We start from the raw sequence: 55,121 nt of genomic DNA, 5'->3' as shown, positions 1-55,121 counted from the left end.
CCGCGCTGGTGATCCATGAAAGCCGCGACGACCACAGCACCCAGCCGATCGGCGGCGCCGGCGCGCGCATCGCCTGCGGCGTGGTGAAGGGCGAGTGAGCCCACGGCGGCGCCCCTGCCGCGCCGCCGCCGTGCTGCTGGCCGCGCTGCTGACGGGGCCGGCGACGGCGGCGCCGGGCGCTGCGCTCGGCGCGCGCGGCATCGGCCCGCTGCAACTGGGCGCGCCCCTGCAGGCCGCCGCCGCGCAGGCGCTGCCGCTCGATCCGGCGGCGGCGCTGGTCGGCCCCGGCTGCGACAGCCGCGACCAGGTCACGATCCGGGTGCGCAGCGCCGGCGTCGACTTCGAGGTGATGGCGATGGCGCGCGACGACGGCCGCATCGAGGAAGTGATCGCGCTGCCGCAACCGGCCAGCGCCCCGGCGGCCGACGCCCCTGCCTGCCGCGCCCGGGTAGCGGACCTCGCCGCCCGGCTCGCCCCCGCGCTCGGCCAGTCCCGCCGCGAGAGCCACGAGCGCAAGCCGGTTTCCGAAGAGTTCCAGTTCCACTTTCCCGGCGCCGCCCGAGCCGTGGCGCGCTGGTTTCCCGGCGGGCGCAGCTGCGACCTCGCCCTCGTCTTCAACCTGCCCTGAGCCGGCCCTGCCCGCCCACGCCATCATGCGCCCGAACGCCCCTCGCCTTTCCACCCCCCTCCGCCGCACCGCGGCCATCCTGTGCCTGGCTGCCTGCGGCAGTGCCGGCGCGGTGGCCGATCTCGGCGCCATCGCCGCCGCAGCCGATATCGACGACATCTCCGCACCGTGCCGCGCACTGCCCGCCGCGCTGGAACCGGCGCTGGCGCGCGCCGAAATGACGCAGCAGCTCGCCGCCTACCAGCAGTTGTCCGAAGAAGCGCTGGCGATGCGCGCCGAGGCGATCCGCCTGTTCCACGCGCTGAAGGCGCGCAGCGCGCGCGGCGAGGCGCTGAGCGGCGCCGACCTGCAGCGCCTGCATGCGGGCGCCGCCGCGCTGCTGGCGCAGCGCCGCAGCCTGCTGCAGACCGCATTCGCGCACGAATGCTGGCTGGACGCGCCGGCCGCCACCGATCCGGCGCTCGCCGCAGTGCAGCACGCCGGCATCCTGATGTCGCTGGCGGCCGCGCTGACGCTGTACGACAACTACCTGCTGGCGATCTCGCTCTACCAGGACGACAGCGTCCTGCGCCTGAAGCTGAACCGCGGCGACCGCGGCTTTGCGCTCGACCGCGGCGAACTGGACCGCATCACGCGCGCCTTCGCATCGCCGGAAAACCGCCGCCGCGTGCGCCGCGGCATCGACTGGTTCGAGCGCAACCGCAGCACCGCCAGCGCGGAGGCGATCGACGGCAGCGCCTATCTCGGCGCGCTGATCGCGCAGAGTCCGTCCTACCAGATGGTGCGCGAAGCCAGCCCGCTGGCCGAGCTGGGCGCGCATTTCGGCATCTTCCGCGTCGCCACCGCCGACACCCTCGCGACGCTGCGCGACGAAAGCCTCAACCTCTACAGCCTGCTGTTCGGCAATACGGTCGGGCTGGTGGAGACCCGCCGCGGCAAGCTCGACCGCCGCGCCGACGTGGAAGCGCGCGTCGCCGGCACGCTGCGCGCCGGGGACATCCTGCTGGAGAAGACGCCCTTCCGGCTGACCGACACCTTCATCCCCGGCCATTGGGGCCACGCCGCGATCTGGGTGGGCGACGAGGCCGAACTGCGCGCGCTCGGCATCTGGGAGCACCCGCTGGTGCAGGCGCATGCGGCGCAGATCCGCGCCGGACGCGGCGTGGTGGAGGCGCTGCGCTCCGGCGTGGAGATGAACCCGCTGGCGAACTTCCTCAACATCGACGATCTCGCCGTGCTGCGCGCGGACACCATGACGCCGGAAGGGCGCGTGGCCGTGGTGCTGCAGGCGCTGCGCCAGGTCGGCAAGGCCTACGACTTCAACTTCGACGCCGAGAGCACCCAGCGCGTGTTCTGTTCCAAGCTGGTGTACCTCGCCTACGGCGACATGCAGTGGCCCACCGCGCGCATCTTCGGCCGCGTCACCGTAAGCCCGGACAACATCGCCGCGCGCGCGACCGGCGACGGTCCGCTGAGCGTGGCGCTGCTGTACCACGAGGGCGAAGAAGTGAGCCGGGCGCCACGCGCGCTGATGGAAAAGCTGGTGCCGCCGGCCGCGCCCAGCCTGGCGCGCAGCGAGGCCACGCTGCGCTGACCGGGCGGCACCGCGCCGGCCGCCCGGCGCGGTGCGCGGCGGATCAGATCTGCCGCACCTTGATGTTGAGCGTCTGGATGCGATAAGCGATCTGGCGCGGGGTCATGCCCAGCAGACGCGCCGCCTTGGCCTGCACCCAGCCGGCCTGCTCCAGCGCCGCGATCACCCGCTCGCGCTCGTCCAGCCCCGGGTCGTCCAGATCCACCGTGCCGCCGCCACCGCGCAGCGGCGTCACCCGCTCCTCGATGCCGGAGATCAGGATCAGGTCGCGGTCGATGGTGCCGTCCTCGCTCATCACCGCCGCGCGCTCGATGCAGTTCTCGAGTTCGCGCACATTGCCCGGCCAGGCGTGGTGCAGCAGGATGCGCAGCGCGCTGTCGGTGATCGACAGCGGCCGGCCCTGCTGGCCCGACACCTTCTCGACCAGGAAGCGGGCGATTTCCGGGATGTCCTCCACGCGCTCGCGCAGCGGCGGCAGCATGATCGGCATCACGTTGAGGCGGTAGTACAGGTCCTCGCGGAACTTGCCCGCTTCGACCTCCAGTTCGAGGTCGCGGTTGGTCGCCGCGATCACCCGCACATCCACCCGCAGCGTGCGCGCGCCGCCGACGCGTTCCAGTTCGCCCTCCTGCAGCACGCGCAGCAGCTTGGCCTGGAACGAGGCCGAGATTTCGCCGATTTCATCGAGGAACAGGGTGCCGCCGTCGGCCATCTCGAAGCGGCCCTTGCGCTGCGTCAGGGCGCCGGTGAAGGCGCCCTTTTCGTGGCCGAAGAGTTCGGACTCGAGCAGGTTCTCCGGCAGCGCCGCACAGTTGAGCTTGACGAAGGGGCCGGCCGCGCGCGGCGAGTTGTAGTGGATCGCCTGCGCGATGAGTTCCTTGCCGGTGCCGGTTTCGCCGCGCACCAGCACCGTGGTGTTCCACTTCGCCACCTGGCGGATCTGCTCGAACACCTGGCGCATGCGCTGGGTGTGGCCGACGATGTTGTCGAAGCCGAAGCGGTTGCGCACGGTGCGGCGCAGGTTGTCGCGTTCCTCGGCGATGTCGCGGCGTTCCTGCCGCACCTGACAGGACAGCCGCACCGTCTGCCCGACCAGGTTGGCCACCATCTCGGCGAAATGCGCGTAGTCGTCCAGGTGCTCGCGGCTGGTGGGCGAGGGCTGCAGCGCGAGCACGCCCACGGTTTCGTGCCCGGCGCGGATCGGCGCGCCGATGAAGGGCGCCTCGCCGTCGAACAGGCCGCGCCGCGACAGGAAGTTGGGGTCGTCCGCGAGGCGCGCGACCACCAGCGGGCGCGAACGCTGCTGAGTGGAACCGATCACGCCTTCGCCGGAGCGCCAGCGGATGTCAGGGTCGATCGGCGCATCGACGCCATGCAGCGCGGAAATCGCCATGGATTCGCCATCGGGCTCGTTGAGCGTGACCAGCGCGCGGTTGAAGCCGCACTCCTCGTCGAGCACGCGCAGTACTTCGGACAGGGTTTCGCGCAGCTCGAGCGAGCGCGACAGCACACGGCTGACGCGGTACAGCGCCTCCAGCGTGGCCTCCAGCCAGGCGACGCGCTCCTCGGCGGCGGGCATCGGACCGGCCGCGCTCATCGACCGCCCTCCAGGTCGAGCGGGGCCGAGCGCAGCGCCGGAAAGCTGATGCGCAGGCGGCAGCCGCCGCTGTACTCCGGGTCGATCTCGAGCATGCCGCGATGGCGGGTGACGATTTCCTGCGCCAGCGACAGGCCGACGCCGCGGCCGGCGGCGCGCGCCTTCTTGGTCGAAAAGAAGGGCTCGAACACTTTCAGCCGCAAGGCTTCGGGTATGCCGGGACCGGTATCGGTCACCTCCACGTCGACCTGGCCGTTCTGGGTGGACGTGCGCAGCACCAGCGCGCGCTCCTTCCAGCCGCGCACGTTCATCGCCTCGATCGCGTTGGAGACGAGCTGGCGGAACAGCGTGCGCAGCGCCGTGGGGTCGCCCTGCACGGTGGGCAGCACGTGGGCCGGATGCCAATCGACGGTGATGCCCGCCGACAGCAGCGCGTCGGTTTCGAGCATCAGCACGTCGCGCAGCACTTCATTGAGGTTGACCGGGCCGGAGGGCTCCTCGGGCTCGGGCGGCATCGCCGCCTGCAGCGTGGCGATCGCCTCCTCGCCGGCGCGCTGCGCCTCGGACAGCGCACGCGCCAGCGGGTCGCTGCCGGCGCCGGGACCGGCACGGCGGCGCTGCAGCCCGGCGGCGGCGGAGATCAGGTTGACCGGGCCCTGCAACTGGAACACCGCGCCCGCGAGCGCCTCGCGCAGGCTCTGGTTGAGTTCGCCCTCGGACAGCATCGCGCGCATCGCGGCGAGGCGCAGCGCCTCCTGTTGGCGCTTCGACGCACTGATATCGTGCATCACCAGCAGCATGTAGTCGGAACAGCCGTCGCCATAAAACGCGTCCGGACTGGTGTGATGTTCCTCGAACCACGACAGCGAACAGGCATACCAGCGCGGCTCGCCACCGGCGCGGTCGAACCGCACCTCCTGGTTGAGCAGCGCGCGGCGGCTGGCAAAGGCCTTTTCGAAGCTGTCGCCGAGGTTGTGGCGCAGCGACTCGATCACCGCATGCGCCGGCTCGTCGACCTTCATCTCGGCAACGATGCGCTTGTAGGCCGGATTGTCGAGCACCACCCGGCCGTCGACGTCGAGCAGCGCCACCGCCACCGGCGCGACCGAAATCACCGATTCGATCAGCTGCTTGTGGTTGGCGAGCTGGCGCGACAGCCGGTGTTCCTCGGTGGCATCCCAGTGCATGCCGAGGTAGTTGATGTCCTCGTCCTCATGCTCCGGCGTCTTCAGCGGCGTCACGGTGAGTTCGGCCACATAGGGCGAGCCGTCGCGGCGGCGGTTGAGCAGGCGCCCGGTCCACGAACGGCCTTTTTTCAGCGCGCCCCACAGTTCCTGGTAGACCACCTTGGGGGTGGATTTGTATGACAGCAGCGATTGCTTGTGGCCGACCACCTCGTGCGCGGCGTAGCCGGTGATCGCACAGAACGCGGGGTTCACATAGAGGATGTTGGCGTGCTGGTCGGTGATCGAGATCGCGATCGCCGACTGCTCCACGGCGTAGTGGAAGATCGCGTCGGCGAAGATGGTGGGCGTTGGTACGGGTGCGGGCATGATGATCTCGTGCATTGCGGGCCACCCGTCCTGTAGCAAGCGTTGTGCCAAATGCGACATTTGTTCGCACCGCCACGGTGCGTCGGCGACAGCGCCCATCCTCGCCTCCGACCTGACGTCGAACACCCGGATACATCGCTGGATGCACGTGGCGCCAGCACGTAAACGGGGCGTAAACAGCCACGAACCGTACATTTGTGCGAATTGCGACAAAGCCGCCGGGGATGACGCACTCGGCACACCCAAACCCGCGGTACGCAGCGCACCATTTCTTTTTATTCAACAACTTGCGTCGAAAATCAGCGTGGCACGCGTTCTGCAAAGTGCTCCCCACACCCATGCATTGGGCGAGTGAGGAAAGCGATGAGCGAATGGTTGATGCTGCTGCTGGGGACCGCCCTGGTAAATAACGTGGTGCTGGTCAAGTTCCTGGGCCTGTGCCCCTTCATGGGGGTGTCCAAGAAGGTCGACAGCGCGATCGGCATGGGCATGGCCACCACTTTCGTGCTGACGCTCGCAAGCGCGCTGACCTGGCTGATCGAACACTTCCTGCTGGTGCCGTTCGACTTCGGCTACCTGCGCATCCTGTCCTTCATCCTGGTGATCGCGGCGACGGTGCAGTTCGTCGAGATGGTCATCAAGAAGACCGCGCCCGACCTCTACAAGGTGCTGGGCATCTACCTGCCGCTGATCACCACCAACTGCGCGGTGCTCGGCGTCGCGCTGCTCAATGCCGGCGAAGGCGCCGGCTTCGTCCGCAGCGTGCTGTACGGCTTCGGCTCGGCGCTCGGCTTCACGATGGTGATGGTGCTGTTCGCCGGCCTGCGCGAACGCCTTGCCCTCACCTCGGTGCCGGCGGCCTTCTCCGGCGCGCCGATCAGCTTCATCACCGCCGGCCTGCTGTCGCTCGCCTTCATGGGCTTTGCCGGCCTCACCAACCACTGAATCCCGGGAGCACGAAGATGTTGATCGCAGTTACCAGCGTCGCCCTGATCGGGGCCTTCTGTGGCGTCGCGCTCGGCGTCGCGGCGCGCCGCTTCTACGTCGAGCCCGACAGCGCGGTGGCGGAAATCGAAGCCATGATGCCCGGCTCCCAGTGCGGCCAGTGCGGCTTCCCGGGCTGTGCGGGCGCGGCCGCGGCGATCGTCGCCGGCGAGGCCCCGGTCACCTGTTGCCCGCCGGGCGGCAAGGCGCTCGCCGTCGCCCTGGCCGAAAAGCTCGGCATCACGGTCGATACCTCGGGCATGAGCGACGACGGCCCCCGGATCGCCGGCGTCACCGAGGAAATCTGCATCGGCTGCACCAAGTGCTACAAGTCCTGCCCCACCGACGCCATCCTCGGCGCGGTCAAGCAGGTCCACACCGTGATCCGCGACGCCTGCACCGGCTGCGCCAAGTGCGAGGACGTCTGCCCCACGGGCGCGATCACGCTGTCGCCCATCCCGGTCACCCAGCAGAGCTGGGTGTGGCCCAAGCCTGTCGCCGCCTGAGGATACGAACATGGGCTCGCCCTCCATTCCGCCCCTTGCCCGTCTCGCCCGCCTGCTCAATCCCTGGGGCGTGCACCCCGAAGGCCGCAAGCAACTCACCGCCGACACCGAGATCGCGCTGGTGCCGCTGCCGGACCGCCTGGTGCTGCCGCTCAGCCAGCACATCGGCGCGCCCGCGCGGCCCATCGTCGAGGTCGGCACCCGGGTGCTGCGCAACCAGTTGCTGGCCGAAGCGCAGGGCGCAATCTCGGCGCCGATCCACGCCCCGACCTCGGGCATCGTGGTCGGCATCGCCGAAGTGCCGGTGCCCCATCCCTCCGGCCTGCCCGGGCCGGCGATCCTGCTCGAGCCGGATGGCGCCGATGAGGCGCTGCCGGCCGAGCACAACGACCCGTTTGCGCTCAGCGCCGCCGAGATTTCCCGCCGCGTCGCCGAGGCCGGCATCGTCGGCATGGGCGGCGCCACCTTCCCGGCGGCGGTCAAGCTGTCGCTCGGCCAGAAGACCGCGATCCCGACGCTGATCCTCAACGGCGGCGAATGCGAACCCTACCTGACTTGTGACGACCGCCTGATGCGCGACCGCGCCAATCAGGTGATCGACGGCGCGCGCATCATCCTGCACGCGATGGGCGGCCGCGAGGTGCTGATCGGTGTCGAGAACAACAAGCCGGAGGCGATCGCGGCGCTGGAAGCCGCGGCCGGCGCGTTCCCCGAGGTGAAGGTGGTGGCGGTGCCCAGCCGCTACCCGATGGGCTCGGAGAAGCAGCTGATCGAATGGCTTACCGGGCGCGAGATTCCCGCCGGCGGGCGCCCCGCCGACATCGGCGTGATGGTGCAGAACGTCGGCACCGCGGCGGCCATCCACCGCGCGATCCGCTTCGGCGAGCCGCTGACGCGCCGCATCGTCACCGTGTCCGGCGGCGCGGTGCGCACCCCGCGCAACGTCGAAGTCCGCATCGGCACGCCCTTGTCGGCGCTGCTGGCCTTCTGCGGCGGCCTCAAGGCCGAGGCGGTGCGCTATGTGATGGGCGGCCCGATGATGGGCCTCGCGGTCCAGTCGCTGGAGATTCCGGTCATCAAGGGCAGCGGTGGCCTGCTCGCGCTGGTCGCGGGCGAAGTCGGCAGCTACGGCACCGAGGACACCAGCGCCGGCCCCTGCATCCGCTGCGCCTCCTGCGTCGGCGCCTGCCCGATCGGCCTGATGCCGCTCGACATGGCCGCGCTGATCAAGCACGGCGACCTCGCCGCCTCGGTCGATATCGGCCTCAAGGACTGCATCGGCTGCGGCACCTGCTCCTACGTCTGCCCGAGCAAGATTCCGCTGGTGCATTACTTCAACCACGCCAAGGGCGAACTCGCCGCGCAGGATCGCAACAAGATGAAGCAGGACGCGATCAAGCAGCTGGCCGATGCACGCACCGCGCGCATGGAACAGGAAGCGCGCGAGAAGGCCGAGGCCGCCGCGCGCCGCAAGGCCGAACGTGAAAAGGCCAAGGCCGAAGCCGCCGCCAAGGCCGCTGCCAAGAAGGCCGCCGCACCCGCACCCGCCAGCGAAGAGAGCCCAGCATGAACGCGATTTCCTCCCCCCACGCCCACGGCGCGCGCAAGGTCGGCCGGGTCATGACGCTGGTGATGCTGGCGCTGGTGCCCGCCACGCTGGCCGGCTTCTGGCGCTTCGGCTGGCCCGCCGTCTACCTGTGGCTGGTCACGCTGCTCTCCTGTCTGCTGGCCGAAGCCTTCTCGACCCGCATCCGCGGCATCGACACCCGGCGCGCACTGTTCGACGGCTCCGCGGTGCTCACCGGCTGGCTGCTCGCGCTGTCGCTGCCGCCGTGGGCGCCGTGGTGGATCGGCGCGCTGGGCGGTGCGTTCGCGATCATCGTCACCAAGCACCTGTTCGGCGGCCTCGGCCAGAACCTGTTCAACCCGGCGATGGCCGCCCGCGTGATGCTGCTGATCTCGTTTCCGGTGGAAATGACGCAGTGGCTGCTGCCCACGCCGGAGACGCTGCCGGGCGCGATCGAGGCGCTGTCGATCACCTTCGGCGCCGGGGTGCCCGACGCGATGAGCAGCGCCTCGCTGCTCGGCCACGTCAAGAGCGAGGCCACCAAGGGCATCCTGCTCGGCCAGTCGCTGACCGGCCACTACTCGGCCGCCGCGTTCGGCCTCGGCGACCGCCAGGGCAGCCTGGGCGAAACCAGCGCCTTGCTGCTGCTCGCCGGCGGCGTCTTCCTGATCTTCCAGCGCATCATCACCGCCCGCATCCCGCTCGCCTTCCTGGCCGGCGTCGCAGCGCCCGCGGCGCTCGCCAGCGCGATCGCGCCGGACCTGTACCTCGGCCCGCTGACCCATCTGCTGTCGGGCGGCGTGATGCTCGCGGCCTTCTTCATCGCCACCGACTACGTCACCTCGCCGAGCACGCCGCTCGGACAGTGGATCTTCGGTATCGGCTGCGGACTGCTCACCTGGATCATCCGCACCTGGGGTGCCTACCCCGAAGGCATCGCGTTCGCGGTGATGCTGATGAATGCCACCGCGCCGCTGATCGACCAATACACCCGGCCGCGCATCTTCGGCCGCAGCCGCGACGGTCGCGCGCTGAATCCCGCCGAATCCCGCTGACATCAAGGCGCGCACCATGGACATCGCCAAGCAATTCGACACCCTCTGGTACCAGGGCGCCTCGCTCGCCGCGGTCGCCCTGATCACCGGCGCCGCGCTCGCGGTGGCCTACCAGAGCGCCGCTCCGCGCATCGCCGAAGCGCAGATGCGCAAGACCCAGGCCGCGCTGGCCGAAGTGCTGCCGCCGGGCAGCTTCGACAACGACCTGATGGCCGACACCGTCACGATCAAGGACGCCGCCGGGCGCGAGATCAAGGTCTATCGCGCACGCAAAGCCGGCGCGGTCACCGGCGTCGTGTTCGGGATGGAGAACAAGGGCTATTCCGGCACCATCAAGCTGGTGATGGGCATCGATCTCGACGGTCGCCTGACCGGCGTGCGCGTCACCGGCCACACCGAAACGCCGGGGCTGGGCGACAAGATCGAACTCGCCAAGACGCCTTGGGTGCTCGGCTTCAACGGCAAGTCGCTGGACGATCCCGCACCCGCGCTGTGGGCGGTAAAGAAGGACGGCGGGGTGTTCGACCAGTTCGCCGGCGCCACCATCACCCCGCGCGCCGTGGTCGGCGCAGTCAAGCGCGGACTCGAACTCTACACCGGCAACCGCGAGGCGATGATCGCCGACGGCGCCCCCCGATCCTGAGGAGAATGTCATGAGCGAAGCCTGCGCAAGCGCGGCCGCCGACGGCGGCGCCCAGCCCGCCCCGAGCGGTCCGTCTTATGCCAGCCTGATCAAGGACGGCTTGTGGTCCAACAACCCGGTGCTGGCGCAGATGATCGCGCTGTGCCCCACCCTGGCGGTGACCAGCAGCGCGACCAACGGGCTTGGCATGGGACTGGCCACCACGGCCGTGCTGATCCTGTCGAACATGCTGATTTCCTCGATCCGCAACTTCGTCAGCCCCAATGTGCGCATTCCGGTGTTCGTCGTCGTCATTGCGACGCTGGTCAGCCTGATCGACATGAGCATGAATGCCTGGATGTACGAGCTGTACCAGGTGCTGGGCCTGTTCATCGCGCTGATCGTCGTCAACTGCGCCATCCTCGGCCGCGCCGAGGCTTTCGCGTCCCAGAACCCGGTGCTGTCGTCCGCGGTGGATGGTCTCGGCATGGGGCTGGGCTTCACCGCCACGCTGGTGGTGCTCGGCGGCATCCGCGAAATCCTCGGCAGCGGCACGCTGTTCGCCGGCGCCAGCAACATGCTCGGCAGCCAGTTCGCGTTTCTCGAACTGACGCTGATCCCCGGCTACAAGGGCTTCCTGATGATGATCCTGCCGCCCGGCGCATTCTTCGTCATCGGTTGCCTGATCGCCGCCCACCGGGTGCTGTCGCAGCGGGCCGAACGCCGCGCGGCAGCGGCCTCCGGCGCCGACACCGCCCCCGCCTGATCCGCTACGAGGACCCCATCATGCGCATCGGAGTTGCGTACGCCGACGTCGCCCAGCCAGTCTGGCTGAAGATCGACGTTCCCGACACCGCCACCGTGCAGGAGGCGATCGAGATCTCGGGCATCCTGAAGGCCTTTCCGCAGATCGACCTGGGCACCCAGAAGGTCGGCATCTTCGGCAAGCTCGCCAAGCTCGATGCACCGCTGAAGCCGGGCGACCGGGTCGAGATCTACCGCCCGATCATCTGCGACCCGAGCCAGGTGCCGCGCAAGAACGGTTCGGACGACGACGAGGACGAATGAGCGCGGGGCGCGGCGCCGGCTGAGTCCTCCGTCTCGCGCCGCGCTTCGTCCTGCGGACGGCGCCGCGGCACTGCGGTAAGCTCGCGGCTTTCCAGCCCCAGCGCCGCTGCATCCATGCCGGCGCGATTGCGCCGATGCCCAGTTCCGCCCCGGCCTCCCGCCAGAACGCACCCGACGCCGCCGCCACGACAGCGGGCGAATTCGCGCTGATCCAGCGCCACTTCTCGCGCCCCTGCGGACACACAGCGCTCGCCGGCGGCGACGATGCCGCCCTGCTGCACCCACGCCCCGGCATGGAACTCGCCGTGTCGGCCGACATGCTGGTGGCCGGCACCCATTTCTTTCCCGATGCCGACCCTCACGACCTGGGCTGGAAGACGCTCGCGGTCAATGTGTCCGATCTGGCCGCAATGGGCGCGGATCCGCGCTGGGCGCTGCTGTCGCTCGCGCTGCCCGCGGCGGACGACGCCTGGATCGCCGCCTTCGCGGACGGCTTCTATGCCTGTGCCGAACGCTTCGGCGTGGACCTCGCCGGCGGCGACACCACGCGCGGGCCGCTCACGCTTTCGGTAACCATCCTGGGCGAAGTCCCGCGCGGACAGGCGCTGACCCGCGCCGGCGCCAATGCGGGCGACGACATCTGGGTATCGGGGCAGCCGGGGCTTGCCGCGCTCGGGCTCGAAATGTTGCGCGGCACGTTCGCCCCCACGGCCGACGGCGAGCGTTGCCTCGCCGCGCTGCATCGCCCGCAACCGCGCGTCGCGCTGGGACAGGCGCTGCGCGGGCTGGCCAGCGCCGCGCTCGACATCTCCGACGGCCTGCTCGGCGACCTCGGCCATATCCTGGTGCAATCGCGCTGCGGCGCCACGCTGCATGAGGACGCGCTACCGCTCGCCGCGCTGTACGCCACCGGCGCCAGCCCCGCTCTCGCGCGGCGCTGCCTGCTGGCGGGCGGCGACGACTATGAACTGCTGTTCTGCGCCCCCCCGGCCGCCCGCGCGACGATCACCGCCCTGGGCTCCGCGCTGGCACTGCCGCTGACCCGCATCGGCACCCTCAGCGATGCGCCGGGCACGGTGGCCCTGCGTGGCGCCGATGGCACCCTCACCGCCCTCGCCGCCCGCGGCTACGACCACTTCGGCTGACCCCATGCGCCCCACGCTCCGCCTGCTGCTGTCCCATCCAGCGCACTTCCTTTCGCTCGGCTTCGGTGCGGGGCTCTCGCCACGGGCACCGGGCACCGTGGGCACGCTGCTCGGCTGGGCGCTGTTTCCGCTGCTGCATGCGCCGCTGGCCGACGGCGTGTTCCTGGCGCTGCTGGTCGCGTTGTTCGTGGCCGGCATCCTCGCCACCGAACGCACCGGACGCGCGCTCGGCGTCTCCGACCACGGCGGCATCGTATGGGACGAGATCGTCGCGATCTGGCTGGTGCTGCTGCTGACGCCGGCGACGCTGGCCTGGCAGGCCGCGGCGGTGGCCTTGTTCCGCTTCTTCGACATCGTCAAGCCGCCTCCGGTGAGCTGGGCAGACCGGCGCTTCAAGGGGGGCTTCGGGGTCATGCTCGACGACCTGATCGCGGCCGGCTATACCTTGCTGGTGCTGGCGGCGCTCGTACGTCTGCTGGGAGCCTGATCATGGATACCGAACTCGCCACGCTGTCCCGCCAGGTGGGCGACGCCCTCGCCCGCCGCGGCTGGCTGCTCGCCGCCGCCGAATCCTGCACCGGCGGCTGGATCGCCGAGGTCGTGACCGCCACCGCGGGCAGCTCCGCCTGGTTCGACCGCGGCTTCGTCACCTATTCCAACGTGGCGAAGACCGAGATGCTCGGCGTCAGCGCCGCCACGCTCGGCAGCGCCGGCGCGGTCAGCATCGCCACCGTGGGGGAAATGGCCCAGGGCGCACAGGCACGCAGCGCGGCGCAGATCGCGGTGGCGGTTTCGGGCGTGGCAGGCCCGACGGGCGGCAGCGCGGAGAAACCCGTCGGCATGGTGTGCCTGGCTTGGGCATGGGGCGACGGCCAGCTCGACGCGGAAACCTGCCACTTCGCCGGCGACCGCGAAGCGGTGCGCCGCCAGACCGTGATTCGCGCGCTCGAAGGCGTGCTCGTGCGTTGCGGCTGAGCCGCGGCGGATTGCTGTATTTTTATTCAGGCAATAGACTGTCGCCGCCGTGACATCCGCCCAAGGGCTGTCACATTACAGCAAGCTCTGTGCCATAATCCGCCAACCACTCAGGAACCCTCTCATGGACGACAACAAGGCCAAGGCCCTTGCCGCCGCGCTATCCCAGATCGAAAAGCAGTTCGGCAAGGGATCCATCATGCGCATGGGCGACGGCAATGTCGAAAAGGACATCCAGACCGTTTCCACCGGCTCGCTCGGCCTCGACATCGCGCTCGGCCTGGGCGGCCTGCCGCGCGGCCGCGTCGTCGAAATCTACGGGCCGGAGTCGTCCGGCAAGACCACGCTGACGCTGCAGGTCGTCGCCGAAATGCAGAAGCTCGGCGGCACCGCGGCCTTCATCGACGCCGAGCACGCGCTCGACGTCGGCTACGCCGAAAAGCTCGGCGTGAACATCACCGACCTGCTGATCTCGCAGCCGGATACTGGCGAACAGGCGCTCGAAATCGCCGACATGCTGGTGCGGTCCGGCGGCGTGGACGTGGTCGTCATCGACTCGGTCGCGGCGCTCACCCCCAAGGCCGAAATCGAAGGCGAGATGGGCGACCAGCTCCCCGGCCTGCAGGCCCGCCTGATGTCTCAGGCGCTGCGCAAGCTCACCGCCAACATCAAGCGCACCAACACCCTGGTGATCTTCATCAACCAGATCCGCATGAAGATCGGGGTGATGTTCGGCAACCCGGAGACCACCACCGGCGGCAACGCGCTCAAGTTCTACGCCTCGGTGCGCATGGACATCCGCCGCACCGGCACCATCAAGCGCGGCGACGAGGTGGTCGGCTCCGAAACCAAGGTCAAGGTCGTCAAGAACAAGGTGTCGCCGCCGTTCAAGGAGGCGCACTTCGACATCCTGTACGGCGAAGGCGTGTCGCGCGAGGGCGAGATCATCGACCTCGGCGTGGACCACAAGATCGTCGACAAGTCCGGCGCCTGGTACGCCTACAACGGCGACAAGATCGGCCAGGGCAAGGACAACGCGCGCGAATTCCTGCGCGCCAACCCGGCGCTGGCACGCGAGATCGAGAACAAGGTCCGCGTCGTGCTCGGCCTCAAGGAACTGCCGGTCGACGGCGCGCAGCCGGCCGCGGCCGAGGCCTGACCGCAGGGCGGTTGCATCCACCATGGGCGAGCCCAGCCTGCGCGAGCGAGCGATCCGCCACCTGGCGCGGCGGGAGCATTCCCGCAGCGAACTCGCGCGCAAACTGGCCGCCCACGGTGACGCGGATGCCGTTGCGGAAGTGCTGGCCCGCATGGACGAACTCGGCCTGCAGTCCGACACCCGCTTCGCCGAGGCCTGGGTGCGCGGCAAGGCCGGCCGCTTCGGCGCCGCCCGCCTGCGCAACGAACTCGCGCGCCGCGGTGTCGCCGCCGAAACCATTGCCGAAGCACTCGCCAGCGGCTGCGCGGACGGCGAGTTCGAGCGCGCCCGCGCGGTCTGGCAGTCCAGGTTCGGCGCGGCACCCGCCGATGCGCGCGAATGGGCGCGCCAGGCGCGCTTCCTGCAAAACCGCGGCTTTGCCACCGACGTGATCCGCAAACTACTGAAAGAAAGCCCCGATGAGTCTGCTTAAGGTCACCGGACTGCAGAAGCGCTACAAGGCGCGCACCGTGGTGCACGACGTCGGCTTCGAGGTCGGCTCGGGCGAGGTCGTCGGGCTGCTCGGCCCCAACGGCGCCGGCAAGACCACCTGCTTCTACATGATCGTCGGCCTGGTGCGTGCCGACGGCGGCGAGATCACGCTCGACGACGCGCGCCTGACCCACCTGCCGATCCACGAACGCGCCCGCCTCGGCCTCTCCTACCTGCCGCAGGAAATGAGCGTGTTCCGCAAGCTCACGGTGGCGGAGAACATCCAGTCGGTACTCGAACTGCGCGGCCTCAACGCCACCCGCATCGCCGAACGCCTGGAAGAACTGCTCGAAGAACTGGGCATCGCCCACCTGCGCAACAACACCGCGGTGTCGCTGTCGGGCGGCGAACGCAGGCGCTGCGAAATCGCCCGCGCACTGGCCACCGATCCGCGCCTGATCCTGCTCGACGAGCCTTTCGCCGGCGTCGACCCGATCGCGGTGCTCGACATTCAGAAAATCATCCGCTTCCTGAAGGAACGCGGCATCGGTGTGCTGATCACCGACCACAACGTGCGCGAAACCCTGGGCATCTGCGACCGCGCCGCCATCATCAGCGAAGGGCGCGTCCTGGCTAGCGGCCAGCCGCGGGAAATCATCGACAACGAGAAGGTCCGCCAGGTGTACCTGGGCGAACACTTCCGCCTCTGACCGCCCATCATGAAGCCCACGCTCCAACTCAAGCTCTCCCAGCACCTGACGCTGACGCCGCAGTTGCAGCAGTCGATCAAGCTGCTGCAGCTCTCCACGCTCGAACTCAACACCGAGATCGAACGCTTCCTGCTCGAAAACCCGATGCTCGAGCGCGAGGAGATGGACGGCGGCGGGCACGACTTCCAGGCGCAGCTCTCTTCCGGCACCACCACGGCCTCGACCACGACCGAAAGCAGTGGCGAAAGTGGCGGCGAAGCGGAGTCGCGCGCCGACAGCGCGGAAAGCGGCAGCTTCGACGAGGGCATGGACTGGTCGTCCGGCTCGGGCAGCGGCTCATCGAGCAACCGCGACGACGATGATGACGTCGATTTTCAGGAGTTCCAGGCCGCGGGCATCTCGCTGCGCGACCATCTCGACCAGCAGGTCGCGCTGTCTCCGCTGTCCGACCGCGACCGCGCGCTGGTGCGCTTCCTGATCGAGGCGCTCGACGACGACGGCTACCTGCACCAGGAGCTGGAAGAGTTGCTCGAGCTGCTGCCGCCCGAACTCGATGTCGAACTCGACGACCTCTGCATCGCGCTGAAGCATGTGCAAAGCCTCGAGCCGGCCGGCATCGGCGCCCGCACCCCGCAGGAATGCCTCGCGCTGCAGCTGCGCGCGATGCCGGCCGAGCCGGTGCGCGACCTCGCCCTGCAGATCGTCAGCCAGCACCTCGAACTGCTCGCCGAGCGCAACTTCGCCAAGCTCAAGAAACTCACCGGTTGCGACGACGACGCGCTGCGCGCCGCGCACGCGCTGATCTGCCGGCTCGATCCGCATCCCGGCGCGCAGCATTCGGTCGAGGAAACCCGCTACGTCCTGCCCGACGTCGTGGTGCGCAAGCTGCGCGGGCGCTGGACGGTGCAACTCAACCCGGAAGCGATGCCGCGCCTGCGCATCAACCAGCTCTACGCCAGCATCCTGCAGCAGAACCGGGGCCAGGGCGGCGGCCTGACCAGCCAGCTGCAGGAGGCGCGCTGGCTGATCAAGAACGTGCAGCAGCGCTTCGACACCATCCTGCGTGTCTCCCAGGCCATCGTTGACCAGCAACGGCAGTTCTTCGATCATGGGGAGGTGGCCATGCGGCCGCTTACACTCCGGGAGATCGCAGACCAGCTCGAGCTGCACGAATCCACCGTATCGCGCGTCACCACCCAGAAGTTCATGGCGACCCCGCGCGGCGTGTTCGAACTCAAGTATTTCTTCGGCAGCCATGTCGCCACCGATACCGGTGGCGCGGCCTCCTCCACGGCGATTCGCGCGCTGATTCGCCAGTTGGTGGATGCCGAGGACAGGAAGAAACCCCTGTCCGACGCCCGGATTGCCGAATTGTTGGGCCAGCAGGGTATCGTGGTCGCCAGGCGGACCATCGCCAAGTATCGCGAATCGCTCAATATCCCGCCGGTCAGTCTGCGCAAAACGATCTAAAAAGAGGACTCATCATGAATCTCAACATCACCGGGCATCACGTCGAAGTCACGCCGGCGATCCGCGAATACGTCGTGACCAAGCTCGATCGCGTGATCGCGCACTTCGACAACGTCACCAGCGTGAACGTGATTCTCTCGGTGGAAAAACTGAAGCAGAAGGCGGAAGTCACCGTCCACGTGCGCGGCAAGGACATCTACGTCGAGAGCGACGACGCCAACCTGTACGCGGCGATCGACAGCATGGCCGACAAGCTCGACCGCCAGGTGCAGAAGTACAAGCAGAAGGTCAGCGACCACAACCACGACGCCCTGAAGCACCAGAGCCCCGAGGCCTGAGCTTCCGCGCCATCCTCCGGTGCCGGGTGCGGGTATAATCCGCGCCGTTCCGACGACGCCCGCCCGCATCCGCACCGTCCTCCCGCTCCCCGCGCCGCCAGTCCTCCCCGGCCGCGCAAGCCCTCTCCCGCGCATGAGCCTGATCGCCCAACTCCTGCCCCTTTCCAATGTCGTCGTCGATCTCGACGCGAGCAGCAAGAAACGGGTTTTCGAGCACGCCGGCCTGCTGTTCGAAAACAACCAGGGCATCGCCCGCAGCACCGTATTCGACAGCCTGTTCTCCCGGGAACGGCTGGGTTCCACCGGACTGGGTCAGGGTATCGCCATCCCGCACGGCCGCATCAAGGGCCTGAAGGAAGCCGCCGGCGCCTTCCTGCGCCTGAGCGCTCCGGTCCAGTTCGACGCGCCCGACGGCCGCCCGGTGAACCTGCTGTTCGTGCTGCTGGTGCCCGAGCAGGCCAACGAGACCCATCTGCAGTTGCTGTCGGAACTCGCGCAGATGTTCAGCGAGCGCGCCTTCCGCGAACAGCTGCTGGTCGCCCCGGACGCCGCCACCATCCACGCGCTGTTCGCCAACTGGGGGCCCGATGCGGCAGACCAGCGTCGCGCGGCTGTATGAGGACCAGGGTCCCCGGCTGCAACTGACCCACGTCAGCGGGCCGCTCGACGCTGTCCTGTCCGTCGCTGAAGAACGCATGTGGCCGGCCGACCTCGTCGGCCACCTGAACCTGATCCATCCCACCCGCCTGCAGGTGCTGGGCGCCGCCGAACTCGAATGGGCCCGGCGCCAGTCGCGCGAGAAGGTCGCGCACCACCTCAACGGCATCCTGTCCGCGCGCCCGCCCGCCATCATCGTGGCCGACGGCTGCGAAACGCCCAACATCGTGCACGGCGTCTGCACCGCGCATAACGTGGCGCTGTTCTCCACGCCGCACCCCTCGGCCAGCGTGATCGACCAGTTGCGGCTCTACCTGTCGCGCCAGCTGGCGGAAAAGATCTCGCTGCACGGCGTGTTCATGGACGTGCTCGGCATCGGCGTGTTCATTACCGGCAACTCCGGCGCCGGCAAGTCCGAACTCGCGCTCGAGCTGATCTCGCGCGGCCACGGCCTGGTCGCGGACGACATCGTCGAGTTCTCCCGCACCGCGCCCACGGTGCTCGAAGGACGCTGCCCGGAACTGCTGAAGGACTTCATCGAGGTCCGCGGGCTCGGCATCCTCAACATCCGCACGATCTTCGGCGAGACGGCCTGCCGGCGGAAGATGCGCCTGCGCCTGGTCTGCCATCTCGAACGCCGCCAGCCCGGCCAGGACGACCCGAACCGCCTGCCGGTGCAGCAGGAGCAGCAGGTCATCCTGGGCGTCAGCACGCCGCGCGTCACCCTGCCGGTGGCCGCAGGCCGCAACCTTGCGGTGCTGCTCGAAGCCGCGGTGCGGTCCACCATCCTGCAGCTGCGCGGCGTCGACTCCACCCAGGAATTCATCGACCGCCAGAGCCGGATGCTGATGGGCGACGGCGACGGCCTCTGACCCTGGCGCCGCGCGGCGCCCCCTCCCGCCAAGCCCGTCCCCTGCCTGGCAGCCGGCATCGCCCTTGCTGGGGTTGCGCCCCGGCTGCTAACCTCGTCTCCTTTGCCGCGCCCGTCCTTCTGCCATGACTTCCGCCAGTCCCGATTACCTGGAACGCATCCTCAACGCCCAAGTCTATGATCTTGCGGTGGAAACCCCGCTCGATCTGGCGACCAACCTGTCGGCGCGAAGCGGTAACCGGATCTACCTGAAGCGCGAGGACATGCAGCCGGTGTTCAGCTTCAAGCTGCGCGGCGCGTACAACAAGATGGCCAACCTGTCGCCGCAGGCGCTGCAGCGCGGCGTCATCTGCGCTTCGGCCGGCAACCACGCCCAGGGCGTCGCGCTGTCGGCGCAGAAGCTGGGGGTGCGCGCGGTGATCGTGATGCCGACGACGACGCCGCAGATCAAGATCGACGCGGTGCGCAGCCGCGGCGGCGAGGTAGTGCTGGCGGGCGAGTCCTATTCCGACGCGTACGCGCACGCGCTGGAGCTGGAAAAAGCGGAAAAGCTCACCTTCGTCCATCCCTACGACGACCCCGACGTGATCGCCGGCCAGGGCACCATCGGCATGGAAATCCTGCGCGCGCATGCGAAGCCGATCCACGCGATCTTCTGCGCCGTCGGCGGCGGCGGCCTGATCGCCGGGGTCGCGGCCTACGTCAAGCGCTTGCGCCCCGAAACCCGCATCATCGGCGTCGAGTCCGAGGGCGCCGCGGCCATGACCGAATCGCTCGCGCGGGGCGAGCGCGTCAGCCTCGAGCAGGTAGCGCTCTTTGCGGACGGCACTGCGGTCAAGCAGGTGGGCGGCGAAACCTTCCGCCTGTGCCAGCAATACGTCGATGAAATGATCGTGGTCGACAACGACGCGATCTGCGCGGCGATCAAGGACGTTTTCGAAGACACCCGCTCCATCCTCGAACCCTCGGGCGCCCTCGCAGTCGCCGGTGCAAAGGAATACGCGCGGCGCCACCAGCTCAGCGACCGCAGCCTGGTCGCGGTCGCGTCCGGCGCCAACATGAACTTCGACCGCCTGCGCTTCGTCGCCGAGCGCGCGGAACTCGGCGAACAGCGCGAGGCCGTGCTTGCGGTCACCATCCCGGAGCAGCCCGGCTCGTTCCGCAAGTTCATCAACATCCTGGGCAACCGCGACATCACCGAGTTCAACTACCGCTACGCCGACAGCGAGCGCGCCCACATCTTCGTCGGGGTCACGGTGCGCAGCCGCGACGAGGCCACCCGGCTGGTGGAGATGCTCGGCCAGCACGACCTGCCGGCGCTCGACCTCACCGACGACGAACTCGCCAAGTCGCACGTGCGCTACATGGTCGGCGGACGCGCGCCGCAGGTGGCCAACGAGCTGGTATACCGCTTCGTGTTTCCGGAGCGCCCGGGCGCGCTGCTCAACTTCCTGTCCAACCTGCGCTCGGACTGGAACATCAGCCTGTTCCACTATCGCAACCACGGCGCGGATTTCGGCCGCGTGCTGGTGGGCATGCAGGTGCCGCCCCAGGACATCGACGCGTTCGAGGCCTTCCTGCAGCGCCTCGGCTACGAATACGCCGCGGAAACGGAAAACCCGGCCTACCGGCTGTTCCTGGCCTGACGGTGACGTATGCCGCGCCGGGTTGAGCCCGGCGCTTGAAGAGGCACTACTTTTGTAATAAAAAGAACAGGCGCCGTCCGGTAGTTTTCAGGGCCGTTCATTGCCCAGAACGGGCATCCTTCCGCTTTCGTTCTTCTATTACATTCGACATAGCCATGGCCTCGCTCGCTCGGCTTGCCCTCGGGCTCCTCGTCAGCCTGACACTGCTCTACACCACGCTCTACGCGCAACCCGCGCAGAGCCACCTCGACCGCATCCTCGCCGAGCGCGTGCTCAAGGTCTGCGTGTGGCCGGACTACTACGGCATCTCGTTCCGCAATCCGCGCACGCAGGAACTCGCCGGCATCGACGTCGACCTCGCCCGCGAGCTGGCGCGCGACCTCGACGTGCGTCTCGAGTTCGTCGACAGCTCCTTTGCCAACCTGATCGGCGATGTGCTGGGCGACCGCTGCGACGTCGCCATGTTCGCGATCGGCATCACCGCCCAGCGTGCCGAAAAGCTGCGCTTCACGTCCCCCCACCTCGCCAGCGACATCTACGCGATCACCACCCGCACCAACCGCCGCATCCGCAGCTGGGACGACATCGACCAGCCCGGCGTCATCGTCGCGGTGGCCAAGGGCACGCTGCACGAGCCGGTGATGCGCGACAAGCTGCGCCACGCCCAGCTTCAGGTGCTGGCCTCGCCCCATGCGCGCGAACAAGAGGTCGAGTCCGGCCGCGCCGACGTTTTCATGACCGACTTCCCGTACAGCCGCCGCATGCTCGACAACGCCGACTGGGCCCGCCTCGTGGCACCCTCGACCCGTTACCACGTCACGCCTTACGCCTGGGCGATCGCCCCGGGCGACGACCGCTGGCATCAGCGCCTGGAAGCCTTTCTGGCGACCATCCGCGATGATGGCCGGCTGATGGCGGCCGCCCGCCGGCACGGCCTCGATCCAATCGTCGTCAATCGCTAAGGCGTTGGCGCCACCCCCCATGGACCGCCCGTCCGTCACAGCGGCGCCCGCCGTCGGCGCGGCGGGCCGGCGCCGTCAGCATCTCGCAGATGCCGGCTTCGTCGGCTTCATCGCGCTATGCATCGTCGTGGCCTGGTACAGCCTGCACTACCACGGCCAGCGCCTGGAACAGGAGACGCTGGCGGCACGCGCCCAGGTGGCCGATCTCGACACCCAGCACCTCGCCTCGCACCTCAGCCTGACGCTGCGCGGGGTCGATCTGACCCTGCAGACGCTGCTCGAAACCGGACCGCCGGTCGACGCGGTCTACACCTGGAACGGGCTGCTGCGCGAGGCGCTGCGCAACAGCCCGCAGCTGCGCTCGCTGTCGCTGCTCGACGGCACCGGCACCGTCATCGCCAGCTCCAATCCCGCCAACCTCGGCCAGCACCCTTCGCTGGCCCGCTTCCTCCCGCAAGCCGCCCCCTTTGCCCCCACGCTGCGCCTCGGCCCGCCCCAGGGCGGCCGCGACCTTGCCGACGCGGCGCCGATCAGCGCCGAAGAAGCGCCGCCCCCGCTGTATTTCGTGCCGCTGCTGCGTGGCTTACACACCCCCGACGGCGACGGCGTGTACCTGCTCGCCGCGCTCAACATGGATTTCTTCACCAACGGCGGCGCGTTGCCGGTGCGCGGTGCCACCGATCACCTCGAAGTGATCAACTTCGAAGGTCAGCGCGTGCTCGACGACGACGCTCCGCGCACACCGGAGATGCGCGCGGCCGACCTCGCGCTGGTGGAGCGCTGGAAGACCGGCGACGAACACGGCGTGGTGCACCTGGACACCGCGGATGGCGCGACCTATTCGGTGGCGTATCGCCTGCCGCGCAACCTGCCGCTCGGCGTCGTGGCCCGCTTCAACCACGCCGAGGCGCTGAGCGGCGCGCGCGCCGAACGCGCCCGACAGGAGCGCTATCTGCTGCCCGCGGTCGGTCTCAGCCTGGGCGGCACGCTGTTCGGCTACTTCCTGTTCCGCCGCGCCGGCCGGCGCGAGCGGCTGGCGCGCGAGGCAGCCGAAAGCGCGCTGCGCGCCAGCGAGGAACGCTATCGCCTGACCATGGGCGCGGTGCGCGACGGCATGTGGGAGTGGCATGTCGATACCGGCGCGCTCAGCTGGGACGCACGCTGTTTCGAGCAGCTGGGATTCCCGCCGGACGGTTTCGAGCTGGATATCGAGCGCTGGAAGGCGCGCATCCATCCGGAGGATCACGCCCGGCTGTCGCCGATGATGGACGAAATGGCCACCTCGCCGGAGGGTTTCCGGATCGAGTTCCGCATGCCCGACATCCAGGGCGAATGGCACTGGCTGGAAGCGCGCGGCAAGGTGGTGGAATGGCGCGGCGACGCGCCCCTGCGCGTGGTCGGCACGCAGACCGACATCCATGTGCGCAAGACCGGCGAGATCCGCCTGCGGCTGCTGGAAGCGGCGCTCAATGCCGCGGCCAATGCGGTGGTGATCACCAACGCCAACGCGGTGATCGAATGGGTGAACCCGGCCTTCGCCGCACTCAGCGGCTACAACCAGGACGACGCGATCGGGCGCACCCCGCGCGAGCTGATCAATTCCGGCGCGCAGTCGGGGGAATACTACGCGGCGCTGTGGAACACCATCCTCGCGGGTGACGTCTGGCGCGGCGAACTCATCAACCGCCGCCGCGATGGGCAGCTCTACCACGAGGCGCTGACGATCACGCCGATGCGCGACGAGAACGGCACGCTCGACCACTTCATCGCGGTCAAGGAAGACATCAGCGCGCGCAAGGCCGCCGAGGCCGAACTCGAAGCCACCCATGCGCGCCTGCAGGCGGTAGTGGACAACTTCCCCGGCGCGGTGTTGTTCGAGGACGCCGACGGCACCATCACGCTCGCCAACCAGATGCTGTGCAGCCTGCTCGGCATCGACGAACGCGCGAGCGCGCTGGTCGGGCGCCCGAGCGTCGAGCTGGTGGCCGATGCTGCGCCCAACTTCACCGACGCCGCCGCCTTCGTCGCCCGCATCCGCGACTTGCGTGCCGCCGCCCGGCCGGTGCATGGCGAAGAGCTGGAGACGCTGGGCGGGCGCTGGCTGGAGCGCGACTTCCTCCCGGTGCGCAGCGGCGACACCCTGCTCGGCTTCCTGCGCCTGTACCGCGACGTCACCGAACGCAAGCACCACGAGCAGGCCCTGCAGCGGCTGGCCACGCTGGACCCGCTCACCGGCACCTGGAACCGCCGCGCCTTCCTCGAACGCGCGGAGCACGAGCGGCTGCGCTACCTGCGCAGCGAACATCCAGCCAGCCTGGTGATGCTGGACCTCGACCACTTCAAGCGGGTCAACGACACCTGGGGCCACGCCGCGGGCGACGCCGTGCTGTGCCATTTCGTCCGCGTGCTGCAGCAGCGCCTGCGCGCCACCGACCTGCTGGGACGGCTGGGCGGCGAAGAATTCGCGCTGCTGCTGGTCGACACCACCCCGGAAGGTGCCGCGGAGCTGACCGAACGGCTGCGCGCCGCCATTGCCGAGCATCCGCTGCCGCTCGGCGACCGCACCATTTCGATCACCGTCAGCGCCGGCATCGCGCCCTTCGTACAGGACGACCAGAACGTGGAAGCCGCGCTCGCGCGCGCCGATGCGGCGCTTTACCGCGCCAAGGCGCGCGGCCGCAATCAGGTGGTGCTGGCCGACGACGAGTGCGGAACGGCGCGCTGATGCCGCTCAGGCGGCAGCGTGGATGCCGCCTTCGGTGACGATCCAGCGCATCGGCAGATCGTGCGGCTGCGGATGGACGGTCGCCACCCGTCCGCACTCGAAGCCGACCCCGACCGCGACCAGATCCAGCTGCGCCAGCGTGCGGTCGAAGTAGCCGCCGCCGTAACCGAGCCGGAATCCTGCGGCGTCGAAGGCGTTGAGCGGCACCAGTGCAAGCTCGGGGCGCACCGGATCATCGACCGCGGGATAGGGGATGCCGTGGCGATCGAGCGCCATCGCCACATCCGCTGTCCAACGCCGGAACGCCAGCGGCGCCCCCTTGTCCAGCACCACCGGGAGCGCCGCGACGCGGCGCGGATCGGTCGCCAGCCAGCGGCCCACCCAGGCGCGCAGGTCGGGCTCCGCACGGTAGGGCCAGCAGAACGCCAGCACCCGCGGCGCAAGCTGCGCGAGCAAGGCGTCGAGGTGGCGTTCGATGTGCAGGGTGAGCGCCGCACGGCGCGCCGGCGGCAGCGCTTCCCGCGCCGCGATCGCGCCTTCACGGGCCGCGCGGCGCAGGGCTGCAACCGCGTCGGGCTGGGGGGAATCGGAGCCGGTCACTGTGATAAGGTTCTGCGGATAGATGCAGGGATGTTAAGGGATGAAGCAGTTTCTTTGGGGCGCGCTGGCCGCAGCGCTGATGTGGTTTTCCGGGGCGGCGGGCGCCCAGACGGCCAAGAGCGGCGATGAGCGCATCCTGGCCGCGCGCGATGCAATCCGCAACGGCGACCGGGCCGCGCTGGAATGGCTCGCGGCCAGCACCGAAAACCACGTGCTCAACCCCTACGTGCGCTACTGGCTGCTGTTCAACAAGCTGGCGCGCCCGGAGCCGCCGCCGGCGGCCGAACTGTCCGACTTCCTGCTGCGCGAGGCCGGCAGCATGCTGGCCGACCGCCTGCGCGGCGACTGGCTGCGGCGCATGGCCAAGGACGGCGACTGGGCGGGCTTCGTTGCGCTCTACCCCGACCTGGTGGCACCCGACGCCGAACTGCGCTGCCTCGGCTGGACGGCCCGGCTGATGACCGGCGACCGCGCGGTGCTGGACGAAGTTGCGCGCCAGTGGATGGACCTTGTCGACAGCCACGCGGCATGCGAAACCAGCCTGCGCGCCACGCTGAGCGCCGGCCTGGTGGGCGAGGACGAGGTCTGGTGGCGGATCCGCCGCCAGGTGGAAGGCAAGAACCCGGCGCAGGCGCGCACCACGCTGACCTGGCTGCCGGCCACCAGCGCGCCGCTGCCGGGCGCGCTCGAGCAGGCGCTCAACGCGCCCGCGCCCTACCTCGACCGCCTGCCGCCCAACTTCGCCATCACCCGCGCCGGGCGCGAACTCGCGCTCGCGGCGCTGGTACGGCTGGCGCGCGACGACCTCTCGGGCGCGTACAGCCGGCTGATCCGGCTGCAGGACCGGCTGGAAACCGGCGAGCGCGCGTACGCCTACGCGGCGCTCGCGCTCCGCGCCGCGTTTGCCCAGCAGCCCGATGCAGTGGCGTGGTTCCAGGCCGCCGGCAATGTGCTGCTGACTGCGGAACAACGCGCGTGGCGCGTGCGCGTCGCCCTGCGCGCCAGCGACTGGAGCGCGGTGCGGCACGCGATCGCCGCGCTGCCACCCGCCGAGCAGAACGAACCGGAATGGATCTACTGGCTGGGCCGCGCCCACGCCGCCGCCGGCCAGCGCGCCGAAGCCGAGGCGCTCTACGCGCGCATTGCCGACCAGAGCGGCTTCTACGGCCTGCTCGCGGCCGAGGAACTCGGGCGCCCGTTTGCACCCCCCTTGAAGGGCGGCGCGATCACCGCGGCCGACCTGCGCCAGGCCGAGAGCGACCTCGGCCTGCAGCGCGCGCTGGCGCTGTTCCGCCTCGACATGCGCACCGAAGGCGTCCGCGAATGGAACTGGTCGCTGCGCAACCAGACCGAAGCGTTCACGCTCGCGGCCGCGCGCATCGCGCTCGACGCCGGCATCTACGACCGTGCGATCAACACCGCGGAACGGGGCAACCCCAACGGCAACTTCGAGATGCGCTTCCTGACCCCCTACCGCCAGCTGATCGAGCCCCAGGTGCGCGGCCAGGGACTGGACCTGTCGTGGGTCTATGGGCTGATGCGGCAGGAGAGCCGCTTCGTGGTGCCGGCGCGCTCCAGTTCCGGCGCGCAGGGGCTGATGCAGGTGATGCCGGCCACGGGCAAATGGGTGGCGGCCAAGATCGGCATGCGCGGCTACCACCCCGGCCTGCTCTCCGATCCCGACACCAACGTGCAGCTGGGCACCAGCTACATGCGCATGATCCTGGAAGACCTGGACAACCACCCGGTGCTCGCCAGCGCCGGCTACAACGCCGGCCCCAGCCGGGCCAAGCGCTGGCGCGACGCAAAACCGCTCGAAGGCGCGATCTATGCTGAAACCATCCCGTTCGACGAGACGCGGGATTACGTCAAGAAGGTGATGACCAACACCGTGATCTACGCGGCGATGCTCGAAGGCCGGCCGCAATCGCTCAAGACCCGGCTGGGCACCATCGCCGCGCGCAACTGAGGAGAGGAAACCGCGATGAAATCGACCCGCGTCGTCCTGATCGGCGGCTCCGGCTTTGTCGGCAGCGTGATCGCCAACCGCCTGAGCGCCGCCGCCATCGACCTCTGCATCCCGACCCGCCGCCCCGCGCGTGCCGCCCACCTGCTGCCGCTGCCGACCGCCCAGATCCTCGAAGCCGACGTGCACGACCCGGTCACGCTCGCGCGCCTGCTCGAAGGGGCCGACGCGGTGGTGAATCTGGTCGGCATCCTGCACTCGCGCCCGGGTTCGCCCTACGGGCGGGACTTCGCGCGGGCGCACGTCGAGCTGCCGCGCAAGCTGGTGAGCGCCTGCCGCAGCGCCGGCGTACGCCAGCTGATCCACATCAGCGCGCTCGGCGCCAATCCCGACGGTCCCTCCGAGTATCAGCGCTCCAAGGCCGCCGGCGAGGCCGAAATCCACGCCGCCGGCGACGATGTGATGTGGACCGTGCTGCGCCCTTCGGTCATCTTCGGCCGCGCCGACCGCTTCCTCAACCTCTTCGCCGACCTCGCGCGCACGCTGCCCGTGCTGCCCCTGGCGGGCGCCCGTACCCGCTTCCAGCCGGTGTATGTGGAGGATGTCGCCGAGGTCGTGTGGCGTTGTCTCGGCGACCCGGCCTGCGCGCGCGAAACCTTCGAAGTGGCCGGTCCCACGGTGTATACGCTGCGCGAACTGGTCGAGTACGTCTCCGCGCTCGCCGGCCATCCGCGACCGGTGATCGCGCTGCCGGAGGGCGTCGCGATGCTGCAGGCGCGCCTGATGAGCCTGCTGCCGCAGCCGCTGATCAGCCCCGACAACGTCCGCTCGATGCGGGTGGACAACGTCGCCAGCGGCGCGCCGCTTCCTTTCGGCCTGCGCCCCACCGCGGTGGAGGAAGCGGCGCCCGAATGGATTGCGCCGCGCGTGTCGCCGCGCGCCCACTTCGACGAGTTCCGCCGCCGCGCGAGCCGCCCGCGGGGATGACGTTGGCCTCGGCGCGGTGCTAAGGTGGCGGCCATTCCCGCAGTGGCTGCACCCTTCCCGTTCCCCCTCCCGGAGTCGGCATGAAACTCATCATCGGCAACAAGAACTACTCGTCGTGGTCCCTGCGCGCCTGGCTTGCCGCGCGTGCGGGCGGTTTCGCCTTCGAGGAAATCCGCATCCCCCTGTTTCTTCCGGGCAGCCGCGAGCACATCCTGTCGCATTCGCCCTCGGGCAAGGTGCCGTGCCTGATCGACCGCGGCCTGGCGGTGTGGGATTCGCTCGCGATCTGCGAGTACCTCGCCGAGCAGGCGCCCCAGCTGTGGCCCGCCGACCCCGCCGCGCGCGCGGTTGCTCGTGCGGTGTCGGCCGAGATGCATTCCGGCTTCCAGAACCTGCGCCAGCGCATGGGCATGAACATCCGCAAGGACTACGCCGGCCACGGCCGCAGCGCCGAGGTCGATGCCGACATCGCCCGCATCACCGCGATCTGGAATGACTGCCGCGCCCGCTTCGGCGCCGACGGCCCTTACCTGTTCGGGCGTTTTTCGGTCGCCGACGCGATGTATGCGCCGGTGTGCTTCCGCTTCAAGACCTATGGCATCGCGCCGGAAGGCGCCGCGGGCGCCTACCTCGCCACCATGCTCGCCCACCCCGACATGCGCGCGTGGCAGGCGGGCGCGCTGGCGGAAACCGAGGCCATCCCCGGCGAGGACCTCTACGGCTGATGCGCACCTATGTCGTCGGCGGCGCGGTGCGCGACGCCCTGCTCGGCCTGCCGGTAAAGGACCGTGACTGGGTGGTGGTCGGCGCCACGCCGGACGAGATGCTGGCGCGCGGCTTCCGCCCGGTGGGCAAGGACTTCCCGGTATTCCTGCATCCGCAGACACAGGAAGAGCATGCGCTGGCGCGCACCGAGCGCAAGACCGGCCGCGGCTACGCGGGCTTCGCCTTCCACACCGCGCCCGACGTGACGCTGGAAGAGGATCTCGCCCGCCGCGACCTCACGATCAACGCGATCGCGCGCGACGCGGACGGCACGCTGATCGACCCCTGTGGCGGCGTGGCCGACCTGCACGCCCGGGTGTTCCGCCACGTCAGCCCCGCCTTCGCCGAAGACCCGGTGCGCATCCTGCGCGTCGCCCGGTTCGCGGCGCGCTTTGCCGATTTTTCGGTGGCCCCGGAAACCCTGGCGTTGATGCGCGCGATGGTGGACAACGGCGAGGTGGACCACCTCGTCGCGGAGCGCGTGTGGCAGGAGTTCGCGCGCGGGCTGATGGAGGCGCACCCGGCGCGCATGATCCGCGTGTTGCGCAACTGCGGCGCGCTCGCGCGCCTGCTGCCGGAACTCGACCGCCTGTTCGGCGTGCCGCAGCCGGCGCAGCATCACCCCGAAATCGACACCGGCGAGCATGTGCTGATGGTCGTCGAGCAGGCTGCGGCGCGCGCACACAGCCTGCCGGTGCGGTGGGCAGCCCTGCTGCACGACCTCGGCAAGGGCGAAACGCCGGCGGCGATCCTGCCCCACCACTACGGCCACGAAGCGCGCAGCGCAGACCTCGCGCGCCAGGTGTCGGAGCGGCTGAAAGCGCCGGTCGATTGCCGCGACCTCGCGGTGATGGTGGCGCGCGAACACGGCATCCTCGCCCAGGCAGCCGTGTTGCGGGCGGAGACGATGGTGAAGGTGCTGGAACGCTGCGATGCCCTGCGGCGCCCGGAACGTTTTGCGCTGATGCTGGAGGCAGCCGCCTGCGACCATCTCGGCCGCGGCGGCGAGCGCCCGGAGAACTGGGCGCCGGCGGCGCAATGGCAGGCCGCGCTTGCCGCGGTGCGCAGCGTGGAAGCGGGTGCGATTGCGCGTGCCTGCGCCGACAAGGCCCAGGTGCCGCAGCGCATCCACGCCGCGCGCGTCGCGGCGGTCAAGGCCCTGCGCGCCCACCCGCCGCCGGCCGAGGGGATCTCGTGACGGCTGCCCGCCGGATCAGAGGGCGCGCAGCAGCAGCCACGCCAGCAGGGACAACAGCAGCGTGGTGGCGAATGGAAAGCGATAGCTGCGCCCGCGCACGCGGATTGCAACATCGCCGGGCAGATAGCCCAGGCGCAGGCGACGGGCCAGGCCGGGCTGGATCAAACCGCTGACGAGCACCACGATCACGACCACCACGAACCACTTCAGCATCCCACGCTCCATACAAGAACCGGACCTTCCGGACCCACCCCAACGACCCCGCAGCGGGCATCCGACAGAGCCAGTACACGCATGATCACGCTTTATACCTGGGGTACGCCCAACGGACGCAAGATCTCGATCGCGCTCGAAGAACTGGGACTGGACTACACCGTCCGGCCGATCGACATCACCCGCGGCGAGCAGCACGAGGCGGGCTTCGTCGCGCTCAGCCCGAACAACAAGATTCCGGTGCTGGTCGATGACGAGGGCCCGGGCGGTGCGCCGATCACGCTGATCGAATCCGGCGCGATCCTGATCCACCTCGCCGAGAAGCACGGCCAGCTGCTGTCGGCCGAGCCACGCGAGCGGCTGGAAACCCTGCAATGGCTGATGCTGCAGATGGGAAGCATCGGCCCGATGCTGGGCCAGGCGCACCACTTCCTGCGTTTTGCGCCGGACGTCATTCCGTACGCGATCGACCGCTACTCGAAGGAAGCGGTGCGTCTGTACGGCGTCCTCAACACCCGCCTCGCGGGGCGCGACTGGCTTGCCGGCGCAGCCTATTCGATCGCCGACATCGCCACCTGGCCATGGATAGACCGGCACAAATGGCAGGGCATCGACCTCGCCCGCTACCCGGAGGTCAAGCGCTGGTATGAAACCATCGCAGCGCGCCCCGCGGTGCAGCGCGGCATGGAGGTGCCGCGATGAACAGCACCCGTTTCGGAGAACTGGAAGTCATCTGCCACGCCCCGGCCGGCACGCCGGCCTTTGAAACGCCGCTGCTGTTCATCCACGGCGCCTATGTCGGCGCGTGGTGCTGGGAAGAGTATTTCCTCCCGTGGTTCGCACGCCACGGCTGGGCCGCCTACGCGCTGTCCTTGTCGGGCCATGGTGGCAGCCGCCGGCGCGACCGGCTCGATGCCTACTCGATCGCCGACTATGTGGCCGACGTGGTCGAGGTGGCGGGCAAGCTGCCGGCGCCGCCGATCCTGATCGGCCATTCGATGGGCGGGATGGTGGTGCAGAAGTACCTGGAGCGCCACCGCGTGCCGGCTGCGGTGCTGATGTCCTCGGTGCCGCCGCAGGGCCTGATGGGCTCCGCGCTCGGCCTGATGATGTCCCGCCCCCATCTGCTGAACGACCTCAACCGCATCCTCGGCGGCTCGGAGGTCGACATCGCCAGCCTGCGCGAAGCGTTGTTCCACCAGCCGGTGGACGAGGCCACGCTCGAACGCTACTACCGGCTCAGCCAGCCGGAGTCGCACCGCGCGATCTGGGACATGACGCTGTTCAACCTGCCCACGCCGCTGCTGATGCACCGCCCGCCGCTGCAGGTGCTCGGCGCCCAGCACGACGTGCTGATTCCACCCGACCAGGTGCACATGACCGCCGCCACCTACGGCACGACCGCGACCATCTTCGGCGGCATGGGCCACGGCCTGATGCTGGAGCAGGATTGGGAGCAGGTGGCGCGCCACATGCACGCCTGGCTCGAACCGTTCGGCGGCTGACGACGGCCCCGCGCGCGGCGGCGTGGAAAACTTCCTCGCCGCCCGCCGGCGCCCGCGCGACGATCACTTCAAGGCCGCCGCCCCGGCGGCCCCTTCAGCGCAGCGCGACCCGGCTCTTGCCCTGAATCCGCCTTCCGCTCAAGTCCGCCGCCGCGCGGCCGTTAAGCAGGCAAGGGGACAGCACGTCGACCAGCACTGCGGAGGCCATCATGGTGATCGTCATGGAAATGAACAGCGGCAAAGCGCTTACCGAGCCCCCTGCCTACGGCGAGGAAATCCTCAACGCCAGCTGGCTGCCGCAGCCCACTCCGGAAGTCGCGGTGCAGTTGCAGGAAATCGAACTGGCGCCCCGCCGCCGGCACGACAGCATGCCGCCGCCGGCGGACATCGAGGCCTTCCTCGCCGCAATCTACCGCAACCAGGAATAAGGCCCGCGCGGGGGCGGGTCGAAGCCCGCCCCGACTGCCTCACAGCGCGTGCAGGCGGTCGCCGCGGGCGAAGCCGAGCAGCGGTTCGGACAGCCCGCGCGACACCGCCAGCACCTTGAAGAGCTCGCCCATTTCCTGCGGCGCGGTCAGGCGCTGCACCGCGCGTGCCGCGCGGATGTACTCCGGGCGCTCTTCCGGCCCTCGGCGCGCGAGGCACTCCAGCACGCCGCAGTTGAACAGGAACTGCGCCTGCGTGGTGTAGCCGGTCACGTCCAGGCCGGCGCCGAACGCCGCTTCGGCCACCGCGGTGAAATCGACAAACGCCGTGATGTCGTTGAGCCCGGGCCACAGGAAGGGGTCGCCGTGCGCGTGGTGCCGGTAGTAGCACAGCAGCGTGCCGCCGGAGCGTGACGGCAGGTAATACTCGGCGCGCGGATAGCCGTAGTCGATCAGCAGCATCGCGCCCTGGCGCAGGCGTTCCGCCCAGGCAGCCACCCACGCACCGCCGGCCAGGTTGATCTCGGTGACGTATTCACCCGACGACGGCGTCGGCAGCTGCAGCGCAAGTGCCGCCTCGCGCACCGCCCCGGCGGCCGGAACGTCGGCCCATTGCAGCGCAGGCCCGTCCTCCCGCTGCACCACCGCGACGCCGCGCTCGAACAGGCCCTCGGCGCGCGCCACCACCAGATGCACCGGCATCACATCCAGCACTTCGTTGGCGACCACCGCGCCGCTGAAGGACTCGGGTAGGCTTTCCAGCCAGCGCACGCGCCCCGCAAGGTGCGGCGCCTGACTGGCAAGCGTATCGAACTGGCGCTCGCGCAGTTCGCCCGACAGTTCGAGGATGCCGTAGCTGTCGGGCAAACAGCCGCGACGCTCCAGTTCGAGCAGCAGGTCGGTCGCGAGCAGGCCGGTGCCGGCGCCGACCTCGATCACCGCCGGCGCGCTCGCGCGCATCACCTGCTCCACCTGGCTGGCGAGCGCCTGGCCGAACAAGGGCGTGAGTTCGGGCGCGGTGATGAAGTCGCCGCCCGGCCCGAACTTGCGCGCCCCGCCGCTGTAGTAGCCGAGGCCGGGCGCGTAGAGCGTGATCTCCATGTAGCGCGCGAACGACAGCCAGCCGCCGGCGGCGGCGATCTCGGCGTGGAGCAGCGCCACCAGGCGGGCGCTCTGGTCCAGCGCGTCGGCGCTGGGTTCGGGCAGGGAGGACATAGGACGGGCCGGATTTCGAAGGAGGCGGCATTGTATCGCCCGGGGCGCTGCCGCCGCGGAATCGGCAACGGGGTTTGCAGCGACGCCGCGAGGCCCGACAATGGCGGACCCATGGACACCGCAGAAGCCCCCGTCATCCTCGTCACCGGCGCCGCACGCCGCGTTGGCGCCGAGATCGCCCGCCTCGTGCATGCGAGCGGCGCGCGCGTCATCGTCCACCACCGCCGCTCTGCAGCCGAGGCGGAGACGCTGGCTGCAGGGCTGAACGCCCTTCGCCCCGGCTCCGCCGCGGTGGTGGCCGGCGACCTCGCTGCGGATGGCGAGCCGGCGCGCGTCGCAGCCGCTGCGCTCAACTGCTTCGGTCGCATCGACGGCCTGGTGAACAACGCGTCCAGCTTCTTCCCGACCGCGCTCGGCACGATCGACGAAACGGCCTGGAGCGATCTCGTCGGCTCCAACCTCAAGGGTCCGCTCTTCCTCAGCCAGGCGCTCGCGGCAGAACTCACGCGCCGCGCCGGCAGCATCGTGAACATCGTGGACATTCACGCCGAGCGGCCGCTGAAGGGCTATCTGCTGTATTGCACCGCGAAGGCCGGGCTGGTGGGCCTGACGCGCGCGCTGGCGGTTGAACTGGCGCCGGCGGTACGGGTGAACGGCGTCGCGCCGGGGCCGATCGTATGGCCGGAGGACACACAGTTCGACGCCGAGGCGCGCGCGCAGATCGTCCGCCACACGCTGTTGCAGCGCGAAGGCGCGCCGGCCGACATCGCCCGTGCAGTCCGCTTCCTGCTGGTCGATGCGCCCTACGTCACCGGCCAGATCCTGGCGGTGGACGGCGGTCGCAGTGCCCATCTTTGAGGCAGGCGGGCGGGGGCGCGGGCGTATAATCCCGCCATCCCATTCCGAGCAGTTCCAGTGAACACCGCCGCATTGCCTGCCGTCGCGCCCAGCGCCGCCGAATCCCGCCATTCCAATACCTTTCTGCGCCTGAAGAAGAAGCTGGAGCGCGGCGTCGGCGAGGCCATCGCCGACTACAACATGATCGGCGACGGCGACACCGTGATGGTGTGCGTGTCGGGCGGCAAGGACTCCTACACGCTGCTGTCCTGCCTGCTGGCGCTGCGCGAACGCGCCCCGGTGGATTTCCGCATCGTCGCGATGAACCTGGACCAGAAGCAGCCGGGCTTCCCGGACGACGTGCTGCCCGCCTACTTCGAATCGATCGGCGTCGAGTACCGCATCGTCACCGAAGACACGTATTCCATCGTCAAGAACAAGATTCCGGAAGGGAAGACCACCTGCTCGCTGTGCTCGCGCCTGCGGCGCGGCATCATCTACCGCACGGCAAAGGAAATCGGCGCCACCCGGATCGCGCTCGGTCACCACCGCGACGACATGCTGGAAACGCTCTTCCTCAACATGTTCTTCGGCGGCAAGATCAAGGCCATGCCGCCCAAACTGGTCAGTGACGACGGCCAGCACGTCGTGATCCGCCCGCTCGCCTACTGCACCGAAAACGACATCGAGCGCTTCGCGCGCGGCATGGACTTCCCGATCATCCCGTGCAACCTGTGCGGCTCGCAGGAAAACGCGCAGCGCAAGCAGATCAAGACGATGCTGCAAGGCTGGGCCAGGGACTACCCCGGACGCATCGAATCGCTCGCAACCTCGCTGCGCAATGTGGTGCCGTCGCACCTGTCGGACAGCGCGCTGTTCGACTTCGTCGGCCTCACCCGTGACACCCGGGTGGGTGAAGGCGATACCGTGTTCGACCCGCCGGAACTGCCCGCGGCCGCGGCGCCGATCACCCTGCGGCGCGCCGACGACGACGGGGACCGCAGCGCGACATAGACCGTTGCCATTTCGGCTTGCGTGCCCGTCATCATTTGATCATCATGAGCCGCAGCGCCGACACCGGCCTACCCGCTCCACAACAATAACGCCACCATGTCCGATCGAAGAAATCTGTGCCTGCTCGTCGCCGAAGTGCTTGGCCACGACCGGCTTGTCGGACGCCTGGGCGCAACCGAGGCCGGCCACGCGGTCGAGCGCTGCCTCAACCGCATCGACCGCGCCATCGAAGGCAATGGCGGCACGATCGTCGCGCGCGCCGACGGCCACGTCGATGTCGTTTTCGAACGCTGCGATGCGGCCGTGCTGGCAAGTTGCGAGATGCTGGAACGGGTCCTGAGCCTGCCGCCGGTCAGTGGCACGCGCCTCACCATGCGCATCGGCCTGCACTACGGCGCGGCCGAGGGTGACAGCGCAACCGGCGAAGGCTTCGATGTGGCGCGGCGGCTGGCGTCGCTGTCCAGACCGGGTCAGGCGCTGGCAAGCGGGGCCGCGGTCATGCTGCTGTCGGCCTCTACGCGCCATTTCGCCGGCACCGAAGCCATCCACGACGCCGATCTCGACAAGCTGGAATGGCCGGTCTACGCGATCGGCCAGCGGGTCGGGCTGGTCACCTCGGTACCGCCCAGCGCGCGCGTCTCGCAACGCCTTCGGCTGCGCCACCAGCAGGAAATCCTGTTCGTCGAAGAGCAACGCCCGGTGTTGCTGCTCGGACGCGAACTCGGCAACGACGTGGTGATCATCGATGCCCGCGCGTCGCGCCAGCATGCGCGCATCGAGCGGCGCCGCGAAGGCTTCATCCTCATCGACCAGAGCACCAACGGCAGCTTCGTCTCCATCGACGGCGTCGGCGAACGCTGCGTCAAGGACGACGAGATCGTGCTGTCCGGCCCGGGCCGCATCGGCTGCGGCTTCTCCGCCAACGAGATCGAGCGCGATCTCGTCTTCTTCGACATCGTCTGAGTCTTCCCGCGACGGAACCGGCGCCGCGGACGGTCACCACCGTCGCGGGCGCCGGGCACGCCATACCGCAGCGGCGCACCTAGCCCTTCAGGCACTCGCTCATGAAGGCCTTGCGCGCATCGCCCTTCAACGACTGTTCGGTCGCCGACTGGTTGCAGGTCTTCATCTTGCTGCGCTGTGCAACCGGTGCGGCATCCGCCTCGGCCACCTTGTCGGCTGCGGCCGGTTTCGCCGTGCTCGTCTTGTCGGCGGCGGATTTCTCGGCGGCAGGCTTGGCTGCAGCGGCTTTCGCTGCAGGCTTGGCCGGCGCCGTGGCGGTTTCCGTACCGGTGTCGTGCTTGCCCTTCAGGCAGGTGCTCATGAAGGCCTTGCGCTCGTCGCCCTTCAGGGTCTGTTCCTTGGCTTCCTGGCTGCAGCGTCTCATCCTTTCGTGCTGCGGATTGGCTTGCGCCTCGGCGGGCAGCATGGCGGTGCAGGACACGGCCAGCGCAAACGCCGACAACAGTTTCTTCATTGCAACTCTCCTGGAAATGACTATGGAAAGACCCTCGACGAGGATCCCTGAGGACAACGGCGGAACGCGCCGGATTCTGCATTTGTCATATTTCCATGTCAATGACATGGTCATTGTCGACGCCGCCGCACCGGCATGGAACTGATCGCCGCAGCTGAGCCGGCCACCACGCTCGGCGCCCTGTTCATCAGCGCCCTGCTGGCCGCCACTGTCTTGCCCGGCGGTTCGGAAGCGGCCTTCGCCGCACTGCTGCTCGCCAGCCCCCAGTTGCTATGGCCTGCGCTCGCGGCGGCGACGCTGGGCAACACCCTGGGCGGCATGAGCACCTACCTGCTCGGGCGCCTGCTGCCGCGCAAGGAAGTGCCGCCGCGGCTGGCGCTGGTGCGGCGCTATGGCAGCCTCAGCCTGCTGCTGTCGTGGGTGCCGCTGATCGGCGACGCGCTATGCGCCGGCGCGGGCCTGCTGCGCCTGCCGTGGCTGCCCTGCCTGCTTTGGATGGCGATCGGCAAGGGCGCGCGCTACGCCGCGATCGCCTGGCTGCTGGGCTGAGCGGCGGCGGTATACTGGGCGGTCCCCTCCCCCGGAAGACAACGATGCAGCCCATCGTGCGCAAGGGCGTCACCGCCCGCTATGCCGACGCAGTGATCCACAACCAGACGGTCTACCTCGTCGAGGTGCCGAGCAGCACCGGCGGCGACGTCACTACCCAGGCCGGTGAGATCTTCGCCAGCCTGGAACGGCAACTGATGGACGCCGGCAGCAGCAAGGCACGCATCCTGATGGCCACGGTCTACCTCACCGACATGGCGGACTACGACGCGATGAACGCGGCCTGGGAAGCCTGGCTGCCGCCCGGCGAGGCGCCGTCGCGGGCGTGCGTGCGCGTGGCCGGGCTGGCGCAAGCCGGCTGGCGCATCGAGATCGCGCTCACCGCGGCCGTCGCGTGAAACCCTCCCCGGGCGCTGCGCAACAAGCCCGCACCCCACATAAGGTCTTGATTTCTGCTGCGTGTTGCACTGCGGTTCGATAGAATCGCGGGTTCCCCTGCAGCAGTTTGCCCGGTACGCCAATGACCCAACGTCTGCGTGAAATCCCCTATAACTACACATCGTTCTCCGACCGCGAGATCGTCATCCGCCTGCTCGGCGCCGAGGCGTGGTCGGTTCTGGACGAACTGCGCAGCGAACGCATCACCGGGCGCTCGGCCCGCATGCTGTACGAAGTGCTGGGCGATATCTGGGTGGTGCGGCGCAATCCCTACCTGGAAGACGACCTGCTCGCCAGCCGCGAGCGCCGCGAGGCGCTGGTCGGCGCGCTCAACCACCGCGTCAGCGAGGTCGAGAAGCGCCGCCAGGGCAACGACCGCGTCGCCCTGCTGATCGGCCGCGCGCGCGAGGCCGTCGCCGACTTCGAGCGCTGGTTCGACGACAGCGCGCGCAAGCGCAAGGCGGTGCTGAAGTCGCTCGGCCGCCTCACCCGCCGCGACAACATCTGCTTCGACGGCCACGCCCGCGTGTCGCACGTCACCGACGCTACCGACTGGCGCGTCGAATACCCCTTCGTGGTCCTCTACCCCGACACCGAGGAAGAAATGGCGCCGCTGGTGCGCGCCTGTATCGAACTCGGCATGACCATCATCCCGCGTGGTGGCGGCACCGGCTACACCGGTGGCGCAGTACCGCTGGACGCCAATTCGGTGGTGATCAACACCGAGAAGCTGCTGGCGATGAGCGCGGTCGAGGACATCGCCCTGCCCGACGCCGACGGCAAGCCGATGGCCGCGCCCTACGCCACCATCCGCACCGGCGCCGGCGTCGTCACCGACCGGGTGTCGGAAGCGGCCTCGGCCGCCGGCCGCGTGTTCGCGGTCGACCCGACCTCGGCCTCGGCCTCCTGCATCGGCGGCAACATCGCGATGAACGCCGGCGGCAAGAAGGCGGTGCTGTGGGGCACCGCGCTCGACAACCTGGCGTGGTGGAAGATGGTCACGCCGGACGGCAACTGGCTGGAAGTCGAACGCCTCGACCACAACTTCGGCAAGATCCACGAGCAGGAAACCGTGCGTTTCCGCCTGCGCCGCTTCGACGGCATCAGCTACAAGCCGCTGGGCGAGGAAATCCTCGCGATGCCGGGCGCGGCCTGCCGCAAGGACGGGCTGGGCAAGGACGTCACCGACAAGTTCCTCGGCGGCGTGCCGGGCGTGCAGAAGGAAGGCACCGACGGCCTCATCGTCGCGGCGCGCTGGGTGCTGCACAAGATGCCGCCGGTCACCCGCACCGTCTGCCTGGAATTCTTCGGCCAGGTGCGCGAGGCGGTGCCGGCCATCGTCGAGATCACCGACTACTTCAAGCCGGGCGGTGCCGGCAACGCCGCGGGCGTGCTGCTCGCCGGCCTCGAACACCTCGACGAGCGCTACGTGAAGGCGGTGGGCTACACCACCAAGGCCAAGCGCCACGGCCGGCCCAAGATGGTGCTGATCGGCGACATCGTCGGCCACGACGAGAACGCGGTGATGGCCGCCGCCTCCGAAGTGGTGCGCATGACCAATGTGCGCGGCGCCGAAGGCTTCATCGCGGTGTCGCCGGAGCAGCGCAAGCGCTTCTGGCTGGAGCGCTCCCGCACCGCGGCGATCTCGCGCCACACCAACGCCTTCAAGGTCAACGAAGACGTGGTGATCCCGCTGCCGCGCATGGGCGACTACTGCGACGGCATCGAGCGCATCAACATCGAGCTGTCGATCCAGAACAAGCTGGAACTATGCGACACGCTGGCCGGCTTCCTGCGCGGCGAGCTGCCGCTCGACCAGGGCGATGCCAACCTCGCCTCCGAAGAACTCATCGGCGACCGCCGCGAGGCCGCGCTCAACTACGTCGAAGCGGTGCGGCTGCGCTGGGAATGGCTGCTGGAAAACCTCGACCTGCCGCTGGCAGAAGCGGAATCGCGCTTCGCCGCCTACGGCATCGTCGCCGGCGAACTCTCCAACCGCGCCGCCAATCCGCGCCTGTTCCACCGCCTGCAGGACTACTCCATCCGGGTGTCGTGGAAGACCGAACTCAAGCCGCGGCTGGACAAGATCTTCGACGGCGTGGTGTTCCGCCCGGTGCTCGCCCGCATTGCCGAACTGCACAAGCAGGTGCTGCGCGGCCGCGTGTTCGTGGCGCTGCACATGCACGCCGGCGACGGCAACGTGCACACCAACATCCCGGTGAACTCCGACCACTACGAGATGCTGCAGACCGCCAACCGCGCGGTCGACCGCATCATGGCGCTGGCGCGCAGCCTGGACGGCGTCATCTCCGGCGAGCACGGCATCGGCATCACCAAGCTCGACTACCTCACCGACGCCGAGATGGCCAACTTCTGGGCCTACAAGCAGAAGGTCGACCCGGAAGGCCGCTTCAACCGCGGCAAGCTGATGAAGGGCGGCAACCTCGACAACGCCTACACGCCGAGCTTCAACCTGATGGGGCACGAGTCCCTCATCATGGAGCAGACCGAGATCGGCGAGATCGCGCACGACATCAAGGACTGCCTGCGTTGCGGCAAGTGCAAGCCGGTGTGCTCCACCCATGTGCCGCGCGCCAACCTGCTGTACTCGCCGCGCAACAAGATCCTCAGCACCTCGCTGCTGGTCGAGGCCATGCTCTACGAAGAGCAGACCCGCCGCGGCGTGTCGCTGGCGCACTGGGCCGAGTTCGAGGACGTCGCCGACCATTGCACGGTCTGCCACAAGTGCGAAAAGCCCTGTCCGGTGGACATCGACTTCGGCGACGTCTCGATCAAGATGCGCAACCTGCTGCGCAAGCAGGGCAAGAAGTCGTTCAACCCCGGCAAGGCCGCGGCGATGGCCTTCCTGACGGTGAAGGACCCGGCGACGATCAAGCTGATCCGCACCGGCATGCTGGAATGGGGCTTCAAGGCGCAGCGCTTCGCCCACAAGGTCGGCAAATCGCTCGGCCTGGTGCAGCCGCAGGTGAAGGCGCCGCCGGCCACGCTCGGCAAGGCGCCGATCAAGGCCCAGGTCATCCACCTGATCAACAAGCCGATGCCGGGCAAGCTGCCCAAGCGCACCAGCCGCGCGCTGCTGGATATCGAGGACGACAAGGTCATCCCGGTGATCCGCGACCCGCAGAAGGTCAATGGCGACTCGGAAGCGGTGTTCTACTTCCCCGGCTGCGGCTCGGAGCGCCTGTTCAGCCAGGTGGGGCTGGCCACCCAGGCCATGCTCTACCACGTCGGCGCGCAGACCGTGTTGCCGCCGGGCTACCTGTGCTGTGGCTACCCGCAGACCTCGGCCGGCGAGGACGACAAGGGCCAGAAGATCACCACCGACAACCGCGTGCTCTTCCACCGCGTCGCCAACACGCTGAACTACCTCGACATCAAGACGGTGATCGTGTCCTGCGGCACCTGCATGGACCAGCTGCAGAAGTACGAATTCGAGAAGATCTTCCCCGGCTGCCGGCTGCTCGACATCCACGAGTACCTGATGGAAAAGGGCGTCAAGCTGGAAGGCATCCAGGGCGTGAACTACATGTACCACGAGCCCTGCCACACCCCGATGAAGGTGCATTCCGGCATCAAGGTGGCCAACGCGCTGATGGGCACCCGGGTCGATCTCAACGACCGCTGCTGCGGCGAATCCGGCACGCTGGCGGTCGCGCGCCCGGACATCTCCACCCAGGTGCGCTTCCGCAAGCAGGAAGAGATCGAGAAGGGCGTCGCCAAGCTGCGCGAAAGCCAGCCCACCGCGCCGACCAAGATCCTCACCTCCTGCCCGGCCTGCCTGCAGGGCCTGCACCGCTACGCCGACGACGCCGGCGGCGTGGAGCCGGACTACATCGTGGTCGAGGTCGCCAAGCATCTGCTCGGCGACAACTGGATGCCCGACTACGTCGCCAAGGCCAACAGCGGCGGCATCGAACGCGTGCTGCTGTAAGCCCCCGGGGCCGCGCGGGCGGCCACGTAAACGCACATCGCCGGCCGCGGGTCACCCCGCCGCCGGCGATGTCTTTTTCGGCGCCCGCGCGAGCGGATCAGCCGATCAGGTAGTCCAGCGCCAGCCCGGCGAACACCGCCGCGCCCAGCCAGTTGTTGTGGCGGAAGGCCTTGAAGCACGGGGCCCGTTCGCGGTGGCGGATCAGCGTGTAGTGGTACAGCGCCATACCGGCCGCAACCGCCAGACCCGCGAAGTAGAGCGCGCCGCGCCCCGCCTGCGCGCCTACCCAGGCGAGCAGGCCGAGCGCCACCGCGTAGCACAGCATCACCGCCGCCACGTCGAAGCGGCCGAAAGTGATCGCCGAGGTCTTGATGCCGATCTTGAGGTCGTCGGGCCGGTCCACCATCGCGTACTCGGTGTCGTAAGCCACCGCCCAGAAGATGTTGGCGAGCAGCATCACCCACGCGATCAGCGGCACGTCGCCCTGCACCGCGGCGAAACCCATCGGGATGCCGAAGCCGAAGGCGATGCCGAGATAGGCCTGCGGGATCGCGAAGAAGCGCTTGGTGAAGGGATAGCTCCCGGCGAGGAACAGCGCCGGAAAGGACAGCCAGATCACCAGCGGATCGAGCGGCAGGATCAGCACGAAGGACAACGCCGACAGCCCCGCCGCCAGCGCCAGCGCCTCGCGCGTGCTCACCGCGCGGGTGGCGAGCGGGCGGTTGCGGGTGCGTTCGACATGACCGTCGAAGTCGCGGTCGGCGTAGTCGTTGATCACGCAGCCGGCCGAACGCATCAGCACGGTGCCGATCGTGAAGATCACCAGCACGTGCAGCGGTGGCTTGCCGTCGGCGGCCAGCCACAACGCCCACAGCGTGGGCCACAGTAGCAGCAGCGAGCCGATCGGTTTGTCCAGCCGCATCAGGCGGCCGTAGAGGGGAAGACGGTCAGAGAGGGTCATCGGGCAATCCGAGTATCGCGGGCAGGAAGAACTCGCTCACCAGCAGCGAGCGGCCATGCAGGCGGAACACCGAGCGCCGCGCCCACAGTGCCGGCGGCAGCGTCGCGGCGCCGGCGAGCGCGCGTCGGGCAAGATGATAACGCGCGTCGGCGGCCCCGATGCGGGCGCAGGCCAGCGGTTGGCGGCGGATGCGCGGATCGGAAAACAGCGCCGCGCCCAGCGGCCGGCTGCCGATGCCGCGCCACAACCGCAGCCAGCCGCCGCGCTGCTCGCGCTGCGCCAGCACGCTGCGCGCAAACACCACCGGGCGACCGTCGGCGATCAGCAGCACCTCGCGCAGCAGTGCGCGCTCGCCGGCGCGCAGGCCGAGCAGACGGCGTTCGTCTGGGGTCAGGGCGCCAGCCGATTGGCGCAGCACCCGCACCCCGAACATGCCGCAGCGCATGCGGATACGGGCGGTGAGCGAGGCGGGATCGGTCAGCCAGGGGCGCAGCCGGCGCTCGGCGGTGCGCGGCGGGCGGGCGAGCCAGGACTCGCCGGAAGCGGGGTGCTGCATCGGTGACACGGGAAAGCGGAGCAAGGCCGTGATCTTAGCCGACCGGCTCGGCCATCAGGCGCGCAGCAGCGACTCCCGCCCACCGAGCCAGCGCTGCATCAGTGCATCGGCCTGGGCGGGGGCGTCACGCAGCAGGCGTTCGGCAAGTGCGCGCGCGGGTTCGATCAACCCGGCGTCGAGTTCCAGATCGGCGTAGCGCAGCAGCGGCACGCCGCTCTGGCGGGCACCGACGAATTCGCCCGGGCCGCGCAGTTGCAGATCCTCACGCGCGATCGCGAAGCCGTCGGTGTGTTCATAGATGACCTTCAGCCGCGCGCGCCCGTTCTCCGACAGCGGCTGGGCGAACAGCAGGATGCACACCGATTCCGCGGTGCCGCGCCCGACCCGCCCGCGCAGCTGATGCAACTGGGCGAGCCCGAAGCGCTCGGCGTGTTCGATCACCATCAGGCTCGCATTGGGCACGTCCACGCCGACCTCGATCACCGTGGTCGCCACCAGCACCTGCAGCTCGCCGGCGGAAAAGGCGGCCATCGTCGCCGACTTCTCGTCGGCCTTCAGGCGGCCGTGCACCAGGCCCACACGCAGTTCGGGCAGCGCCTCCGACAGCGCGGCGTAGGTGTCGAGCGCGGTCTGCAGTTGCAGCGCCTCGGACTCCTCGATCAGCGGGCACACCCAGTAGGCCTGGCGACCCTGCAGGCAGGCGTCGCGCACACGGCCGACGACCTCCTCCCGGCGCGCCTCCGACACCAGCTTGGTGCGGATCGGCGTACGCCCCGGCGGCAGTTCGTCGAGCACCGAGACGTCGAGGTCGGCGTAGTGGGTCATCGCGAGCGTGCGCGGGATCGGCGTGGCCGACATCATCAGCATGTGCGGGCGCAGGCCGTGCGCGCCCTTCTCGCGCAGCGCCAGGCGCTGGCGCACGCCGAAACGGTGCTGCTCGTCGATGATCGCCAGCGCGAGGCGCGGCAGTGCGACCTCGTCCTCGATCAGCGCGTGGGTGCCGACGGCGAGCAGCACCTCGCCGCTCTGCAACCTGGCAAGTTCGGCCTCGCGCTCGCGCTTCCTGCGGCTGCCCGACAGCCAGGCGATGCCGACGCCAAGCGGCTCCAGCCAGGCGGCGAGCTTCTTGTAGTGCTGTTCGGCAAGGATTTCGGTCGGCGCCATCAGCGCCGCCTGCCAGCCGTTCTCGGCGGCCTGCAGCATGGCGAGCGCGGCGACGATGGTCTTGCCGCTGCCGACATCGCCCTGCAGCAGGCGCTGCATCGGATGGGCGGCGCCGAGGTCGGTGGCGATCTCGCCGACCGCGCGCTGCTGCGCGCCGGTGAGCGCGAACGGCAGGCCGCGGACCAGTCCGGCGGTGAGCTGCTGGCGCGCCGGCAGCACCACCGCCTCGCGCGCGCGGCGGGCGTTGTAGGCGCGCCGCAGCGAGAGCTGCTGTACCAGCAGTTCCTCGAACTTGATGCGCCGCCAGGCCGGATGCTCGCGGTTCTCCAGCGCGATCGGATCGGCATCCGGCGCCGGGTGGTGCAGCGCGGTCAGCGCCTCGGCGAAGCCGGGCAGGTCGAGCGCGCGGCGCGCGTCTTCCGGCAGCAGATCCTGCAGCGGCACCGTCTTCAGCGCGCGGTCGATCAGCTTCCTCAGCGTGGCCTGGCCCAGCCCGGCTGTAGTCGGATACACCGGCGTCAGCGCTTCCGGCAAGCCTTCACCGGGGTCGATGTTGCGCACCCGCGGATGCACCATCTCGTCGCCGAAGAAGCCGCCCCGCACTTCGCCGAACAGCCGCACCCGGCGCCCGACCGCAAGCTGCTTCTGCTGGGAAGGGTAGAAATTGATCCAGCGCGCGACGAGCGTGCCCGAGTCGTCGCGCACCCGCGCCACCAGCTGGCGGCGGGGGCGCAGCACGACTTCGCAGGAGGTGACCTCGCCTTCGATCTGCGCCGGAAAGCCGGCGCGGGCGACGCCGATCGGCGTCAGCCGGGTTTCGTCCTCGTAGCGCAGCGGCAGGTGGACGACGAGGTCCTCCTGCCGGTGCAGGTCCAGCTTGCGCAGGCGCGAGGCGAGCTGCTCGCCCAGTCCCGCCCAGCCCGACTGCACGTGGCGCTCAGCCGAGCACCAGGATGGCGTCGGCCTCGACCACCGCGCCCTTGGGCAATTCCTTGACGCCTACCGCGGCGCGCGCCGGATAGGGCTCGGCGAAATAGCGCGCCATGATCTCGTTCACCTTGGCGAAGTTGGCGAGGTCGGTGAGATAGATGGTGAGCTTGACCACGTCGGCGAGCGAGCCGCCCGCGGCCTCGGCCACCGCCTTCAGGTTTTCGAACACGCGCACGGTCTGCGCCTCGAAGCCGTCCACCAACTGCATGGTGGCCGGGTCGAGACCGATCTGGCCGGACAGGTAAACCGTGCCGCCGGCCTTTACGGCCTGCGAGTAGGTACCGATCGCGGCGGGCGCATTGGGGGTGGAAACGATGCTGCGGCTCATGGAGTCTTCCTCGGATGGGTCTGAGAGCCGCATTGTAAACCGGCGCGCGCCGCCCGCCGCCGCCATGCGCATGGCGTGCGGCCGGGCGGGCGGCGGATTTCAGGCGCGTTCGCGCAGGACGATGTCGCAGCCGAGGCGGTTGATGACCTTCTGCAGGCCGCGCCGGCCCTCGACGTTGATCACCAGCGGCGCCATGAAGTTGGCGCGCAGGCCGGTACTGGCCGGCGAACCCGCCTCGCCGTCCTTGCGCACGATCACCGCCACCAGCGCCTCGGCCGGGCTGGCCAGCCCCAGCGTCGCGACTTCCTCGTCGCTGAGCGCGAACTCGTAGTTGATGCCGAGCTGCTCGGGGCCGGTGATGGAGAACGCCACGTCGGCGTCGTCCACGCTCTGCAGCAGGAACACCGCGGTGTCGCTGCCTTCTTCATGCACCAGCACGAAGCGCTTGCAGTGTTCGAAACCCGGCAAGCCCGCCGGGAACTCGATCACCTTGTCATCGGACACTTCGGCGCTGCCGAATACCGGGCTTTCGATCTTCATGTTGTTTTCCTCCTGCTGATCCCGGACGGGCCGCGTTGCCCGTCCGCCTGCTCCACACCGGCCGCCGGCGGCGGCCGGACTCCTAGCGGCCGCCCCTGGGCGGCACGACGATGCCTTCCTGGCGGTGCGCCCGCTGCAACTGGCGCTGCGCCGCTTCCATGCTCTTGCGGTCGGGAAAGGGGCCGAGCACGACACGGCTCTCGACCCGTGCCGGCAGCCCCTTCGCGGCGAGTTCGGCCTGCAAGGCGCTGGCGTTGACCGGATTGCCGAATACCCCGAGCTGCAGCAGATAACCATCCTTCACCGGCGCGGCCACCACCGCGGGCACCGGCGGCACCGCCGGCACGGCGGGCGGCCGCGGGGCGCCGGGCGGCGTCACCGGCGCGCTCGCCGGCGCCTCGGGCAGTGTGCGCGCCGCAGCGCCGGCGATTGCGGCCGCGGCGGGCTGGGGGGAAACCGCAGCCCCGGCCGGTTCCGCCGGGCTGGGTAATGATGCTGATGTGGGTGCCGCTGCCGTTGGGGGCGCCGGCATGGCGGGCGCTTCAGCAGCGGCTGCCGGTGCCGTGGCTGCGGGGGCGGGTGCCGTGGCTGCGGGGGCACTGATGGCCGGGAGTGCCACCGCGGCTGCCGCGGCCTTGTCCGTATCCGCCTGAGCGGGGGGCGCGGGTTGCGCCGCAGCCCCAGGTACCGCGGCGGGCTGCACCGCGGCCGCAGTCAGGTCCGCGGCCGGGTCCCGGCCGTCCTCCACCACCAGCAGCCCCACCAGCAGCGCCAGCGCGGCCGCCACCGCAATGCCGGCGCGCAGCAGCGCGGCGTTGCGGCCCGCGCGGGTGTCTTCGCTCACCGCGCGGCCCCGTCGTCGCTGCGGGCCGCCAGCGCGCGCACCAGCTCGGCCTCGGCCACGGTGATACCGCAGCGCTCGGCGATCGCCTCCACCGGCAGGCCGCGGCGGGCGAACACCAGCGCCTCGCTGTACTCGGGCGACGCGTTCTGCCCCGCAAGCCCGCTTTCGAGCTGTTCGCGCAGTGTGCGCAGGCTGTCGTGCAGACCGCCGATTTCCTGCTGCTGCACGTCGAGCGCGGCGCGCAGGCCGGCGACTTCACGGCGCAGACGCTGCAGTTCGAGTTCGAGCTGGAAGGCGTCCGGCCCCGCCGGCGGCGGCGATCGGACCGGCGCGGGGGCCGCAGCAGGCGTCGCCACCGGCGCCGGGGCGCGCTCGGCCGCGGCCGGCAGCGGCGCGTAGTCGAAGCCGCCGTCGTCTTCGTCATCGTCGGGCGCGTCGTCGTCGGTTACCGGCGCCAGGCGCTGCGGCGCCGGGCGGTCCGCCCGTCCCGCGCGCCAGCCGCCGCGCACTGCGCGCAGCAGCTGCCAGCCGCCGTAGAGCAGCAGCAATGCGATCGCGATGCCGAGCAGCAGGCGCAGACTCACGCCGCGGCTCCGCGCGCGAGCGCCTGGTCGAGATCCCAGAGGATGTCGTCCAGGGTTTCGATGCCGACCGACAGCCGCACCATGTCCGGCGGCACGCCGGCGGCGCGCTGCTCTTCTTCGGAGAGCTGGCGGTGGGTGGTCGAGGCCGGGTGGATCACCAGGGTCTTGGCGTCGCCGACGTTGGCGAGGTGACTGATCATCTGCAGCGCCTCGATGAAGCGCTCGCCGGCGGGCTGGCCGCCGCGGATGCCGAAGGACAGGATGGCGCCCGGGCCCTTGGGGAAGTAGCGCTGCGCCAGCGCGTGCTCGGGGCTGGCGGCGAGGCCGGGGTAATTCACCCACGCCACCGCCGGGTGGGCGGCGAGGAAGTCCGCCACCGCGCGCGCATTGGCGACATGGCGGTCCATGCGCACATGCAGCGTCTCCAGCCCCTGCAGCAGCATGAAGGCGTTGAACGGCGACAGCGCCTGGCCGAAGGTGCGCAGGGTTTCCATGCGCGCCTTCATCGTGAAGCCGAAGTTGCCGAAGGTTTCGTAGAAACGCACGCCGTGGTAGCCCGGCGATGGTTCGACCATCTGCGGGAAGCGGCCGTTGTCCCACGGGAAGGTGCCGGATTCGACCAGCACGCCGCCCATGGTGGTGCCGTGGCCGCCGATGTACTTGGTGGCCGAGTGGATGACGATGTCGGCGCCGTGCTCAAGCGGCCGGCACAGGTAGGGCGAGGCGAGCGTGCTGTCGATCACCAGCGGCACCCCGGCAGCCCGGGTGATCGCCGCCACCGCGGCCACGTCGAACACGTTGAGGCTGGGGTTGCCGATGATCTCGCCATACACCGCCTTGGTGCGGTCGGTGATCGCGGCGCGGAAGTTCTCCGGGTCGGACGGATCGACGAACACCGTGCCGATGCCGAGCCGGCGCAGGCTGACGTCGAGCTGGGAATAGCTGCCGCCGTACAGCGTGCGCGCCGCGACGATTTCGTCGCCCGCCTGCGCCAGCGTCAGCAGCGCGGTCATCTGCGCGGCCAGGCCGGACGAGGTGGCGAGCGCGGCGCGGCCGCCTTCGAGCGCCGCCATGCGCTCTTCGAACACCGCCACCGTGGGGTTGGAGATGCGCGAATAGACGTTGCCGAAGGTCTGCAGGTTGAACAGTTCGGCCGCGTGCTCGGGCGAATCGAAGACGAAGGAGGTGGTCTGGTAGATCGGCACCGCGCGCGCGCCGGTTTCGGCGTCGGGCTGCTGGCCGGCGTGCAGGCAAAGGGATTCTATGCCGAAGCGATGATCGGGCATGGGCGCGGGGACGCTGAGGAATTGCGCCGATAATACTGGCCCCACCCTCGCCCGCCAAATCCCGATGACTTTCGATTTTGCGCTGCTGCTGTTCTGGCTGAAGAAACTGGTCGCGGCCTTCGTGCTGCCGCCGCTGCTGCCGCTGGTGCTGGGCGCGGCCGGGTTGCTACTGCTGCGGCGCCGGCGCCGCCTCGGGCTGGCGCTGGCCTGGAGCGGCATCGCCGCCGGGCTGCTGCTGAGCACGCCGGCCTCGGTCAGCCGCATGCTGGTGCCGCTGGAGCCCACGGCCGTGGTGGACATGGAAGCGGCGCGCGGCGCGCAGGCGATCGTCATCCTCGGCGGCGGCCGCCGCAGCCATGCCGCGGAATACGGCGGCGACACGGTGAACCGGCTGACGCTGGAACGGCTGCGCTACGGCGCCCGGCTGGCACGCGCCACCGGCCTGCCGCTGCTGGTCAGCGGCGGCGCGCCCAGCGGCGATGTGCCGGAAGCGACGCTGATGGCGGCGGCGCTGCGCGAGGACTTCGGCATCGCCCCGCGCTGGGAGGAAGGCGGCTCGTTCGATACCCGTGACAACGCGCGCCTGTCGGCAGCGATGCTGCGCGCCGACGGGGTCACGCGGGTGGTGCTGGTGACCCACGCCGCGCACATGCGGCGCGCGGAGGCGGAATTCGCCCTGCACGGACTGGCGGTGGTGCCGGCCCCCACCGCGTGGCTGGGGCCCGGCCCCGAGCGCGCCGACGACGACGACGAGGTGTGGCCCAGCCTGCCCAGCCAGGGCACGGCCTACGCCGGCTGGTACGCGCTGCACGAATGGATGGGCCTGCTCGCCTACCGGCTGAGCCGCTGAGCAGCAGGCCGGCCGGCGGCGGCTCAGACGTCCTTGAAGCCCGGCTTGCGCTTGCCGAGGAAGGCGGTGACGCCTTCGGCGAAGTCGGCGGTGGCACCGCAGCGGCCGAAGGCTTCGGCCTCGTTCTGCAGTTGCGACTCGAGCTGGTTGTCGTGCGAGCCGGCGAGCAGGCGCTTGATCTCGGCATAGGCGTGGCGCGGACCGGCCTTGAGCCGGGCGACGAACTGCTCGGTCACCGCATCCAGTTCGGCCTCCGGCACGGCGCGGTTGATCAGGCCCAGGCGCAGGGCTTCGGCGGTGTCGAAGCGCTCGGCCAGCAGCAGCAGCTCGGCGGCCTTGCGGCGACCGACCAGGCGCGGCAGGAAGTAGGATGCGCCGCCATCGCCGGGCAGGCCGATCGCCGAATAGGCGGTGGTGAACACGCTGTTGTCGGCGCACAGCGCGAAGTCGCAGCCCAGCATCAGCGACAGCCCGAAGCCGGCGCAGGCGCCGCGCACCTTGGCGATCACCGGCTGCGGCAGGCCCTGCAGGGTTTCCACGGTGGGATTGATGTGCTGCGCGATCATCGCGCGGAAGGTCGCCAGGCGCGCCTCGGACGACAGGTGCAGGTGCTCGGAGAAGTCCTTCAGGTCGCCGCCGGCCATGAAATGCGCGCCGGCGCCGGTGATGACCACCACCGCCACGTCCTTGCGCGCGGCAAGCGCGCGGACCGCTTCGGCAAGGTCCTGCATCATCGCCACCGACAATACGTTGAGCACGTCGGGGCGGTTCAGCGTCAGGGTGGCGACGCCATCGGCGACGTCGAGCAATACGGTATCGGCCATCTCGGGGGGCTCCAGGGGGTTGCGGCGGCGCACCCGCGGCGCCGCCCAGAGCCGGAAGTTTAGCGGCCCGCGCCGCCTATACGCGTTCGAAGATCGCGGCCGCGCCCATGCCGGTGCCGACGCACATGGTGATCATCCCGTGGCGCACGCCGCCCTGCCGCATCGCGCGCATCAGCGTGGCGGTGCGGATGGCGCCGGTGGCGCCGAGCGGATGGCCGAGCGCAATCGCGCCGCCCTGCGGATTGACCCGCGCCGGGTCGAGCCCCAGCGTGCGGATGACGGCCAGCGCCTGCGCGGCGAAGGCTTCGTTGAGTTCGATGCGGTCGAGCGCGTCCAGCCCGAGGCCCGCCAGCCACAGCGCGCGCGGGATCGCTTCGACCGGCCCGATCCCCATCACCCGCGGCGGCACGCCCGCCACCGCATAGCTGCGGAAGCGCGCAAGCGGCGTCACGCCGTAGCGTTGCAGCGCGGTCTCGCTCATCAGCAGCACCGCACCGGCGCCGTCGGACATCTGCGAGCTGTTGCCGGCGGTGACCGAGCCGCGCGCGGCGAACACCGGCTTGAGCCTGGCGAGCGCTTCCAGCGTGGCGTCGGCGCGCGGCCCTTCGTCGGTGTCGACGATGCGCTCGGCAATCCGCACGGTGCCGCCTTCACCCGGCAGGTGGCTGCGCACGGTGTAGGGCGCGATCTCGTCGCCGAAGCTGCCATCGGCGATCGCGGCGCTGGCGCGCTGGTGCGACTGCAGCGCGAAGGCGTCCTGGTCGGCGCGGCTGACTTTCCACTCTTCGGCCACTTTCTCGGCGGTGAGGCCCATGCCGTAGGCGATGCCGATGTTTTCCTGGCGGGCGAAGATCTCGGGATTGAGGCTGACCTTGTTGCCCATGATCTGCGGCATCGCGCTCATGCTTTCGGTGCCGGCGGCGATCATCACGTCGGCTTCGCCGAGGCGGATGCGGTTGGCGGCATCAGCCACCGCCTGCAGGCTGGAAGCGCAGAAGCGGTTGAGGGTGACGCCCGGCACCCGCTCCGGCAACCCGGCCAGCAGCAGCCCGATCCGCGCCACATTCATGCCCTGCTCGGCTTCCGGCATCGCGCAGCCGGTGATCACGTCGCCGATCTCGCCGGCGTCGAGCGCCGGCACCTGGGCCACGACCGCGCGCAGCACATGCGCCAGCATGTCGTCCGGGCGGACATGGCGGAAAGCGCCATTGCGCTTGGCCACCGGGGTGCGCACCGCGGCAACGATGTAGGCGTCCTGGACCTGTGTGCTCATGTGTCTGTTCTCCTCGTGTCTTTCGGTGCCACGCATGGTTGCAGCGCCAGGCGGGGCATTCGCTCCGAGGGCTGCGGAACTCGTTCGCTACGCGCCCTCGGACAGTCCTCGCCCTCTCCACAAACGCCCCACCCGTCCCTGCAGCCAAGTCGCCGCTGGCAGGTCGGGCGGCTGGAAGAGCGAAGGGCGAAGCGCTTGCCGATGCCGACGCGCTGCCCGGGCGCTCTCCTTGCAAGGGCCGAACCGGCGCGCTTAGCCCCCTCCCCTTCAAGGGGGTGAGGGCAGGGTTTCGGCAAGCGCTGCTTGCCGCTGACCGAACGACGGTGCCCTGCGGCACCGGCTACCGGGTTGGGGTGGGGATGGGGTGAAGGGCCGCGCCAGACCGGATCCCGCTCCTCCTGCCCATGGTCCTGCCGAATCGCGCCACCACGCGTCCACGCCCCCCTAACGGCCCCTCAATTCCGCAACGGCTTCCCCGTCTGCAGCATGTGCGCGATCCGCTGCTGCGTCGCCTCGGTCTGCAGCAGTTCCACGAACAGCGCCCGCTCCACGTCCAGGATCCACTGCTCGCTCACCCGCGCGTTGGTGTCCACCTCGCCGCCGCACAGCGCGGTCGCAGCGGCCTTGGCAACCTTGTAGTCGTGCGCCGAGATGAAACCGCCCTCGGCCATGTTCACCAGCATCAGCTCGCAGGTGGCAATGCCGTTGCGCCCGGCGACCACCACCGCGCGTTCGGGCAGCGGCGGGTGCCAGCCGGCTTCGGCCAGTGCGCGGGCGCGACGGAGCGCCACGTACAGCACCTCCTGCGCATGGAGCACGATGTCGTCGCCGGGCGCGGCGAAGCCGAGTTGCACCGCCTCGTGCGCGCTCTTGGCCACGGTGGCCTTGGCGATGGTCTCGAAGCTGCGCTGGATGAACGGAAACACGTCGCCCCCGGCCGCCCGCTGCGCCAGCCGGTGGGCCTGCAGCGCAAACTGCTTGCTGCCGCCGCCGGCCGGGATCAGGCCGACGCCGGCTTCCACCAGGCCCACGTAGCTTTCCAGCGCCAGCACGCGGTGGGCGCAGTGCATCAGGAACTCGCAGCCGCCGGCCAGCGCCATGCCCTCCACCGCGGCCACCACCGGCACCTGCGCGTGGCGCAGCGCCAGCGCGGCCTGCTGGAAGCGGGCCACGGTCTGCTCCAGGCGCGCGAACTCGCCGGCGCTGCAGGCTTCGCCCACCTGCTGCAGGTTGGCGCCGACCGAAAACGGCGCCGGTTGCCACAGCACCAGCCCGTCGAGATCACGCTCGGCGCGCGCCACCGCCTCCAGCACGCCCTCCAGCACCGCGCCGCCCACCGTGTGCATCTTCGATTTGAACGACAGCACGCCGATGCCGGCATCCAGCGCCGGCAGCCGCCACAGACGCACGCCGTCGCCGCGTTCGCCGCACTCCCACAGGGTTTCGCCACGCTCGGGGGGCGCCTCGCCGACCAGCCGCTCGGCCTGCAACTGGCGCGCATAGACCGGCAGCGCCGGGCGCGGCTGCAGCGCCGCGGCCGCGGGGCTCCAGGACCCGCCCGCGGCATGCACGCCGTCGCGTTCGAACACCCAGTCGGGCAGCGGCGCGTCGCTCATCGCGCGCCCGGCGGCGATGTCCTCGCGGATTGCCGCCGCCACCTCGGCCCAGCCCGCTGCCTGCCAGGTTTCGAACGGACCTTGCGCCCAACCGAAACCCCAGCGCATCGCGCTATCCACGTCGCGCGCGTTGTCGGCGATGTGCTCCAGGTGGTAGGCGCAGTAGTGGAAGACGTCGCGGAAGCTGGACCACAGCAGTTGCGCCTGCGGGTGGGCGCAGGCGGCGAGTTCGGCCAGCTTCTCGGCCGGGTCGCGCAGCGCGAGGATCTCTGCCACCTCCACCGCCACCTCACCGGCCGCGGCACGGTAATCCAGCTGGGCGGGTTCGAACACGAGGATCTGGCGGCCTTCCTTGCGGTAGATGCCGGCCTGGGTCTTCTGCCCGAGCGCGCCGTTGGCGATCAGGGTGTCGAGCCAGCCGGGCAGCGCGAAGTGGCCATGCCAGGGGTCGTCCGGCAGGCCGTCCTGCATGGTGCCGACCACATGCGCGAGCGTGTCGAGGCCCACCAGGTCGGCGGTGCGGTAGGTGGCGCTCCTGGGCCGGCCGATGCGCGGCCCGGTGATCGCATCCACCTCGTCGAACGCGAGCCCCAGCCGGGTGGTGTGGTGCATCACCGCCAGCACCGAAAACACGCCGATGCGGTTGGCGATGAAGTTGGGGGTGTCGCGGGCGCGCACGATGCGCTTGCCCAGCCGCGTGGTCAGCCAGCCTTCGAGCGCATCGAGCAGGGCCGGGTCGGTGTCCGGCGCGGGGATCAGTTCCACCAGCGCCATGTAGCGCGGCGGGTTGAAGAAATGCACGCCGCAGAAGCGCGGCCGCAGCGCCGCCGGCAGGCCCTCGGCGAGGCGGGCGATCGACAGCCCCGAGGTGTTGGAAGCGAACACCGCGCCGGGCGCGAGATGCGGCGCCACCTTGGCGTAGAGGTCCAGCTTCCACGCCATCTTCTCGGCGATCGCCTCGATCACCAGCTCGCACTCGCCCAGCCGGGCAAGGTCGCTGCCGTAGTTGGCGGGCGTGATCGCGGCGGCGAGCGCGCGGCTCGCGAGCGGCGCCGGGTCCAGCTTCGCCAGCCCGGCAATCGCCTTTTCCACCACCGTATCGGGCGGCCCCGCCGGCGCCGGCAGATCGAACAGGATCACCTGCAAACCGGCGTTGGCGCAGTGCGCGGCGATCTGCGCCCCCATGACGCCGGCGCCGAGCACCGCCACCTTGCGTATCAGCATCTTGCTCACCGTCATCCCCCCTGCTGTGCGGCGGCGTGCCGCGACCCGCTAGAACGCCACCGAGTACTGCGCGCCGAGTATCCACACGCTGGAATCGTACTCGCCGGTGACGCGGCCGCGGCCGAGCGCCGCCTGGTCGTTGTCGATCTTGGTCTTCGGCACGTAGAGGTAGGCGAGGCCCAGATCCACCCGCACGCCGCCGCCCGGCATCCACTGCGCGCCCGCGGCGAACCAGGTGCGGTCGTTGTCGGGCAGCGAAACCAGACGATGCGCCCTGTCCTTTACCGGACTTTGATCCCACGCCAGCCCGGCCTTGAGCTTCCACGCCGCGTTGAGCCGGTAGCCCGCGCCCAGCGCCACCCGCCAGGTGTCGCGGAAATCGGTGTCCAGCGTCTGCACGGTGACGCCGCTCAAGGGGCCGGAGTCGCGCACGATGTCGACCTTGTCGATCTTGCTCCAGCCGGTCCAGCTGATGTCGCCGAGCAGTTCCCAGCGCTCGTCCAGCCGGTGCACCGCGCTGAGGATGAAGGTATCCGGCAGTTCGACGTCAGCCTTGGCCTTGCCGCTGCTCAGTGCCGGCGACAGGCCGGCCGCGGCGCCCTTCACCTTCAAGTCGCCCTCCAGCGTGTGCTTGATC

56 protein-coding genes (2 of these 56 only partly in view) are annotated in these 55,121 nt (G+C 69.8%); 37 read left to right on the top strand and 19 right to left on the bottom strand.

Annotation, left to right across the window (positions count from 1 at the left end; all coding sequences use genetic code 11):
* The 3 genes in view from dqs_RS02630 to dqs_RS02620 are tightly spaced (at most 25 nt apart) and all read left to right on the top strand, a layout consistent with a single transcriptional unit that may run on beyond the window.
* On the top strand, nt 1-98 hold the 3' portion of the coding sequence (locus tag dqs_RS02630) for a superoxide dismutase family protein (RefSeq protein WP_011764257.1). 430 nt of this gene lie to the left of the window's left edge; only the last 98 of its 528 coding nucleotides appear in the window; its start codon lies beyond the left edge, outside the window; the stop codon is at nt 96-98.
* Nucleotides 95-628: a hypothetical protein gene (locus dqs_RS02625; RefSeq protein WP_065339578.1), complete on the top strand. Its 534-nt coding sequence runs from the start codon at nt 95-97 to the stop codon at nt 626-628. The genes dqs_RS02630 and dqs_RS02625 overlap by 4 nt, the downstream gene beginning before the upstream one ends.
* A gap of 25 nt (nt 629-653) precedes the next feature.
* Complete coding sequence (locus dqs_RS02620; protein ID WP_065339577.1) at nt 654-2,222, top strand: YiiX/YebB-like N1pC/P60 family cysteine hydrolase; 1,569 nt, start codon at nt 654-656, stop codon at nt 2,220-2,222.
* A 43-nt stretch (nt 2,223-2,265) separates the two neighbouring features.
* On the opposite strand, the gene nifA is transcribed toward dqs_RS02620, so the two are convergent.
* Complete coding sequence (nifA, locus tag dqs_RS02615; RefSeq protein ID WP_011764254.1) at nt 2,266-3,819, bottom strand: nif-specific transcriptional activator NifA; 1,554 nt, start codon at nt 3,817-3,819, stop codon at nt 2,266-2,268.
* A complete protein-coding gene (gene nifL / locus dqs_RS02610) occupies nt 3,816-5,372 on the bottom strand; it encodes a nitrogen fixation negative regulator NifL (protein ID WP_065341618.1) in 1,557 nt (518 codons plus the stop codon). The genes nifA and nifL overlap by 4 nt, the downstream gene beginning before the upstream one ends.
* A gap of 363 nt (nt 5,373-5,735) precedes the next feature.
* On the opposite strand from nifL, the gene rsxA reads away from it, so the two are divergent.
* From rsxA to dqs_RS02510, 20 genes are all read left to right on the top strand, one after another.
* Nucleotides 5,736-6,317, top strand: a complete 582-nt coding sequence (rsxA, locus tag dqs_RS02605) for an electron transport complex subunit RsxA (RefSeq protein WP_011764252.1) — start codon at nt 5,736-5,738, stop codon at nt 6,315-6,317.
* Nucleotides 6,318-6,334: 17 nt separating this feature from the next.
* Nucleotides 6,335-6,862, top strand: coding sequence for an RnfABCDGE type electron transport complex subunit B (locus tag dqs_RS02600; RefSeq protein ID WP_011764251.1), 528 nt, complete (start codon nt 6,335-6,337; stop codon nt 6,860-6,862).
* 10 nt (nt 6,863-6,872) lie between these two features.
* Nucleotides 6,873-8,432 carry an electron transport complex subunit RsxC gene (gene rsxC, locus dqs_RS02595; protein ID WP_065339576.1) on the top strand — a complete coding sequence of 520 codons (1,560 nt, stop codon included), beginning with the start codon at nt 6,873-6,875 and terminating at the stop codon, nt 8,430-8,432.
* Nucleotides 8,429-9,484: an RnfABCDGE type electron transport complex subunit D gene (locus dqs_RS02590; protein WP_011764249.1), complete on the top strand. Its 1,056-nt coding sequence runs from the start codon at nt 8,429-8,431 to the stop codon at nt 9,482-9,484. Before rsxC ends, dqs_RS02590 begins: the two co-directional genes overlap by 4 nt.
* 16 nt (nt 9,485-9,500) lie before the next feature.
* A complete protein-coding gene (rsxG, locus tag dqs_RS02585) occupies nt 9,501-10,127 on the top strand; it encodes an electron transport complex subunit RsxG (RefSeq protein ID WP_065339575.1) in 627 nt (208 codons plus the stop codon).
* A 10-nt stretch (nt 10,128-10,137) separates the two neighbouring features.
* Nucleotides 10,138-10,872 (top strand): electron transport complex subunit E, encoded by a 735-nt coding sequence (locus dqs_RS02580; protein WP_084018171.1) that lies wholly within the window; start codon nt 10,138-10,140, stop codon nt 10,870-10,872.
* A 20-nt stretch (nt 10,873-10,892) separates the two neighbouring features.
* On the top strand, nt 10,893-11,174 hold the full coding sequence (locus dqs_RS02575; protein WP_011764246.1) for an RnfH family protein: 282 nt from the start codon (nt 10,893-10,895) through the stop codon (nt 11,172-11,174).
* A 134-nt stretch (nt 11,175-11,308) separates the two neighbouring features.
* On the top strand, nt 11,309-12,319 hold the full coding sequence (gene thiL / locus dqs_RS02570; protein ID WP_236778724.1) for a thiamine-phosphate kinase: 1,011 nt from the start codon (nt 11,309-11,311) through the stop codon (nt 12,317-12,319).
* A 4-nt stretch (nt 12,320-12,323) separates the two neighbouring features.
* Nucleotides 12,324-12,806, top strand: a complete 483-nt coding sequence (locus tag dqs_RS02565; RefSeq protein WP_065339574.1) for a phosphatidylglycerophosphatase A family protein — start codon at nt 12,324-12,326, stop codon at nt 12,804-12,806.
* A 2-nt stretch (nt 12,807-12,808) separates the two neighbouring features.
* Complete coding sequence (locus dqs_RS02560) at nt 12,809-13,294, top strand: CinA family protein (protein ID WP_179948008.1); 486 nt, start codon at nt 12,809-12,811, stop codon at nt 13,292-13,294.
* A gap of 124 nt (nt 13,295-13,418) precedes the next feature.
* The gene (gene recA, locus dqs_RS02555; RefSeq protein ID WP_011764242.1) at nt 13,419-14,453 is read left to right on the top strand and encodes a recombinase RecA; all 1,035 of its coding nucleotides are present in this window, start codon (nt 13,419-13,421) and stop codon (nt 14,451-14,453) included.
* Nucleotides 14,454-14,475: 22 nt separating this feature from the next.
* A complete protein-coding gene (recX, locus tag dqs_RS02550; protein ID WP_065339573.1) occupies nt 14,476-14,925 on the top strand; it encodes a recombination regulator RecX in 450 nt (149 codons plus the stop codon).
* Nucleotides 14,912-15,634 (top strand): LPS export ABC transporter ATP-binding protein, encoded by a 723-nt coding sequence (gene lptB / locus dqs_RS02545; RefSeq protein ID WP_011764240.1) that lies wholly within the window; start codon nt 14,912-14,914, stop codon nt 15,632-15,634. Before recX ends, lptB begins: the two co-directional genes overlap by 14 nt.
* Before the next feature lie 9 nt (nt 15,635-15,643).
* A complete protein-coding gene (locus dqs_RS02540; protein WP_011764239.1) occupies nt 15,644-17,104 on the top strand; it encodes an RNA polymerase factor sigma-54 in 1,461 nt (486 codons plus the stop codon).
* 14 nt (nt 17,105-17,118) lie between these two features.
* Complete coding sequence (hpf, locus tag dqs_RS02535; RefSeq protein WP_011764238.1) at nt 17,119-17,442, top strand: ribosome hibernation-promoting factor, HPF/YfiA family; 324 nt, start codon at nt 17,119-17,121, stop codon at nt 17,440-17,442.
* Nucleotides 17,443-17,575: 133 nt separating this feature from the next.
* The gene (ptsN, locus tag dqs_RS02530) at nt 17,576-18,061 is read left to right on the top strand and encodes a PTS IIA-like nitrogen regulatory protein PtsN (protein ID WP_011764237.1); all 486 of its coding nucleotides are present in this window, start codon (nt 17,576-17,578) and stop codon (nt 18,059-18,061) included.
* Nucleotides 18,030-18,971 carry an HPr(Ser) kinase/phosphatase gene (gene hprK, locus dqs_RS02525; protein ID WP_011764236.1) on the top strand — a complete coding sequence of 314 codons (942 nt, stop codon included), beginning with the start codon at nt 18,030-18,032 and terminating at the stop codon, nt 18,969-18,971. The genes ptsN and hprK overlap by 32 nt, the downstream gene beginning before the upstream one ends.
* A 124-nt stretch (nt 18,972-19,095) precedes the next feature.
* Entirely contained in the window at nt 19,096-20,616 is a 1,521-nt protein-coding gene (ilvA, locus tag dqs_RS02520; protein WP_011764235.1) for a threonine ammonia-lyase, biosynthetic, read from the top strand.
* 155 nt (nt 20,617-20,771) lie between these two features.
* On the top strand, nt 20,772-21,578 hold the full coding sequence (locus dqs_RS02515; RefSeq protein ID WP_065339572.1) for an ABC transporter substrate-binding protein: 807 nt from the start codon (nt 20,772-20,774) through the stop codon (nt 21,576-21,578).
* A 19-nt stretch (nt 21,579-21,597) separates the two neighbouring features.
* Nucleotides 21,598-24,303: a sensor domain-containing diguanylate cyclase gene (locus dqs_RS02510; RefSeq protein ID WP_065339571.1), complete on the top strand. Its 2,706-nt coding sequence runs from the start codon at nt 21,598-21,600 to the stop codon at nt 24,301-24,303.
* 6 nt (nt 24,304-24,309) lie between these two features.
* On the opposite strand, the gene dqs_RS02505 is transcribed toward dqs_RS02510, so the two are convergent.
* The gene (locus dqs_RS02505) at nt 24,310-24,903 is read right to left on the bottom strand and encodes a 5-formyltetrahydrofolate cyclo-ligase (RefSeq protein ID WP_065339570.1); all 594 of its coding nucleotides are present in this window, start codon (nt 24,901-24,903) and stop codon (nt 24,310-24,312) included.
* A gap of 40 nt (nt 24,904-24,943) precedes the next feature.
* On the opposite strand from dqs_RS02505, the gene dqs_RS02500 reads away from it, so the two are divergent.
* The 4 genes from dqs_RS02500 to dqs_RS02485 all read left to right on the top strand — a co-directional run bounded on the left by dqs_RS02500 (nt 24,944) and on the right by dqs_RS02485 (nt 29,819).
* Complete coding sequence (locus dqs_RS02500; RefSeq protein WP_011764231.1) at nt 24,944-26,872, top strand: lytic transglycosylase domain-containing protein; 1,929 nt, start codon at nt 24,944-24,946, stop codon at nt 26,870-26,872.
* 15 nt (nt 26,873-26,887) lie between these two features.
* Nucleotides 26,888-27,856, top strand: a complete 969-nt coding sequence (locus dqs_RS02495; protein ID WP_065339569.1) for a complex I NDUFA9 subunit family protein — start codon at nt 26,888-26,890, stop codon at nt 27,854-27,856.
* A gap of 80 nt (nt 27,857-27,936) precedes the next feature.
* A complete protein-coding gene (locus dqs_RS02490) occupies nt 27,937-28,581 on the top strand; it encodes a glutathione S-transferase family protein (protein WP_011764229.1) in 645 nt (214 codons plus the stop codon).
* Nucleotides 28,581-29,819 (top strand): multifunctional CCA addition/repair protein, encoded by a 1,239-nt coding sequence (locus tag dqs_RS02485; protein WP_065339568.1) that lies wholly within the window; start codon nt 28,581-28,583, stop codon nt 29,817-29,819. The genes dqs_RS02490 and dqs_RS02485 overlap by 1 nt, the downstream gene beginning before the upstream one ends.
* A 15-nt stretch (nt 29,820-29,834) precedes the next feature.
* Here the strand turns inward: dqs_RS02485 and dqs_RS02480 are convergent, their stop codons facing one another.
* The gene (locus tag dqs_RS02480; protein WP_011764227.1) at nt 29,835-30,032 is read right to left on the bottom strand and encodes a DUF2905 domain-containing protein; all 198 of its coding nucleotides are present in this window, start codon (nt 30,030-30,032) and stop codon (nt 29,835-29,837) included.
* Between the two features lie 81 nt (nt 30,033-30,113).
* Here dqs_RS02480 and dqs_RS02475 point away from each other — a divergent pair, with 81 nt between their 5' ends.
* Entirely contained in the window at nt 30,114-30,734 is a 621-nt protein-coding gene (locus dqs_RS02475) for a glutathione S-transferase family protein (RefSeq protein WP_065339567.1), read from the top strand.
* Nucleotides 30,731-31,537: an alpha/beta hydrolase gene (locus dqs_RS02470; protein ID WP_065339566.1), complete on the top strand. Its 807-nt coding sequence runs from the start codon at nt 30,731-30,733 to the stop codon at nt 31,535-31,537. Before dqs_RS02475 ends, dqs_RS02470 begins: the two co-directional genes overlap by 4 nt.
* A gap of 94 nt (nt 31,538-31,631) precedes the next feature.
* On the opposite strand, the gene dqs_RS21185 is transcribed toward dqs_RS02470, so the two are convergent.
* Nucleotides 31,632-31,760 (bottom strand): hypothetical protein, encoded by a 129-nt coding sequence (locus dqs_RS21185; protein ID WP_011764224.1) that lies wholly within the window; start codon nt 31,758-31,760, stop codon nt 31,632-31,634.
* On the opposite strand from dqs_RS21185, the gene dqs_RS02465 reads away from it, so the two are divergent.
* Nucleotides 31,747-31,965: a hypothetical protein gene (locus dqs_RS02465; RefSeq protein ID WP_011764223.1), complete on the top strand. Its 219-nt coding sequence runs from the start codon at nt 31,747-31,749 to the stop codon at nt 31,963-31,965. The genes dqs_RS21185 and dqs_RS02465 overlap by 14 nt on opposite strands.
* A 39-nt stretch (nt 31,966-32,004) precedes the next feature.
* Here dqs_RS02465 and dqs_RS02460 read toward each other — a convergent pair whose 3' ends face one another.
* Nucleotides 32,005-33,177 (bottom strand): class I SAM-dependent methyltransferase, encoded by a 1,173-nt coding sequence (locus dqs_RS02460; protein ID WP_011764222.1) that lies wholly within the window; start codon nt 33,175-33,177, stop codon nt 32,005-32,007.
* 111 nt (nt 33,178-33,288) lie between these two features.
* Between dqs_RS02460 and dqs_RS02455 the strand changes: the two genes are divergently transcribed.
* The 3 genes from dqs_RS02455 to dqs_RS02445 all read left to right on the top strand — a co-directional run bounded on the left by dqs_RS02455 (nt 33,289) and on the right by dqs_RS02445 (nt 35,991).
* Nucleotides 33,289-34,035 carry a pteridine reductase gene (locus dqs_RS02455; RefSeq protein WP_065339565.1) on the top strand — a complete coding sequence of 249 codons (747 nt, stop codon included), beginning with the start codon at nt 33,289-33,291 and terminating at the stop codon, nt 34,033-34,035.
* A gap of 57 nt (nt 34,036-34,092) precedes the next feature.
* Entirely contained in the window at nt 34,093-35,028 is a 936-nt protein-coding gene (gene ttcA, locus dqs_RS02450; protein ID WP_065339564.1) for a tRNA 2-thiocytidine(32) synthetase TtcA, read from the top strand.
* 96 nt (nt 35,029-35,124) lie between these two features.
* Entirely contained in the window at nt 35,125-35,991 is an 867-nt protein-coding gene (locus dqs_RS02445; protein WP_065339563.1) for an FHA domain-containing protein, read from the top strand.
* A gap of 79 nt (nt 35,992-36,070) precedes the next feature.
* Here dqs_RS02445 and dqs_RS02440 read toward each other — a convergent pair whose 3' ends face one another.
* On the bottom strand, nt 36,071-36,505 hold the full coding sequence (locus dqs_RS02440) for a PsiF family protein (protein ID WP_065339562.1): 435 nt from the start codon (nt 36,503-36,505) through the stop codon (nt 36,071-36,073).
* Between the two features lie 135 nt (nt 36,506-36,640).
* On the opposite strand from dqs_RS02440, the gene dqs_RS02435 reads away from it, so the two are divergent.
* The 3 genes from dqs_RS02435 (at nt 36,641) to dqs_RS02425 (ending at nt 41,444) form a co-directional block, all read left to right on the top strand.
* On the top strand, nt 36,641-37,054 hold the full coding sequence (locus dqs_RS02435) for a YqaA family protein (RefSeq protein WP_065339561.1): 414 nt from the start codon (nt 36,641-36,643) through the stop codon (nt 37,052-37,054).
* Between the two features lie 44 nt (nt 37,055-37,098).
* Nucleotides 37,099-37,452: a RidA family protein gene (locus dqs_RS02430; RefSeq protein WP_011764216.1), complete on the top strand. Its 354-nt coding sequence runs from the start codon at nt 37,099-37,101 to the stop codon at nt 37,450-37,452.
* A gap of 122 nt (nt 37,453-37,574) precedes the next feature.
* Nucleotides 37,575-41,444: a DUF3683 domain-containing protein gene (locus dqs_RS02425; RefSeq protein ID WP_065339560.1), complete on the top strand. Its 3,870-nt coding sequence runs from the start codon at nt 37,575-37,577 to the stop codon at nt 41,442-41,444.
* Nucleotides 41,445-41,541: 97 nt separating this feature from the next.
* Here the strand turns inward: dqs_RS02425 and ubiA are convergent, their stop codons facing one another.
* From ubiA to dqs_RS02385, 8 genes are all read right to left on the bottom strand, one after another.
* Nucleotides 41,542-42,405: a 4-hydroxybenzoate octaprenyltransferase gene (gene ubiA / locus dqs_RS02420; protein WP_065339559.1), complete on the bottom strand. Its 864-nt coding sequence runs from the start codon at nt 42,403-42,405 to the stop codon at nt 41,542-41,544.
* Nucleotides 42,392-42,961: a chorismate--pyruvate lyase family protein gene (locus tag dqs_RS02415; RefSeq protein WP_011764213.1), complete on the bottom strand. Its 570-nt coding sequence runs from the start codon at nt 42,959-42,961 to the stop codon at nt 42,392-42,394. Before dqs_RS02415 ends, ubiA begins: the two co-directional genes overlap by 14 nt.
* 54 nt (nt 42,962-43,015) lie before the next feature.
* Nucleotides 43,016-45,055: an ATP-dependent DNA helicase RecG gene (gene recG / locus dqs_RS02410; RefSeq protein ID WP_065339558.1), complete on the bottom strand. Its 2,040-nt coding sequence runs from the start codon at nt 45,053-45,055 to the stop codon at nt 43,016-43,018.
* A 7-nt stretch (nt 45,056-45,062) separates the two neighbouring features.
* A complete protein-coding gene (locus dqs_RS02405; protein WP_011764211.1) occupies nt 45,063-45,443 on the bottom strand; it encodes a RidA family protein in 381 nt (126 codons plus the stop codon).
* 99 nt (nt 45,444-45,542) lie between these two features.
* Nucleotides 45,543-45,983, bottom strand: coding sequence for a flagellar assembly protein FliW (fliW, locus tag dqs_RS02400; protein WP_011764210.1), 441 nt, complete (start codon nt 45,981-45,983; stop codon nt 45,543-45,545).
* Nucleotides 45,984-46,065: 82 nt separating this feature from the next.
* Nucleotides 46,066-46,827 (bottom strand): SPOR domain-containing protein, encoded by a 762-nt coding sequence (locus tag dqs_RS02395; RefSeq protein WP_065339557.1) that lies wholly within the window; start codon nt 46,825-46,827, stop codon nt 46,066-46,068.
* Complete coding sequence (locus dqs_RS02390) at nt 46,824-47,411, bottom strand: DUF2802 domain-containing protein (protein WP_065339556.1); 588 nt, start codon at nt 47,409-47,411, stop codon at nt 46,824-46,826. Before dqs_RS02390 ends, dqs_RS02395 begins: the two co-directional genes overlap by 4 nt.
* Entirely contained in the window at nt 47,408-48,697 is a 1,290-nt protein-coding gene (locus dqs_RS02385; RefSeq protein WP_065339555.1) for an O-acetylhomoserine aminocarboxypropyltransferase/cysteine synthase family protein, read from the bottom strand. Before dqs_RS02385 ends, dqs_RS02390 begins: the two co-directional genes overlap by 4 nt.
* Before the next feature lie 64 nt (nt 48,698-48,761).
* On the opposite strand from dqs_RS02385, the gene dqs_RS02380 reads away from it, so the two are divergent.
* Complete coding sequence (locus tag dqs_RS02380) at nt 48,762-49,547, top strand: YdcF family protein (RefSeq protein ID WP_041642235.1); 786 nt, start codon at nt 48,762-48,764, stop codon at nt 49,545-49,547.
* 23 nt (nt 49,548-49,570) lie between these two features.
* Here dqs_RS02380 and dqs_RS02375 read toward each other — a convergent pair whose 3' ends face one another.
* From dqs_RS02375 to dqs_RS02360, 4 genes are all read right to left on the bottom strand, one after another.
* Nucleotides 49,571-50,371 (bottom strand): enoyl-CoA hydratase/isomerase family protein, encoded by an 801-nt coding sequence (locus tag dqs_RS02375; RefSeq protein ID WP_065339554.1) that lies wholly within the window; start codon nt 50,369-50,371, stop codon nt 49,571-49,573.
* Nucleotides 50,372-50,447: 76 nt separating this feature from the next.
* Entirely contained in the window at nt 50,448-51,644 is a 1,197-nt protein-coding gene (locus dqs_RS02370; RefSeq protein WP_065339553.1) for an acetyl-CoA C-acyltransferase, read from the bottom strand.
* A 455-nt stretch (nt 51,645-52,099) separates the two neighbouring features.
* Complete coding sequence (locus dqs_RS02365) at nt 52,100-54,493, bottom strand: 3-hydroxyacyl-CoA dehydrogenase/enoyl-CoA hydratase family protein (protein WP_065341614.1); 2,394 nt, start codon at nt 54,491-54,493, stop codon at nt 52,100-52,102.
* A 39-nt stretch (nt 54,494-54,532) separates the two neighbouring features.
* On the bottom strand, nt 54,533-55,121 hold the 3' end of the coding sequence (locus tag dqs_RS02360) for an OmpP1/FadL family transporter (protein ID WP_065339552.1). Its footprint extends 695 nt past the window's final position; the window shows 589 of its 1,284 coding nt (coding positions 696-1,284); its start codon lies beyond the right edge, outside the window; its stop codon occupies nt 54,533-54,535.

This window comes from Azoarcus olearius, from assembly GCF_001682385.1.
Taxonomy (GTDB): domain Bacteria; phylum Pseudomonadota; class Gammaproteobacteria; order Burkholderiales; family Rhodocyclaceae; genus Azoarcus; species Azoarcus olearius.
Note: the sequence above shows the minus strand (reverse complement) of the source record. Positions and strands in the feature narration are given on the sequence as shown.

Excerpts from the sequence above, each read along its gene's own strand:
- dqs_RS02620 (WP_065339577.1), top strand. The coding sequence starts at position 654 with ATGCGCCCGAACGCCCCTCGCCTTTCCACCCCCCTCCGCCGCACCGCG.
- nifA (WP_011764254.1), bottom strand. The coding sequence starts at position 3,819 with ATGAGCGCGGCCGGTCCGATGCCCGCCGCCGAGGAGCGCGTCGCCTGG.
- nifL (WP_065341618.1), bottom strand. The coding sequence starts at position 5,372 with ATGCCCGCACCCGTACCAACGCCCACCATCTTCGCCGACGCGATCTTC.
- rsxA (WP_011764252.1), top strand. The coding sequence starts at position 5,736 with ATGAGCGAATGGTTGATGCTGCTGCTGGGGACCGCCCTGGTAAATAAC.
- dqs_RS02600 (WP_011764251.1), top strand. The coding sequence starts at position 6,335 with ATGTTGATCGCAGTTACCAGCGTCGCCCTGATCGGGGCCTTCTGTGGC.
- rsxC (WP_065339576.1), top strand. The coding sequence starts at position 6,873 with ATGGGCTCGCCCTCCATTCCGCCCCTTGCCCGTCTCGCCCGCCTGCTC.
- dqs_RS02590 (WP_011764249.1), top strand. The coding sequence starts at position 8,429 with ATGAACGCGATTTCCTCCCCCCACGCCCACGGCGCGCGCAAGGTCGGC.
- rsxG (WP_065339575.1), top strand. The coding sequence starts at position 9,501 with ATGGACATCGCCAAGCAATTCGACACCCTCTGGTACCAGGGCGCCTCG.
- dqs_RS02580 (WP_084018171.1), top strand. The coding sequence starts at position 10,138 with ATGAGCGAAGCCTGCGCAAGCGCGGCCGCCGACGGCGGCGCCCAGCCC.
- dqs_RS02575 (WP_011764246.1), top strand. The coding sequence starts at position 10,893 with ATGCGCATCGGAGTTGCGTACGCCGACGTCGCCCAGCCAGTCTGGCTG.
- thiL (WP_236778724.1), top strand. The coding sequence starts at position 11,309 with ATGCCCAGTTCCGCCCCGGCCTCCCGCCAGAACGCACCCGACGCCGCC.
- dqs_RS02565 (WP_065339574.1), top strand. The coding sequence starts at position 12,324 with ATGCGCCCCACGCTCCGCCTGCTGCTGTCCCATCCAGCGCACTTCCTT.
- dqs_RS02560 (WP_179948008.1), top strand. The coding sequence starts at position 12,809 with ATGGATACCGAACTCGCCACGCTGTCCCGCCAGGTGGGCGACGCCCTC.
- recA (WP_011764242.1), top strand. The coding sequence starts at position 13,419 with ATGGACGACAACAAGGCCAAGGCCCTTGCCGCCGCGCTATCCCAGATC.
- recX (WP_065339573.1), top strand. The coding sequence starts at position 14,476 with ATGGGCGAGCCCAGCCTGCGCGAGCGAGCGATCCGCCACCTGGCGCGG.
- lptB (WP_011764240.1), top strand. The coding sequence starts at position 14,912 with ATGAGTCTGCTTAAGGTCACCGGACTGCAGAAGCGCTACAAGGCGCGC.
- dqs_RS02540 (WP_011764239.1), top strand. The coding sequence starts at position 15,644 with ATGAAGCCCACGCTCCAACTCAAGCTCTCCCAGCACCTGACGCTGACG.
- hpf (WP_011764238.1), top strand. The coding sequence starts at position 17,119 with ATGAATCTCAACATCACCGGGCATCACGTCGAAGTCACGCCGGCGATC.
- ptsN (WP_011764237.1), top strand. The coding sequence starts at position 17,576 with ATGAGCCTGATCGCCCAACTCCTGCCCCTTTCCAATGTCGTCGTCGAT.
- hprK (WP_011764236.1), top strand. The coding sequence starts at position 18,030 with ATGCGGCAGACCAGCGTCGCGCGGCTGTATGAGGACCAGGGTCCCCGG.
- ilvA (WP_011764235.1), top strand. The coding sequence starts at position 19,096 with ATGACTTCCGCCAGTCCCGATTACCTGGAACGCATCCTCAACGCCCAA.
- dqs_RS02515 (WP_065339572.1), top strand. The coding sequence starts at position 20,772 with ATGGCCTCGCTCGCTCGGCTTGCCCTCGGGCTCCTCGTCAGCCTGACA.
- dqs_RS02510 (WP_065339571.1), top strand. The coding sequence starts at position 21,598 with ATGGACCGCCCGTCCGTCACAGCGGCGCCCGCCGTCGGCGCGGCGGGC.
- dqs_RS02500 (WP_011764231.1), top strand. The coding sequence starts at position 24,944 with ATGAAGCAGTTTCTTTGGGGCGCGCTGGCCGCAGCGCTGATGTGGTTT.
- dqs_RS02495 (WP_065339569.1), top strand. The coding sequence starts at position 26,888 with ATGAAATCGACCCGCGTCGTCCTGATCGGCGGCTCCGGCTTTGTCGGC.
- dqs_RS02490 (WP_011764229.1), top strand. The coding sequence starts at position 27,937 with ATGAAACTCATCATCGGCAACAAGAACTACTCGTCGTGGTCCCTGCGC.
- dqs_RS02485 (WP_065339568.1), top strand. The coding sequence starts at position 28,581 with ATGCGCACCTATGTCGTCGGCGGCGCGGTGCGCGACGCCCTGCTCGGC.
- dqs_RS02480 (WP_011764227.1), bottom strand. The coding sequence starts at position 30,032 with ATGCTGAAGTGGTTCGTGGTGGTCGTGATCGTGGTGCTCGTCAGCGGT.
- dqs_RS02475 (WP_065339567.1), top strand. The coding sequence starts at position 30,114 with ATGATCACGCTTTATACCTGGGGTACGCCCAACGGACGCAAGATCTCG.
- dqs_RS02470 (WP_065339566.1), top strand. The coding sequence starts at position 30,731 with ATGAACAGCACCCGTTTCGGAGAACTGGAAGTCATCTGCCACGCCCCG.
- dqs_RS02465 (WP_011764223.1), top strand. The coding sequence starts at position 31,747 with ATGGTGATCGTCATGGAAATGAACAGCGGCAAAGCGCTTACCGAGCCC.
- dqs_RS21185 (WP_011764224.1), bottom strand. The coding sequence starts at position 31,760 with ATGACGATCACCATGATGGCCTCCGCAGTGCTGGTCGACGTGCTGTCC.
- dqs_RS02460 (WP_011764222.1), bottom strand. The coding sequence starts at position 33,177 with ATGTCCTCCCTGCCCGAACCCAGCGCCGACGCGCTGGACCAGAGCGCC.
- dqs_RS02455 (WP_065339565.1), top strand. The coding sequence starts at position 33,289 with ATGGACACCGCAGAAGCCCCCGTCATCCTCGTCACCGGCGCCGCACGC.
- dqs_RS02445 (WP_065339563.1), top strand. The coding sequence starts at position 35,125 with ATGTCCGATCGAAGAAATCTGTGCCTGCTCGTCGCCGAAGTGCTTGGC.
- dqs_RS02440 (WP_065339562.1), bottom strand. The coding sequence starts at position 36,505 with ATGAAGAAACTGTTGTCGGCGTTTGCGCTGGCCGTGTCCTGCACCGCC.
- dqs_RS02435 (WP_065339561.1), top strand. The coding sequence starts at position 36,641 with ATGGAACTGATCGCCGCAGCTGAGCCGGCCACCACGCTCGGCGCCCTG.
- dqs_RS02430 (WP_011764216.1), top strand. The coding sequence starts at position 37,099 with ATGCAGCCCATCGTGCGCAAGGGCGTCACCGCCCGCTATGCCGACGCA.
- dqs_RS02425 (WP_065339560.1), top strand. The coding sequence starts at position 37,575 with ATGACCCAACGTCTGCGTGAAATCCCCTATAACTACACATCGTTCTCC.
- ubiA (WP_065339559.1), bottom strand. The coding sequence starts at position 42,405 with ATGACCCTCTCTGACCGTCTTCCCCTCTACGGCCGCCTGATGCGGCTG.
- dqs_RS02415 (WP_011764213.1), bottom strand. The coding sequence starts at position 42,961 with ATGCAGCACCCCGCTTCCGGCGAGTCCTGGCTCGCCCGCCCGCCGCGC.
- dqs_RS02405 (WP_011764211.1), bottom strand. The coding sequence starts at position 45,443 with ATGAGCCGCAGCATCGTTTCCACCCCCAATGCGCCCGCCGCGATCGGT.
- fliW (WP_011764210.1), bottom strand. The coding sequence starts at position 45,983 with ATGAAGATCGAAAGCCCGGTATTCGGCAGCGCCGAAGTGTCCGATGAC.
- dqs_RS02385 (WP_065339555.1), bottom strand. The coding sequence starts at position 48,697 with ATGCCCGATCATCGCTTCGGCATAGAATCCCTTTGCCTGCACGCCGGC.
- dqs_RS02380 (WP_041642235.1), top strand. The coding sequence starts at position 48,762 with ATGACTTTCGATTTTGCGCTGCTGCTGTTCTGGCTGAAGAAACTGGTC.
- dqs_RS02375 (WP_065339554.1), bottom strand. The coding sequence starts at position 50,371 with ATGGCCGATACCGTATTGCTCGACGTCGCCGATGGCGTCGCCACCCTG.
- dqs_RS02370 (WP_065339553.1), bottom strand. The coding sequence starts at position 51,644 with ATGAGCACACAGGTCCAGGACGCCTACATCGTTGCCGCGGTGCGCACC.